Annotated in this window: 43 protein-coding genes and 1 pseudogene (1 of these 44 only partly in view); 34 read left to right on the top strand and 10 right to left on the bottom strand. The window is 44.4% G+C overall.

Annotated features, from left to right (window positions below):
• The first annotated feature begins 123 nt into the window (after positions 1 to 123).
• The 7 genes from DW036_RS08620 to leuB all read left to right on the top strand — a co-directional run bounded on the left by DW036_RS08620 (position 124) and on the right by leuB (position 7,182).
• Positions 124 to 363: a hypothetical protein gene (locus DW036_RS08620; protein WP_022208084.1), complete on the top strand. Its 240-nt coding sequence runs from the start codon at positions 124 to 126 to the stop codon at positions 361 to 363.
• A gap of 370 nt (positions 364 to 733) precedes the next feature.
• Positions 734 to 2,230, top strand: coding sequence for a 2-isopropylmalate synthase (locus DW036_RS08615; protein WP_118463075.1), 1,497 nt, complete (start codon positions 734 to 736; stop codon positions 2,228 to 2,230).
• 41 nt (positions 2,231 to 2,271) lie between these two features.
• Entirely contained in the window at positions 2,272 to 3,666 is a 1,395-nt protein-coding gene (gene leuC, locus DW036_RS08610; RefSeq protein ID WP_118463072.1) for a 3-isopropylmalate dehydratase large subunit, read from the top strand.
• A 61-nt stretch (positions 3,667 to 3,727) separates the two neighbouring features.
• Positions 3,728 to 4,315 carry a 3-isopropylmalate dehydratase small subunit gene (gene leuD / locus DW036_RS08605; RefSeq protein WP_007217260.1) on the top strand — a complete coding sequence of 196 codons (588 nt, stop codon included), beginning with the start codon at positions 3,728 to 3,730 and terminating at the stop codon, positions 4,313 to 4,315.
• Positions 4,312 to 5,865 (top strand): alpha-isopropylmalate synthase regulatory domain-containing protein, encoded by a 1,554-nt coding sequence (locus DW036_RS08600; RefSeq protein ID WP_118463069.1) that lies wholly within the window; start codon positions 4,312 to 4,314, stop codon positions 5,863 to 5,865. Before leuD ends, DW036_RS08600 begins: the two co-directional genes overlap by 4 nt.
• A complete protein-coding gene (locus DW036_RS08595; RefSeq protein ID WP_233560356.1) occupies positions 5,862 to 6,131 on the top strand; it encodes a hypothetical protein in 270 nt (89 codons plus the stop codon). The genes DW036_RS08600 and DW036_RS08595 overlap by 4 nt, the downstream gene beginning before the upstream one ends.
• Entirely contained in the window at positions 6,121 to 7,182 is a 1,062-nt protein-coding gene (gene leuB / locus DW036_RS08590) for a 3-isopropylmalate dehydrogenase (protein ID WP_118463066.1), read from the top strand. The genes DW036_RS08595 and leuB overlap by 11 nt, the downstream gene beginning before the upstream one ends.
• Here the strand turns inward: leuB and DW036_RS08585 are convergent.
• Complete coding sequence (locus tag DW036_RS08585) at positions 7,179 to 8,087, bottom strand: cation diffusion facilitator family transporter (RefSeq protein WP_118463063.1); 909 nt, start codon at positions 8,085 to 8,087, stop codon at positions 7,179 to 7,181. The genes leuB and DW036_RS08585 overlap by 4 nt on opposite strands.
• 226 nt (positions 8,088 to 8,313) lie before the next feature.
• Between DW036_RS08585 and cysK the strand changes: the two genes are divergently transcribed.
• Both cysK and DW036_RS08575 read left to right on the top strand, forming a co-directional pair.
• Complete coding sequence (cysK, locus tag DW036_RS08580) at positions 8,314 to 9,264, top strand: cysteine synthase A (protein ID WP_118463060.1); 951 nt, start codon at positions 8,314 to 8,316, stop codon at positions 9,262 to 9,264.
• Between the two features lie 191 nt (positions 9,265 to 9,455).
• Complete coding sequence (locus tag DW036_RS08575; RefSeq protein ID WP_118463057.1) at positions 9,456 to 10,280, top strand: lipopolysaccharide assembly protein LapB; 825 nt, start codon at positions 9,456 to 9,458, stop codon at positions 10,278 to 10,280.
• A gap of 86 nt (positions 10,281 to 10,366) precedes the next feature.
• On the opposite strand, the gene recQ is transcribed toward DW036_RS08575, so the two are convergent.
• Entirely contained in the window at positions 10,367 to 12,175 is a 1,809-nt protein-coding gene (gene recQ / locus DW036_RS08570; protein WP_118463054.1) for a DNA helicase RecQ, read from the bottom strand.
• Between the two features lie 277 nt (positions 12,176 to 12,452).
• On the opposite strand from recQ, the gene DW036_RS08565 reads away from it, so the two are divergent.
• The 9 genes from DW036_RS08565 (at position 12,453) to DW036_RS25745 (ending at position 21,597) form a co-directional block, all read left to right on the top strand.
• Positions 12,453 to 12,917, top strand: coding sequence for an AraC family transcriptional regulator (locus tag DW036_RS08565; protein ID WP_118463051.1), 465 nt, complete (start codon positions 12,453 to 12,455; stop codon positions 12,915 to 12,917).
• Positions 12,918 to 13,020: 103 nt separating this feature from the next.
• A complete protein-coding gene (locus DW036_RS08560; protein ID WP_118463048.1) occupies positions 13,021 to 15,066 on the top strand; it encodes a dihydrofolate reductase in 2,046 nt (681 codons plus the stop codon).
• A 17-nt stretch (positions 15,067 to 15,083) separates the two neighbouring features.
• Positions 15,084 to 15,743, top strand: coding sequence for a DNA alkylation repair protein (locus DW036_RS08555; RefSeq protein ID WP_118463045.1), 660 nt, complete (start codon positions 15,084 to 15,086; stop codon positions 15,741 to 15,743).
• Positions 15,744 to 15,832: 89 nt separating this feature from the next.
• Positions 15,833 to 16,321 carry a Fur family transcriptional regulator gene (locus tag DW036_RS08550; RefSeq protein WP_022393539.1) on the top strand — a complete coding sequence of 163 codons (489 nt, stop codon included), beginning with the start codon at positions 15,833 to 15,835 and terminating at the stop codon, positions 16,319 to 16,321.
• Entirely contained in the window at positions 16,318 to 17,589 is a 1,272-nt protein-coding gene (locus DW036_RS08545; protein ID WP_118463042.1) for an adenylosuccinate synthase, read from the top strand. The genes DW036_RS08550 and DW036_RS08545 overlap by 4 nt, the downstream gene beginning before the upstream one ends.
• An 82-nt stretch (positions 17,590 to 17,671) precedes the next feature.
• On the top strand, positions 17,672 to 18,979 hold the full coding sequence (locus DW036_RS08540) for an alpha-L-fucosidase (RefSeq protein ID WP_369906174.1): 1,308 nt from the start codon (positions 17,672 to 17,674) through the stop codon (positions 18,977 to 18,979).
• A gap of 135 nt (positions 18,980 to 19,114) precedes the next feature.
• Positions 19,115 to 19,807 carry a zinc metallopeptidase gene (locus DW036_RS08535; protein ID WP_007214977.1) on the top strand — a complete coding sequence of 231 codons (693 nt, stop codon included), beginning with the start codon at positions 19,115 to 19,117 and terminating at the stop codon, positions 19,805 to 19,807.
• Positions 19,808 to 19,987: 180 nt separating this feature from the next.
• The gene (gene hisS / locus DW036_RS08530; RefSeq protein ID WP_118463036.1) at positions 19,988 to 21,352 is read left to right on the top strand and encodes a histidine--tRNA ligase; all 1,365 of its coding nucleotides are present in this window, start codon (positions 19,988 to 19,990) and stop codon (positions 21,350 to 21,352) included.
• Positions 21,353 to 21,429: 77 nt separating this feature from the next.
• Entirely contained in the window at positions 21,430 to 21,597 is a 168-nt protein-coding gene (locus tag DW036_RS25745; protein WP_007214867.1) for a hypothetical protein, read from the top strand.
• A gap of 140 nt (positions 21,598 to 21,737) precedes the next feature.
• Here DW036_RS25745 and DW036_RS08525 read toward each other — a convergent pair whose 3' ends face one another.
• On the bottom strand, positions 21,738 to 22,589 hold the full coding sequence (locus DW036_RS08525) for a bile acid:sodium symporter family protein (protein WP_118463244.1): 852 nt from the start codon (positions 22,587 to 22,589) through the stop codon (positions 21,738 to 21,740).
• A gap of 246 nt (positions 22,590 to 22,835) precedes the next feature.
• On the opposite strand from DW036_RS08525, the gene DW036_RS08515 reads away from it, so the two are divergent.
• The 4 genes from DW036_RS08515 (at position 22,836) to DW036_RS08500 (ending at position 26,449) form a co-directional block, all read left to right on the top strand.
• On the top strand, positions 22,836 to 23,108 hold the full coding sequence (locus DW036_RS08515) for a co-chaperone GroES (protein WP_005679636.1): 273 nt from the start codon (positions 22,836 to 22,838) through the stop codon (positions 23,106 to 23,108).
• Positions 23,109 to 23,146: 38 nt separating this feature from the next.
• Entirely contained in the window at positions 23,147 to 24,784 is a 1,638-nt protein-coding gene (groL, locus tag DW036_RS08510; protein ID WP_118463030.1) for a chaperonin GroEL, read from the top strand.
• 266 nt (positions 24,785 to 25,050) lie between these two features.
• Positions 25,051 to 25,269: a winged helix-turn-helix domain-containing protein gene (locus DW036_RS08505; protein ID WP_007664492.1), complete on the top strand. Its 219-nt coding sequence runs from the start codon at positions 25,051 to 25,053 to the stop codon at positions 25,267 to 25,269.
• A gap of 160 nt (positions 25,270 to 25,429) precedes the next feature.
• Positions 25,430 to 26,449 carry a low specificity L-threonine aldolase gene (locus DW036_RS08500; protein WP_118463027.1) on the top strand — a complete coding sequence of 340 codons (1,020 nt, stop codon included), beginning with the start codon at positions 25,430 to 25,432 and terminating at the stop codon, positions 26,447 to 26,449.
• Positions 26,450 to 26,751: 302 nt separating this feature from the next.
• Here DW036_RS08500 and DW036_RS08495 read toward each other — a convergent pair whose 3' ends face one another.
• Positions 26,752 to 29,262, bottom strand: coding sequence for a glycoside hydrolase family 9 protein (locus DW036_RS08495; protein ID WP_118463024.1), 2,511 nt, complete (start codon positions 29,260 to 29,262; stop codon positions 26,752 to 26,754).
• Between the two features lie 315 nt (positions 29,263 to 29,577).
• On the opposite strand from DW036_RS08495, the gene DW036_RS08490 reads away from it, so the two are divergent.
• Both DW036_RS08490 and DW036_RS08485 read left to right on the top strand, forming a co-directional pair.
• Positions 29,578 to 30,528 (top strand): DnaJ C-terminal domain-containing protein, encoded by a 951-nt coding sequence (locus DW036_RS08490; protein WP_118463021.1) that lies wholly within the window; start codon positions 29,578 to 29,580, stop codon positions 30,526 to 30,528.
• A gap of 14 nt (positions 30,529 to 30,542) precedes the next feature.
• Positions 30,543 to 30,830 carry a chaperone modulator CbpM gene (locus DW036_RS08485; protein ID WP_022393529.1) on the top strand — a complete coding sequence of 96 codons (288 nt, stop codon included), beginning with the start codon at positions 30,543 to 30,545 and terminating at the stop codon, positions 30,828 to 30,830.
• Positions 30,831 to 30,904: 74 nt separating this feature from the next.
• Here the strand turns inward: DW036_RS08485 and DW036_RS08480 are convergent, their stop codons facing one another.
• The 4 genes from DW036_RS08480 to DW036_RS08465 all read right to left on the bottom strand — a co-directional run bounded on the left by DW036_RS08480 (position 30,905) and on the right by DW036_RS08465 (position 35,294).
• Positions 30,905 to 32,611, bottom strand: a complete 1,707-nt coding sequence (locus tag DW036_RS08480; protein ID WP_118463018.1) for an acyl-CoA dehydrogenase family protein — start codon at positions 32,609 to 32,611, stop codon at positions 30,905 to 30,907.
• Positions 32,612 to 32,630: 19 nt separating this feature from the next.
• The gene (locus DW036_RS08475; protein WP_118463016.1) at positions 32,631 to 33,275 is read right to left on the bottom strand and encodes an energy transducer TonB; all 645 of its coding nucleotides are present in this window, start codon (positions 33,273 to 33,275) and stop codon (positions 32,631 to 32,633) included.
• A gap of 13 nt (positions 33,276 to 33,288) precedes the next feature.
• Positions 33,289 to 34,308 (bottom strand): electron transfer flavoprotein subunit alpha/FixB family protein, encoded by a 1,020-nt coding sequence (locus DW036_RS08470; RefSeq protein WP_118463013.1) that lies wholly within the window; start codon positions 34,306 to 34,308, stop codon positions 33,289 to 33,291.
• Positions 34,309 to 34,400: 92 nt separating this feature from the next.
• On the bottom strand, positions 34,401 to 35,294 hold the full coding sequence (locus DW036_RS08465; RefSeq protein WP_118463010.1) for an electron transfer flavoprotein subunit beta/FixA family protein: 894 nt from the start codon (positions 35,292 to 35,294) through the stop codon (positions 34,401 to 34,403).
• Positions 35,295 to 35,599: 305 nt separating this feature from the next.
• On the opposite strand from DW036_RS08465, the gene DW036_RS08460 reads away from it, so the two are divergent.
• From DW036_RS08460 to DW036_RS08435, 6 genes are all read left to right on the top strand, one after another.
• Complete coding sequence (locus DW036_RS08460; RefSeq protein ID WP_187374570.1) at positions 35,600 to 36,403, top strand: polyphosphate polymerase domain-containing protein; 804 nt, start codon at positions 35,600 to 35,602, stop codon at positions 36,401 to 36,403.
• On the top strand, positions 36,400 to 37,071 hold the full coding sequence (locus DW036_RS08455; protein WP_118463005.1) for a DUF4956 domain-containing protein: 672 nt from the start codon (positions 36,400 to 36,402) through the stop codon (positions 37,069 to 37,071). The genes DW036_RS08460 and DW036_RS08455 overlap by 4 nt, the downstream gene beginning before the upstream one ends.
• The gene (locus DW036_RS08450; protein WP_118463002.1) at positions 37,068 to 37,814 is read left to right on the top strand and encodes a DUF2490 domain-containing protein; all 747 of its coding nucleotides are present in this window, start codon (positions 37,068 to 37,070) and stop codon (positions 37,812 to 37,814) included. The genes DW036_RS08455 and DW036_RS08450 overlap by 4 nt, the downstream gene beginning before the upstream one ends.
• Positions 37,815 to 37,851: 37 nt before the next feature.
• The gene (locus DW036_RS08445) at positions 37,852 to 39,753 is read left to right on the top strand and encodes a carbohydrate-binding domain-containing protein (protein ID WP_369906152.1); all 1,902 of its coding nucleotides are present in this window, start codon (positions 37,852 to 37,854) and stop codon (positions 39,751 to 39,753) included.
• Positions 39,754 to 39,855: 102 nt separating this feature from the next.
• Complete coding sequence (locus tag DW036_RS08440; RefSeq protein ID WP_118462998.1) at positions 39,856 to 41,070, top strand: sensor histidine kinase; 1,215 nt, start codon at positions 39,856 to 39,858, stop codon at positions 41,068 to 41,070.
• Positions 41,071 to 41,089: 19 nt separating this feature from the next.
• A complete protein-coding gene (locus tag DW036_RS08435) occupies positions 41,090 to 41,833 on the top strand; it encodes a LytTR family DNA-binding domain-containing protein (RefSeq protein WP_118462996.1) in 744 nt (247 codons plus the stop codon).
• Positions 41,834 to 41,923: 90 nt separating this feature from the next.
• Here the strand turns inward: DW036_RS08435 and DW036_RS08430 are convergent, their stop codons facing one another.
• Positions 41,924 to 43,111 (bottom strand): aminopeptidase C, encoded by a 1,188-nt coding sequence (locus DW036_RS08430; RefSeq protein ID WP_029428293.1) that lies wholly within the window; start codon positions 43,109 to 43,111, stop codon positions 41,924 to 41,926.
• A 94-nt stretch (positions 43,112 to 43,205) separates the two neighbouring features.
• Here DW036_RS08430 and DW036_RS08425 point away from each other — a divergent pair, with 94 nt between their 5' ends.
• Both DW036_RS08425 and DW036_RS08420 read left to right on the top strand, forming a co-directional pair.
• Entirely contained in the window at positions 43,206 to 44,063 is an 858-nt protein-coding gene (locus DW036_RS08425; protein ID WP_118463241.1) for a patatin family protein, read from the top strand.
• A gap of 111 nt (positions 44,064 to 44,174) precedes the next feature.
• Complete coding sequence (locus DW036_RS08420; protein ID WP_118462994.1) at positions 44,175 to 45,299, top strand: ATP-binding protein; 1,125 nt, start codon at positions 44,175 to 44,177, stop codon at positions 45,297 to 45,299.
• A 1-nt stretch (position 45,300) separates the two neighbouring features.
• Here the strand turns inward: DW036_RS08420 and DW036_RS08415 are convergent, their stop codons facing one another.
• Positions 45,301 to 47,880, bottom strand: coding sequence for a hypothetical protein (locus tag DW036_RS08415; RefSeq protein ID WP_147401449.1), 2,580 nt, complete (start codon positions 47,878 to 47,880; stop codon positions 45,301 to 45,303).
• A gap of 237 nt (positions 47,881 to 48,117) precedes the next feature.
• Between DW036_RS08415 and DW036_RS08410 the strand changes: the two are divergent.
• Positions 48,118 to 48,606, top strand: a pseudogene (locus DW036_RS08410) (PD-(D/E)XK nuclease domain-containing protein); the annotation flags it as partial.
• A gap of 451 nt (positions 48,607 to 49,057) precedes the next feature.
• On the top strand, positions 49,058 to 49,913 hold the beginning of the coding sequence (locus tag DW036_RS08405; protein WP_118462989.1) for a TonB-dependent receptor. It continues 2,216 nt past the right edge of the window; the window shows 856 of its 3,072 coding nt (coding positions 1–856); it begins with the start codon at positions 49,058 to 49,060; the stop codon falls past the right edge of the window.

Raw genomic sequence — 49,913 nt, 5'->3', positions numbered from 1 at the left:
CCGTTTTTAGAGGAAAGCCTCCATATCGATTGATATGGGGGCTTTTTGTATTTGTATAATTCTAATTTTTTGCTTATATTTGCGCCGCACTATTTATTATTAATGTTTAAAGCAAAATTAGAGATGAAGACAAAGTTATTTTTGGCAGCTGTTGCAGTTGCATTTTCTTTCGCCGTGACTTCTTGTGGTAACAAAAAGGCTGCTAATACTGAAGTAGAAGCTACTGAAGTTGAAGTTGTAGAAGAAGTACAGGCATGTGATTCAACAAAAGCTTGCTGCAAGGCAGATTCTGCTGCTTGCGATAGCACAAAAGCTTGCTGCAAAGAGAAAAAAGAATGTGATAAAGCTTGCGACAAGAAGTAATTCTTATCACATAGGATCATATAAAAAAGGGGCATACGTTCAAGTATGTCCCTTTTTTGTTATACTTTATAGAGTTATTTGATAGCAAACTTATAAAATGATGTTTTTTTAGAGAAAAAAGTTACGAATTTATTTGTATGCTACGAAATTATCTATACCTTTGCACCGTCATAATAAAAACAAGAAGATAAAAATGATACAGAACTTTACATATATTCTACTGTGTGGTATTATTATTCTACTGGCAAGGTTTAGTGGAAGTGAGTGCTGTGCGTGAATATATGTAACGATTAGGATATTCGAAAGCCTTTCTCACTTCCAAGTGCGAAAGGCTTTTTTTAGTGGCAATAATTTATAAAAACTATAAGAAATGAGTGACAAGTTATTTATTTTCGACACAACGCTCCGCGATGGCGAGCAGGTCCCGGGATGCCAATTGAACACAGTGGAAAAGATTCAGGTAGCAAAGGCACTGGAACTGCTGGGCGTGGATGTTATTGAAGCCGGATTCCCGATCTCCAGTCCGGGAGATTTCAACTCTGTTATTGAAATATCCAAAGCAGTGACATGGCCTACTATTTGTGCATTAACCCGTGCGGTACAAAAAGATATAGATGTAGCTGCGGATGCTTTGAAGTTTGCCAAGCACAAACGTATTCATACAGGTATCGGTACATCGGATTCGCATATCAAGTATAAATTCAATTCCAATCGTGAGGAAATCATCGAGCGTGCAGTAGCTGCTGTGAAGTATGCCCGCCGTTATGTGGATGATGTGGAGTTCTATGCAGAAGATGCAGGTCGTACGGACAATGAATATCTGGCTCGTGTGGTGGAAGCTGTAATTAAGGCGGGTGCTACAGTAGTGAACATTCCGGATACGACCGGGTACTGTCTACCGGATGAATATGGAGCGAAGATCAAGTATTTGATGGAGCATGTGAGTGGTATTGAAAAAGCAATCCTTTCTACGCACTGTCATAATGACTTGGGAATGGCTACAGCAAATACGATGGCAGGTGTACTGAATGGTGCACGCCAGGTGGAGGTTACCATTAATGGTATCGGTGAACGCGCAGGTAATACTTCGCTTGAGGAAGTGGCTATGATTATCAAATGCCATAAAGATATCGACATTGAAACAAATATCAATACACAGAAGATTTATCCGACAAGCCGCATGGTGTCAAGTTTGATGAACATGCCGGTGCAGCCTAACAAGGCTATCGTAGGTCGCAATGCTTTTGCACACTCATCGGGTATCCATCAGGATGGTGTGTTGAAGAATGTGCAGACTTACGAAATCATCGACCCGCACGATGTGGGTATCGACGATAACTCTATCGTATTGACTGCCCGTAGCGGACGTGCCGCCTTGAAGAACCGTTTGCAGGTATTAGGCGTGGATCTTGAACAGGAACAACTGGACAAGGTATATGAAGCTTTCCTGAAATTGGCGGATAAGAAGAAAGATATTAATGATGATGACATTCTGGTGCTTGCCGGTGCAGACCGTACACAGAACCACCGCGTGAAACTGGAATATCTGCAAGTGACCAGTGGAGTAGGTGTACGTTCAGTTGCCAGTCTGGGACTGAATATCTCCGGTGAGAAGTTTGAAGCGGCTGCCAGTGGAAACGGTCCGGTAGATGCAGCGATAAAGGCTTTGAAGAAGATCATCGACCGCCATATGACACTGAAGGAATTTACTATCCAGGCTATCAGCAAAGGTAGTGACGATATGGGTAAGGTACACATGCAGGTGGAATATGACAATCATATCTATTATGGTTTCGGTGCGAATACGGATATTATTGCCGCATCGGTAGAAGCTTATATCGATTGTATCAATAAGTTCAAATCATAAGACTAACCTCAATTATAAATTGTAAAATCGTAATAAATCTGATGAATACATTATTTGATAAAATCTGGGATGCCCACGTGGTTCAGCAGGTGGAAGATGGTCCCACACAGTTATATATAGATCGCCTTTATTGCCATGAAGTAACCAGTCCGCAGGCTTTTGCGGGAATGCGTGCACGCGGCATCCGATGTTTCCGTCCGGAAAAGATTGTTTGTATGCCCGACCATAACACGCCGACGCACGATCAGGACAAACCGATTGAAGATCCGATTTCTAAAACACAGGTGGATACACTGGCCAAGAATGCGGAAGATTTCGGATTGACGCATTTCGGTATGCTGCATAAAAAGAATGGTATCATTCATGTGGTAGGCCCGGAAAGAGGGTTGACCTTGCCGGGAATGACGATTGTGTGTGGTGACTCGCATACATCAACGCACGGTGCGATGGGAGCAGTGGCTTTCGGTATCGGTACAAGTGAGGTGGAGATGGTAATGGCTTCACAATGTATCTTGCAGACACGCCCGAAGACAATGCGCATCACAGTGGACGGAAAACTGGGTAAAGGTGTGACGGCAAAAGATATTGCGCTCTATATGATGTCTAAAATGACAACGAGCGGTGCAACCGGTTATTTTGTGGAATATGCCGGAGAAGCAGTTCGCAGCCTGACCATGGAAGGACGCCTGACGCTGTGCAACCTGAGTATAGAAATGGGTGCACGTGGTGGTATGGTGGCACCGGATGAAGTGACATTCGAATACATCAAAGGTCGTGAATATGCTCCGGCAGGTGAGGAATGGGAAAAGGCGTTGGCATATTGGAAGACGCTGAAGAGCGACGAGAATGCTACGTTTGATAAAGAAGTGCATTTTGATGCGGCAGATATCGAACCGATGATTACATACGGAACAAATCCGGGTATGGGTATGGGTATCACGCAACACATTCCCACGACTGACGGAATGGGAGAGGCTGCAAAAACTTCATTCCTGAAATCAATGGATTATATGGGCTTCCAACCCGGTGAGGGAGTATTGGGTAAGAAGATTGATTATGTATTTTTGGGTGCTTGTACGAATGGACGTATTGAAGATTTCCGTGCTTTCGCCTCGTTAGTGAAAGGCCATAAGAAGGCGGAGCATGTGGTTGCCTGGTTGGTACCCGGTTCATGGATGGTAGATGAACAGATTCGTGAAGAAGGTCTGGATAAGGTATTGGAGGAAGCAGGTTTTGCTATCCGCCAGCCGGGATGTTCGGCTTGTCTGGCAATGAATGATGATAAGGTGCCTGCCGGAATGTATGCGGTTTCTACAAGTAACCGTAACTTTGAAGGTCGTCAGGGACCGGGGTCGCGTACGTTGCTTGCCAGTCCGCTGGTAGCGGCTGCGGCAGCAGTAACGGGAGTGATTACGGACCCGAGAGAACTGATGTAATTTCAGTCCTCTTGGCAGAAGTCATTAATAATAAGTATTTCAAAATCAAAGATAAGAAACAATGAAACAGAAATTCAATATCATCACCAGTACTTGTGTGCCTCTCCCGTTGGAGAATGTAGATACAGACCAGATCATTCCTGCACGTTTTTTGAAAGCTACGACCAAAGAAGGTTTCGGAGAGAATCTGTTCCGCGACTGGCGGTATGACAAGCAAGGAAACAAAATCGACTCTTTCGTTCTGAATGATCCGACCTATAGCGGACAGGTGCTTGTAGCCGGAAAGAACTTCGGTTCGGGCAGTAGCCGCGAGCATGCAGCATGGGCCATTGCAGATTATGGTTTCCGCGTGGTAGTCAGTAGTTTCTTTGCTGATATTCACAAGAATAATGAACTGAATAATTTCGTATTGCCTGTGGTGGTGAGCGAACCGTTCCTGAAAGAATTGTTTGATTCCATTGCCGCCGATCCGAAAACGGAGGTAGTGGTGAACCTGCCGGAACAGACAATCACCAACAAGGCAACAGGCAAAAGTGAGACTTTCGAAATCAATGCTTACAAGAAACATTGCCTGATGAATGGCCTGGATGACATCGATTTCCTGGTAGAGAATAAAGATAAAATAGAAGCTTGGGAAAATAAAAAATGAAGTATAAACAGCCCCAAATAGAAATCATGGACACCACGCTCCGCGACGGTGAGCAAACCAGCGGTGTGTCGTTCGTCCCCCATGAAAAGCTGATGATAGCCCGTCTGCTACTGGAAGAACTGAAAGTAGACAGGGTGGAAGTAGCTTCGGCACGGGTTTCGGACGGTGAGTTCGATGCTGTCAAGATGATATGTGACTGGGCGGCACGGCGTAATTTATTGCCTCGGGTGGAGGTGTTGGGTTTCGTAGACGGGCATACGTCGGTAGACTGGATACACGCTACCGGTTGCCGCGTCATTAATCTTCTGTGCAAAGGTTCGTTGAAGCATTGCACATGTCAGTTGAGAAAGACCCCTGAAGAACATATCGAAGATATTATTGGCGTAGTGAATTATGCCAATGAACAGGATATGGAGGTGAACATTTACCTGGAAGACTGGAGCAACGGGATGAAAGATTCTCCGGAGTACGTCTTCCAGATGGTGGATGCACTGATGCACACGAATATCAAGCGGTATATGTTGCCTGATACGCTGGGTGTGCTGAATCCCTTGCAGGTCATCGAATATATGCGGAAGATGGTGAAACGTTATCCGCATGCTCACTTCGATTTCCATCCGCATAATGACTACGACCTGGCAGTGAGCAATGTGTTGGCTGCTGTTCTGAGTGGTGCGAAGGGACTCCATACCACGATCAACGGCCTGGGCGAACGTGCCGGTAATGCACCGTTGTCCAGTGTGCAGGCCATTCTGAAAGATCATTTCAATGCTATCACTAACATTGACGAAGGTCGTCTGAATGAAGTCAGCCGGGTAGTTGAATCCTATTCCGGTATTGCTATTCCCGCCAATAAACCGATTGTTGGTGAAAATGTGTTCACGCAGGTAGCGGGAGTACATGCCGATGGAGACAATAAGAGTAACCTTTATTGCAACGACCTGTTACCCGAGCGTTTCGGACGTAAGCGGGAGTATGCACTGGGTAAGAACAGTGGTAAGGCGAACATCCGTAAGAATCTGGAAGATCTGGGACTGACGTTGGATGAGGATTCTATGCGTAAGGTGACGGAAAGGATTATCGAGTTGGGCGACAAGAAAGAACTGGTTACCCAGGAAGATTTGCCTTATATCGTTTCGGACGTACTGAAGCACGGAGTGATGAACGAGAAAGTGAAACTGAAGACATACATCGTGAACCTTGCTTACGGTCTGAAGCCGATGGCTACGCTGAAGATTGAAATCAACGGACAGGAATATGAGGAAAGTTCCAGCGGTGACGGTCAGTATGATGCTTTTGTGCGTGCCTTGCGTAAGATTTATAAAGTGACATTGGGACGTAAATTTCCCATGCTGACGAACTATGCCGTAACCATCCCTCCCGGCGGGCGTACCGATGCTTTTGTGCAGACAGTTATTACCTGGAGTTACGACGGCACGGTGTTCCGTACACGCGGGCTGGATGCCGACCAGACGGAGGCGGCGATTAAGGCGACAATGAAGATGCTGAATATCATTGAGGAAGACTATGAACAAAAAGAAGCCGAATGATGAACTCTGTTGAGAAAAAGAAATCATTTTTTGATAATTACCCCAAGGTATGCTATACACTGTATGCGGTTCTGTTATTCGCTCTAAACCTCTTCCTGCGTTGGCGGGACGGGGAGTTGGGTGTGGACGAGTGGTTTATCTCTGCCCTCAATACCCTTATTCTGACAGCTGGTTTTGTGTGGGGCGACCGTTATCGTCGCAAGAATTTTGCGAATCAAAAGAAAATAAACGAATACTTAAAAAATAAAGAAAACAATGGATTTTAAAATTGCAGTATTAGCCGGTGACGGCATTGGCCCGGAGATTTCCACCGTAGGTGTGGACGTAATGACCGCCGTATGTGAGAAGTTTGGACATAAAGTAAACTATGAATATGCTATCTGCGGTGCAGATGCTATCGACAAAGTGGGTGATCCGTTTCCCGAAGCTACTTATGAAGTTTGTAAAAACGCAGATGCAGTTTTGTTCTCGGCTGTAGGCGATCCGAAATTCGACAATGATCCTACTGCCAAAGTACGTCCCGAACAAGGACTGCTGGCTATGCGTAAGAAACTGGGATTGTTTGCCAATATCCGTCCGGTACAAACTTTCAAATGTCTGCTCCATAAATCACCGCTTCGTGCCGAACTGGTGGATGGCGCAGATTTTCTTTGTATCCGCGAACTGACCGGCGGTATGTATTTCGGCGAGAAGTATCAGGACAACGACAAAGCGTATGATACCAATATGTACACTCGTCCGGAGATTGAGCGTATCCTGAAAGTTGGTTTCGAGTATGCCATGAAACGCAATAAGCACCTCACGGTGGTAGATAAAGCCAATGTGCTTGCATCTTCACGCCTGTGGAGACAGATTGCCCAGGAAATGGCACCGCAATATCCCGAAGTGACTACGGACTATATGTTTGTGGACAATGCAGCCATGAAGATGATTCAAGAGCCTAAATTCTTTGATGTAATGGTTACCGAGAATACGTTCGGTGATATTCTTACGGATGAAGGTTCTGTAATCAGCGGCTCTATGGGCTTGCTTCCTTCGGCTTCTACAGGCGAAAGCACTCCTGTATTCGAACCTATCCACGGTTCATGGCCACAGGCCAAAGGTTTGAATATCGCTAATCCGCTGGCACAAATCCTTTCGGTTGCCATGTTATTCGAATATTTCAATTTGCTGGAAGAAGGCGCATTGATTCGCAAAGCCGTAGATGCTTCTTTGGATGCTAATGTCCGCACACCGGAAATTCAGGTGGAAGGTGGTGCGAAGTATGGTACCAAGGAAGTAGGAGCATGGGTGGTAGATTATATCAAACGTAGCTAATCTTCGGCAAATACGGCTTCACAATGTTCACCCGGAACTTCAAACTCCAGGGTGGCATGGCCGATGCCGAAATCTTCAAGCCGGTGGCGGATGAGGTGTTTCACCTCTTGCATGTCTTCCGCTTGCTTTAAAACAATATGGGCTGTCAGTGCATTCTCTGTGGTGCTGATGGCCCATATATGTATATGGTGAACGTCATCGATGCCGGGAAGGGCACGGATGGACTCTACTACTTGCTGACTGTTGATACTTGTGGGCACGCCATCCAGCGTCAGGCGAAGACTGTCATGCAGTAAATTCCACGTAGAGATGAGGATGACAACAGCCACAATCAGACCGATAATCGGGTCGATAATATACCAGCCGGTCCGGCTGATGACGATACCTGCCACTAATACTCCCACTGATACCAAAGCATCTGCCGCCATGTGCAGATAAGCCCCTTTTACGTTCAGGTCTTTTTCCTTATCTTTCATAAAGAGGAAAGCGGTGAATGCATTGATAAGTACACCCACACCCGCTACCCAGGCAATGGCTCCGCCGGGAACGACTGCCGGATTACTCAGCTTATGAATACTTTCGATGACAATGGCGCCTACGGCTACCAGCAAAATGACCGCATTGAGCAGGGATACCAGGATCGTACTTTTCTTATAACCATACGTATAGCGTTCATTGGCTTTGACTTTGGCAAGGCGGAAAGCCAGCAATGCCAGCACGAGACTGACTACATCACTCAGATTGTGTCCGGCGTCGGAAAGCAGTGCGAGGGAATCGAACCAGAAACCGGCGGCGAACTCTATGACAACAAAGGCTAAATTGAGAACAATGCCTATGATAAATGCCTTGTTCAGCGACTCTGCGTTGATGGTATGGCTCTGCTGATGTGAATGTTCGTGTGACATATATTTAATAAGGTGTAAGAGTGATACAGATTTTATTATGCAAATTTACGTGATAGAAATGTAACACTTGAACGGTGAAATAGTTTTTTATCTATCTTTGCTTAAAAACGAAGATAAGGTGCACCTTTGCATAAAAAATGAACGAGTTCATTTTATTCTGCTTTCGGTTTGCATTATCTTTGTACGAAGATACCTGCAAATGGGAATGTTTAATAATTAGATTGTTATGGCAAAAATAGCAAAGAATCTGACGGAACTTATCGGTTGTACCCCGCTTATGGAATTAGCGGAATACAGCCGCAAATATGGACTGAAACAGAATATTATCGCAAAGTTGGAAGCGTTCAATCCGGCCGGGAGTGTGAAGGATCGTGTGGCGCTTGCCATGATTGAAGATGCAGAAGCACGCGGAGCACTGAAGCCCGGTGCTACGATTATAGAGCCTACCAGTGGAAATACCGGTGTGGGACTGGCGATGGTTGCTACGATCAAAGGATATCACCTGATGCTCACAATGCCCGAAACCATGAGTATAGAACGCCGCAACCTGTTGAAAGCACTGGGAGCTGAAATTGTACTGACAGATGGACTGGCGGGTATGGCGGGTTCCATTGCAAAGGCGCAGGAGTTGAGGGCGGCAATTCCCGGTTCGGTTATCCTCCAACAATTTGAAAACCCTTCTAACGCACAGATTCATACGCTCACTACAGGTGAAGAAATCTGGACGGATACAGACGGAAAAGTGGATGTCTTTGTTGCCGGAGTGGGAACAGGCGGAACCATCTGCGGAGTGGCACGTGCCTTGAAAAAACATAATCCGGATGTGTATATTGTTGCTGTAGAACCGGAATCTTCTCCTGTTCTGGGAGGCGGAGTGGCAGGGTCGCATCGTATTCAGGGAATCGGAGCCAATTTTGTTCCTGCTATTTATGATGCTTCTGTTGTAGATGAAGTGCTTCCTGTGCCCGATGATGAAGCAATTCGTGGCGGACGCGAGTTGGCGTCTACCGAAGGACTGCTGGCGGGCATATCTTCCGGTGCGGCTGTGTATGCGGCACGTTTGCTGGCGCAACGTCCGGAGTTTGCGGATAAAAGGATTGTAGCCCTTCTGCCTGATACGGGAGAACGTTATCTGTCGACAGAGCTGTTTGCGTTCGAAACTTATCCGCTGGATTAGTAATTCTTATTAAATAATTCGTTTCGTATTTGGGAACAAAGTGTTTCTCCGTGTGGAACTAACAGTTTCAAGCGATGAAACAAACAGTTTCTCGGTGTGAAACAAACAGTTTCAAGCAATGAAACAAACAGTTTCAAGTAATGAAACAAACGGTTCCTTACTTTGAAACATAACCTTTAAATAAATTGAATATGAAGAAGTCTATTCTTTCTTTCCTTATATATATAATAGGTGTATCTCCTGTGTTTGCCCAAACCTACCAGGAGCTTTCGGAGCGTGCCATTGCTTGTACGGAACAAGATAGCCTGACGCAAGCAGAAGATTATATCCGCCGGGCTTTGAAACTGGAACCTGCCAATCCGCATAATGCCTTATTGTTCTCTAACCTCGGTACTATCCAGCGTCGGCAACGGGATTATGATCAGGCTTTGGAGTCGTACACATATGCTTTGAACATTGCACCACGGGCTGTTCCCATTCTTTTGAATCGCGCTGCCCTGAATCTTGAGATGGGACGGAATGAGCAGGCGCGTGTAGACTATTCTTTAGTGTTGGATATGGAAAAGGATAACCGGGAAGCACTCCTGATGCGTGCCTATATTTATGTGACACAGCGTGATCTCAAGTTTGCCCGGGCAGATTATGAACGGTTGCTGAAGCTCGATCCTCAGAATTATAATGCCCGTTTAGGACTCGCTACCCTGGAACAAAAAGATGGGAACTTACAGAAAGCCTTGGAGATATTGAATAAAATGCTGGTAGAAGATCCGCAAGATGCAGCCTTATACGTAGCGCGTGCGGGAATAGAACAAGATATGCAGCATGTTGATCTGGCAATGATTGATCTGGAAGAAGCTCTGAAACTGAATCCTTCGCAGACAGAGGCTTATCTGATGCGCGGACAGATCTATCTGTCCCAGAAGAAGAAAAGTCTGGCAAAGCAGGATTTTGAGAAAGCAATGTCTCTTGGAGTGCCACAGGCGGATCTCAGGGGATTGTTACAGCAATGCAAGTAATGATTAGGGGTTAGTGATAAATGATTAATGCCATGCGGTATAACAGCGCAGCTTACTAATCACTTATCACTAACCCCTAATCACTATTAAACGTATTTCCTGATTAACTCGACAAAATCCTTCCCGTATTTCTTCTTTTTATATTCGCCGATTCCGCTGATATTGCCGAATGCTTCCATGGTAGTGGGGCGGGCGGTACTGAGTAAATGTAAAACTTTGTCGGATAGTACAATATAAGCCGGTAACGCTTCCTGATCTGCGAGCCGTTTCCGTAATGCACGCAGGGCTTCGAAAAGTTCTTCACTTTCCGTGTTCGGTAACCCCAATGGTAGTTCTCTGACCGGAATGGTCGATTTTTTCTTTCTTCCTTTGGCGGGTGCGGACTCTTCACGCCGGATTACCGCCAATCGTGCTTGTGCCCGTCCGAAGAGAACATCACTACCGCTGCTTGTTATTTTCAGATGGTTGTTCTCGTTGTATGCTATTTCAAAATAACCCAGTTGTAGCATTTGCAACAAGTAGTCCTGCCAGTCACGGGCAGGAACTTCACGTCCGGCACCGAACGTTTTCAGTTGCTGATACCCTTTCTCCGATATATCCGGAGTATTATTTCCGCGTAAGATATCTACAAGAATACTCGTGCCGATCTGCTGTTCTGTACGGACAATAGCGCTTAAAGCTTTTTGAACAATAACAGTTCCGTCGAAACGCTGGGGCGGATTCTTACATACATCGCAGTTTCCACAATCCTCTGTAGTGGTCTCTCCGAAATAACTCAACAGGATGCGACGCCGGCAAACATCAGCTTCAGCATATTGTTGCATACGTTGTAACTTCTCCAGGTTGATACCTTGTTGCCCGCTTTCCATCGCAAACTTGGTTAATAGAATAAGGTCAGCCAAAGAATAAAATAAGAGAGTATCACTTGGCAATCCATCTCGTCCGGCACGTCCGATCTCCTGGTAAAAACTCTCTATACTCTTAGGCAAATTGTAATGGATGACCCAGCGCACATTACTTTTATCGATTCCCATACCGAAAGCAATCGTGGCACAAACTATTTGTACACGGTCGTTGATGAAATCGTCCTGTGCTTCATCTCTCCGTGCGGAAGATAATCCGGCATGATAAACAGCTGCACGTAACCCTTGCTTTTGCAGCATTTGTGCCACTGTCTCCGTTTTGCTGCGACTCATGCAATAGATGATGCCGCTTTCACCGGGATGGCGACCGATGAAATCCAAGATGGCTTTACTTTTTTCTTTCTGCTGGTACCCCCGTTTTACGGTAAGGCTCAGGTTGGGACGGTCGAAAGAAGAGATGAAAACCTTTGGCTGGTTGAGGTGTAACTGCCGTACAATATCTTCACGTGTAATTTTATCTGCTGTAGCTGTAAGGGCTATGACCGGAATGTTGGGAAACATCTCGCGTATGAATCCCATTTGTGCATATTCCGGACGGAAATCATGTCCCCATTGGGAAATGCAATGCGCTTCATCGATGGCAAATAATGAGATGTGCATATCTCTTAAAAGATAGTTGGCTTCTGCTATTAATTTCTCAGGCGAAATGTAGAGTAATTTCAGCTTCCCTTCCATACAAGCACGGCGTAGGGCAGCATTTTCGGTCTCGTCGTTGTTGCTGTTCAGGGCACCCGCGGCTACACCGTTGGCGCAAAGTGACTCCACCTGATCTTTCATCAGGGAGATTAAAGGGGAAACCACTACGGCGGTTCCTTCGCATAACAGAGCCGGAAGCTGGTAACAAATGGACTTTCCACCTCCGGTAGGCATCAATACCAGGGAATCTCTTCCGTCCAGTAGTGTGCGGATAATCTCTTCCTGTAAAGGGCGGAAACTATCGTAACCAAAATATCGTTTAAGCGTCTGTATCATTTCGCTGATAAAGTTTTATCCTGCAAAGGTACATTAATTATTGTATATGAAACAAGCTGATAAACGTATTCATTTTATATCATAACCTCTTTTGCTAAAGTTAAAGTTTCTTATTAAATCGGCTCAAATGCTACTTTTCAACCTTTTTCGTTGTTTATAGGTCAAAAATATGTACGAGAAAAGTTGCGTATTAGAAAAAAATGTCAGACTTTTGTAAAGTCTAAAGGAAAATCCTTCGGGCTTTCATTTTTTAACAAACCCTAACCAGTTAATTCAAATGAGTGATTTAGAAAACAAAAATCAGGATGCGGCTCCTAAGAAGCGCCCTTATAACCTGAGAGAGAAAAAAGAGAAGAATGCTGCTTACCGCTCGTTGATTCGTCCGGAATTGGCAGATGAATTGTATGACAAGATATTGAATATTGTTGTTGTGCAGAAGAAGTACAAAGATCCCGATTACTCGGCTAAAGACTTGGCGAAAGAGTTGAAAACCAACACTCGCTATCTGTCTGCTGTAGTAAACTCTCGTTTTGGTATGAACTATTCATGCTTGTTGAATGAGTACAGAGTAAAAGATGCTAAGCATTTATTGACGGACAAGAGATATGCCGACAAGAATGTAGAAGAAATTAGCACAATGGTAGGCTTTGCCAACCGTCAGTCTTTCTACGCTGCATTTTACAAGAATGTAGGTGAAACTCCTAACGGATATCGTAAAAAACACGCAGATAAAAAACAGTAATTCTGCGTAAAGCAATGTATAAAAAGGAAATATTCCGGAGCAGCTGTTTCGGAATACTTCCTTTTCGTCTTTTCTAAATACCAACTCACATATCTCCCGACACATGAAGAAACAACTAATGGTATGTGCCGCTTTTGCATTGCTGACAGCTTGTAGTGGCTCGAAAACAACAACTGCCGAGGCAGATAAATTTGATTATACAGTGGAACAATTTGCAGATTTACAAATATTACGTTACCGGGTTCCCGGTTTCGAAAACCTGTCGCTCCAACAGAAAGAGCTGGTGTATTACCTTACGGAAGCTGCTTTGCAGGGTCGTGACATTCTCTTCGATCAGAATGGAAAATATAACTTGCGCATTCGTAGAACGTTGGAAGCGATTTATACAGGATATAAAGGAGACAAAAACACGCCTGATTTTAAGGCGATGGAAGTGTACCTTAAACGTGTGTGGTTTTCTAACGGCATCCATCACCATTATGGCTCTGAGAAGTTCGTGCCTGCTTTTGCTCCCGAATTTTTCAAAGAAGCTGTGCTGAGTGTAGATGCCTCTACATTGCCGCTGGCTGAAGGACAAACCGCAGAGCAATTATGTGATGAGTTGTCTCCGGTTATTTTTGACCCGACTGTAATGCCGAAACGCGTGAACCAGGCAGCAGGAGAGGACTTAGTGTTGACTTCTGCTTGCAACTATTATGACGGTGTGACGCAGAAGGAAGCCGAAGACTTTTATAATGCCATGAAGGACCCGAAAGATGAAACACCTGTTTCTTACGGTCTGAACAGCCGTCTGGTGAAAGAGAACGGCAAGATTCAAGAAAAGGTCTGGAAAGTGGGTGGTCTGTACGGACAGGCTATTGATAACATCGTATACTGGTTGAAGAAAGCGGAAGGCGTAGCAGAAAATCAGGAACAGAAGGCTGTGATTGCTGAACTGATAAAGTATTATAAGACCGGTGATCTGAAGACTTTTGATGAATATGCTATCCTCTGGGTGAAAGATTTGAATTCCCTCGTGGACTTTGTGAATGGATTTACGGAAAGCTATGGTGATCCGTTGGGTATGAAGGCAAGCTGGGAATCATTGGTGAACTTTAAGGATATGGAAGCTACGCATCGTACTGAGATTATCAGTGGCAATGCGCAATGGTTTGAAGATCACTCTCCGGTGGATAAGCAATTCAAGAAAGATGAAGTGAAAGGTGTTTCCGCCAAGGTGATTACTGCTGCTATTCTGGCGGGTGACCTTTATCCGGCAACAGCTATCGGTATCAATTTGCCTAACTCCAACTGGATACGCAGCCATCATGGTTCTAAATCTGTGACTATCGGTAATATTACGGATGCATATAATAAGGCGGCTCGTGGTAACGGATTCAATGAAGAGTTTGTGTATAGCGATGCCGAATTGCAGTTGATAGATAAATATGCCGATCTGACCGGTGAACTTCATACGGATTTGCATGAATGTCTGGGACATGGTTCCGGTAAGTTGCTTCCGGGAGTTGATCCGGATGCTTTGAAAGCCTATGGCTCTACGATTGAGGAAGCACGTGCGGACTTGTTCGGTCTCTATTATGTAGCTGATTCTAAGTTGGTAGAACTGGGACTGACACCCAATGCAGATGCTTATAAAGCAGAATATTATACTTATCTGATGAACGGCCTGATGACACAGCTGGTTCGCATTGAACCGGGTAACAATGTGGAAGAAGCTCACATGCGTAATCGTCAGCTCATTGCCCGCTGGGTGTTTGAGAAAGGTGCGGCGGATAAAGTAGTAGAGCTGGTGAAGAAAGATGGTAAGACTTATGTAGTAGTGAACGATTATGAAAAGTTGCGTGCACTCTTCGGTGAGTTACTGTCCGAAATCCAACGTATCAAATCAACTGGCGACTATCAAGGTGCCCACGATTTGGTGGAAAACTATGCAGTGAAGGTAGATCCGGCTTTGCATGCCGAAGTTCTGGAACGTTACAAAAAGCTGAATCTGGCTCCGTACAAGGGATTTGTAAATCCGAAATATGAAGCAGTGGTAGATGCAGCCGGTAAGATAACCGACATAAAAGTGACTTATGACGAAGGCTATGCGGAACAAATGTTGCGTTACAGTAAGGATTATTCTAATCTGCCTTCTATTAATAATTAACTATAAATCATTGTTTTGTGGATTTACATGAACAACTGAAAGAAATAAAGACACAGCTCCGCCTCTCTATGAACGGGGCTGTGTCTCAAAGTATGCGTGAAAAGGGACTGGTCTACAAATTGAATTTCGGTGTAGAACTTCCCCGCATCAAGGCAATTGCCGGAGAATATGAAAAGGATCACTCATTGGCGCAAGCCTTGTGGAAAGAGGATATCCGTGAATGTAAGATTATGGCGGGACTGTTACAGCCTGTAGAAAGCTTCTTTCCGGAGATTGCCGATATCTGGGTGGAAAGTATTCAGAACATTGAAATAGCGGAACTTACTTCTATGAATCTGTTTCAGCATCTTCCTTATGCTCCTGCGAAGTCTTTTCAATGGATTGCCGATGAGCGGGAGTATGTACAGACGTGTGGTTTTCTCACCATTGCCCGTTTGCTAATGAAGAAGGGGGATATGAATGAACGCACTGCGAACGAATTTCTCGACCAGGCTGTTTGTGCTTTCATTTCCGGTTCCTACCACGTGCGTAATGCAGCTATGGCGGCCATTCGCCGCTTCATGCAGCATAGTGAAGAGCATGCTTTCCAAGTATGCCGCCGGGTGGAAGAGATGGAACATTCCGAATCGGAAGCCGAACAGTTGCTATATAATCTTGTAAGAGAAGAAATAGAATAAAGTGATTTTTTGTTTTTTTTCCCCTTTCTCATTTGCTTTCCGCAAAAAAGGCTTAACTTTGTTGGCTGTAAAAAAACTGCGCCGCCAAAATGGAAAGTCAGAATGTGAAAGATACGGTAAAGCAGATATTCACTGAATATCTCAACGCGAACGGGCATCGCAAGACTCCCGAGCGCTATGCCATACTCGATACTATCTATTCCATTGATGGTCATTTTGACATCGATACACTTTATTCGCTGATGGCTGACCAGGAGAATTTCCGTGTAAGCCGCGCGACTCTTTACAATACTATTATCCTTCTCATCAATGCACGACTGGTTATCAAGCACCAGTTTGGAAATTCCTCCCAATACGAAAAGAGCTATAACCGTGATACGCATCACCATCAAATCTGCACACAGTGTGGCAAAGTGACTGAGTTTCAGAACGAAGAATTACAGCAGGCGATTGGGAATACTAAATTGAGTCGGTTCAGTCTGTCGCATTATTCGCTTTATCTGTATGGATTGTGCAGTAAGTGCGACCGCGCTAACAAACGTAAGAAGAAAAGTAATAACCATAAGAAAGAAAAATGAAAGTAGATGTTCTATTAGGATTACAATGGGGCGACGAAGGCAAAGGCAAAGTCGTTGACGTATTAACTCCGAGATACGATGTCGTGGCTCGCTTCCAGGGCGGACCGAATGCCGGACATACACTCGAGTTCGAAGGGCAGAAGTATGTGCTCCGTTCTATTCCCTCGGGAATTTTCCAAGGTGACAAGGTGAATATCATTGGCAATGGCGTGGTGCTTGACCCGGCTCTCTTCAAGGCAGAGGCTGAAGCATTGGAAGCATCCGGACATAACCTGAAAGCGCGCTTGCATATCTCTAAGAAAGCGCATCTCATCTTGCCGACCCACCGCATATTGGACGCTGCATATGAAGCTGCGAAAGGTGATGCTAAAGTAGGTACGACGGGGAAAGGTATCGGTCCGACTTACACCGATAAGGTCAGCCGTAACGGTCTGCGTGTAGGTGATATCCTGCATAACTTCGAACAAAAGTATGCTGAAGCCAAAGCACGCCATGAACAAATCCTGAAAGGTTTGAACTATGAGTACGACCTGACAGAACTTGAAAAGGTCTGGATGGAAGGTATCGAATATCTGAAACAGTTCCCGTTGGTAGACAGCGAGCATGAAATCAATAACCTGCTGAACGAAAATAAGTCAGTACTTTGCGAAGGTGCTCAGGGTACAATGTTGGATATCGACTTTGGTTCTTATCCGTTCGTTACTTCTTCCAATACCATTTGTGCGGGTGCTTGTACCGGTTTGGGGGTGGCTCCTAATAAAATCGGTGAGGTTTATGGTATTTTTAAAGCCTATTGTACACGTGTAGGTGCAGGTCCGTTCCCAACAGAACTGTTTGATAAGACAGGTGATCAGATTTGTACACTGGGACATGAATTCGGCTCGGTTACAGGTCGTAAACGCCGTTGCGGATGGATTGACCTGGTGGCATTGAAGTATGCCATTATGGTGGACGGTGTTACTAAATTGATCATGATGAAGAGCGACGTGCTTGATTCTTTTGAAACCATCAAGGCTTGTGTAGCTTATAAGGTGGATGGCGAGGAAATCGATTACTTCCCTTATGATATCAATGACGGCATTGAGCCGGTTTATGTTGAGTTGCCCGGTTGGGAAACTGATATGACGAGAATGCAGAGTGAAGATGAATTCCCTGAAGAATTCAATGCTTACCTGACATTCCTGGAAGAACAGCTTGGTGTGCCCATCAAGATTGTTTCCGTAGGTCCTGACCGCGGACAGACGATTGAACGCTATACAGAAGAGTAAGTCTAACTATATTATAATGAGATTACATCAGACATACATGCTGATGTAATCTCATTTTTATTAACCCATCCGCATACTTATGATGAACACACACTTTCTTCTATCACTTTTGTTTGCAGCATCTTTTTTGCCTGCAAAGGCGCAGACTTATCAACCGTCTGCCGAGAACCTGAAAGCCCGTCAGGAATTTCAAGACAATAAGTTTGGAATATTTCTGCACTGGGGACTATACTGTATGTTGGCTACCGGTGAATGGACGATGACCAATAAAGATTTGAATTATAAAGAATATGCGAAGCTTGCCGGAGGATTCTATCCCTCTAAATTTAGCGCTGCTGAATGGGTAAGTGCCATTAAGGCATCCGGAGCCAAGTATATCTGCTTTACGAGCCGCCACCATGAAGGGTTCTCCATGTTTCATACCAAGTATTCCGATTATAATATTGTGGATGCAACCCCTTTCAAGCGCGATGTCGTGAAAGAGTTGGCGGACGAATGTTATAAGCAGGGCATCCGGCTTCATTTCTATTACTCCCATATAGATTGGTATCGTGAAGACGCACCTTGGGGGCGCACAGGGCGCGGAACTGGAAGACCTAACCCGAAGGGAGACTGGAAAAACTATTATACCTTTATGAACAACCAGTTGACGGAGTTGCTGACGAACTACGGTCCGGTAGGCGCTATCTGGTTCGACGGTTGGTGGGATCAGGACGCTAATCCGGATTTTGACTGGCAGCTACCGGAACAATATGCGCTGATACACCGCCTGCAACCTGCATGTCTGGTGGGAAACAATCATCATCAGGTTCCTTTCTCCGGAGAAGATATACAAATCTTCGAGCGTGATCTGCCGGGAGAAAACAGTGCCGGACTATCCGGACAGGATGTCAGCCATTTGCCTTTGGAAACTTGCGAAACCATGAACGGGATGTGGGGATATAAGATTACCGACCAAGATTATAAGTCAACTAAAACTCTGATCCATTATCTGGTGAAAGCTGCCGGAAAGGATGCAAATCTCTTGATGAATATCGGTCCTCAGCCGGACGGATGTCTGCCGGAAGTCGCGGTTCAACGGTTGAAAGAAATGGGAGAGTGGATGAAAGTGTATGGCGAGACGATTTATGGCACTCGTGGCGGTGTTGTTCCTCCGCATGACTGGGGAGTGACAACGCAAAAGGGAAATCGACTTTTTGTCCATATTCTGAATTTGAAGGATAATGCGCTATATCTTCCATTAGATGGAAAAATGGTGAAGAAGGGCTTTCTGTTTAAAGATCAATCCCCGGTACGAATTGTTCGTGCCGGACAGGGAGTGGTATTGCAATTACCGGAAGTTCCTGCAGATACGGATTACGTGATAGAGTTACAACTTGTTGGGCAGTAGTGGGTTTTCGCTAATTCTTCCTAAAAGATAAGGGAAACTGTAGTAAAGCTCACGGTTTCCCTTTATTTTTGGCAAACAATTTGTATTATATATAACAAACGACACATTTTTAATTACTAAAAACAGAAAAAGATTATGGAAGGAATGATAGGAATACAATGGATTATCTTTATTGGTATAGCTGTGGTCAGCTGGCTGGTGCAAATGAACTTGCAGAACAAGTTCAAGAAGTACTCCAAGATCCCTACCGGTAATGGAATGACGGGCCGTGATGTTGCCCTTCAGATGCTACATGACAATGGAATTTATGATGTTCAGGTGACACATACGCCGGGACAACTGACAGACCACTATAACCCTGCCAATAAGACAGTAAACCTGAGTGAAGGTGTATACGAAAGTAACAGTATCATGGCTGCTGCCGTTGCCGCTCACGAGTGTGGTCACGCTGTGCAGCACGCACGGGCTTATGCTCCCCTGACTATGCGTAGTAAGCTTGTACCTGTGGTATCGTTTGCTTCACAGTGGATGACCTGGTTGTTGCTGGGTGGTATCTTGCTGTTGAACACGTTCCCGCAATTGTTGCTGGCAGGTATTATCCTGTTTGCTATGACTACGCTGTTCAGTTTCGTCACTTTGCCGGTGGAAATAGATGCCAGTAAGCGTGCATTGGTATGGTTGAGCCGTTCGGGCATTACGAACTCTTACAATCATAAGCAGGCTGAAGACGCACTTCGTTCTGCTGCTTATACCTATGTGGTGGCTGCATTGGGTTCATTGGCAACGTTGATTTATTATATTATGATATTTATGGGACGCAGGGACTAATCTTGTCCAATATATAAAAGCGATAAAACAGACCATCTATTCATTGTGAATAGATGGTCTGTTTGCTTAAGATAGGCCATCAACTATGCACATATTTATTCAAAATCTCCTGTTTTTCTTTCAGCTAATTCAATAATTTGCCGTAAATTTGCATTTCAAACTAAATAATATAGAATAATTATGGCAGCAAAACCAGGTATTCCCAAAGGAACCCGTGACTTTTCGCCAGTAGAGATGGCGAAGCGTAACTATATATTCAATACCATTCGCGATGTATATCACCTCTATGGTTTCCAGCAGATTGAGACGCCTGCAATGGAAATGCTTTCTACACTGATGGGGAAGTATGGTGAAGAAGGTGATAAACTCCTGTTCAAGATACAGAACTCAGGTGACTATTTTTCCGGACTGACTGATGAGGAACTACTGAGTCGTAATGCTGCTAAACTTGCCAGTAAATTCTGTGAGAAAGGTTTGCGTTATGATCTCACTGTGCCGTTTGCTCGCTACGTGGTAATGCACCGTGATGAAATAACTTTCCCTTTCAAACGTTATCAGATACAACCCGTTTGGCGTGCAGATCGTCCACAGAAGGGACGTTATCGTGAATTTTATCAATGTGACGCTGATGTAGTGGGTAGTGACTCTTTACTGAATGAAGTAGAGTTGATGCAGATTGTTGATACGGTCTTTACTCGTTTTGGTATCCGGGTTTGCATTAAGATCAATAACCGTAAGATTTTGACCGGTATCGCCGAGATTATAGGTGAGGCTGATAAAATAGTGGATATCACAGTAGCTATTGATAAGTTGGATAAAATAGGTTTGGACAATGTGAATGCAGAACTGAAAGAAAAAGGTATCAGTGATGAAGCTATTGCCAAACTGCAACCTATTATTCTGCTGAATGGTACGAACGAAGAAAAACTGGCTACTTTGAAAGAAGTGCTTGCGGGTAGTGAGATCGGTCAAAAAGGTGTGGAAGAAAGCGAGTTTATCTTGAAAACTCTGTCTGTTTTCGGTTTGAAAAATGAACTGGAACTGGATCTGACGCTTGCTCGCGGATTGAACTACTACACCGGTGCCATTTTTGAAGTGAAAGCCTTGGATGTGCAAATCGGAAGTATCACAGGTGGCGGTCGCTATGACAATCTGACCGGTGTATTCGGTATGGCTGGTGTTTCTGGTGTAGGTATCTCTTTTGGAGCCGATCGTATCTTCGATGTATTGAATCAGCTTGACCTTTATCCGAAGGAAGCTGTGAACAGTACACAACTTCTCTTTATTAACTTTGGTGAGAAAGAAGCTGCTTACTCTCTGAATGTACTTGCTAAGGTACGGGCCGAAGGTATTCGTGCAGAAATCTTTCCGGATTCTTCAAAGATGAAAAAACAAATGAGCTATGCTAATGCCAAAAACATTCCATTTGTAGCCCTTGTGGGAGAGAATGAAATAAATGAGAATAAGGTGACGCTGAAGAATATGGAGACTGGCGAACAGAGCTTGGTTTCGGTCGAAGAATTGATACAAACTTTAAAGAAATAAAAACTTCATAAAAGAGTAAACTCTTTGTAGTCCATCTTGGTTATCTTTGTAGTACTAACCTAACAAAGATAACTATTATGGATGTTTTAGAACCGAAGTATTACGCAGCCATCGGTATGGTGATGACGTTAATAGCCGTAATATTCCTTTTCTTGATGGGGAGTGCTTTAGTACATTCTACCAAGAGCTTCTGGCAGGGATATTCGACGGAATTGAGTTGTGATACGGATCTGGATATTGACTAAACTGGCTTGGTTTATCATTTTTTCAGTCGCCAATTTCTTGTTGACAAGAACTTAACTCCCTGTTGACAAGAAGTTAACTTCTTGTATGCAAGGTCTTAACTTCTTGTAGGAGGGGTTTTTAGTGTAATTTTCACTGTTTATTATCTTCTCTTTACTATTCCCACATATACTAATAAGATAATATTCATCATCAGCGCATAAATAATGGCTGGTATAGCAATTACATCATTATTGAATATAAACGGGCTGCTTGCAATAGCAATACTTTGAGCTGCATTCTGCATTCCTATTTCAATGATAAGTGTGCGTTGCTCTTTTCTGTTTAATTTCATTAGCCAAGAGATTATATATCCTCCACCCATAGCCAGCAAAATCATCATTGTGATGCACAATCCTAATCGTCCGATCTGTGCAGCTATCGTTTCGTGATGTTGTATGAAGAAGACAGAAGCTAATAATATCAAGGCAGGAAAAGCTACTTTAGATAATACTTTGTGTATCCGTTCGGCAGCTTTAGGGCAGAATCGTTTTGTTAAAATACCTGTTGCAATGGGGAACAACATAAGTAGTAAATTCTGGACGATGAGGCTACCGACAGGTAAGTGTATGATCATTCCACTATTGTCTCCTGCAACTTGTGTGGCAAACTCCATAATGACAGGAATTGTGAATAGGGTGATAATGCTGTTGAGGGCAGTTAACGAAACGGAAAGTGCCACATCGCCTTTGGCAATCATAGAGAATATATTGGATGAACTTCCTCCCGGAGAGCAGGCTATGAGTACCAATCCAATAAAAAATAAAGGCTCCAGATGAAACAGATATCCCAGTGCAAAGGCTAATACAGGTAAAAGGATTATCTGTCCTATCAATCCTGCAATTACAGGATAGGGGCGTTGACGAAATAATTTAAAATCTTTAATTTCAAGTGTCAATCCCAGCTCAAACATTAATAATGTGAGAATGGGCAAAACAATCCAGACTGCATTCATGTTTCTAAAAACGTTTTTTGAGGGGGCAAAGATAATGCAAATCATGAAAAAGTTATGCTGAGATGCCGCTTATCTTCTCTAAAGATAATGGAATATTGTCTTATTCTTTGCCAATTTGGCAGTTTTATACTGACAGAAATTTAGCTTTGCTGTTTGGCACGCTTTTCGCAATTTATTTTGCGTCTCACCAAAACGAGGCAAGACATTACTATAATAAATGTATAACATATAAAAAACAAAAGAACTATGAACATTAAACCATTGGCAGACAGAGTGCTGATACTCCCTGCACCTGCAGAAGAGAAAACAATTGGCGGTATCATTATTCCGGATACAGCAAAAGAAAAACCTTTGAAAGGTGAAGTTGTGGCAGTTGGTCACGGTACGAAAGATGAAGAGATGGTATTGAAGGTGGGCGACACAGTTTTGTATGGCAAGTATGCTGGTACCGAACTGGAAGTTGAAGGCACTAAATATCTGATTATGCGTCAAAGTGACGTACTCGCTGTGTTAGGTTAATATAGTAATTATAAAATATTTAAATTGTAAATATCATTATGGCAAAAGAAATATTATTCAATATCGATGCCCGCGACCAATTGAAAAAAGGTATCGATACACTGGCAAATGCTGTGAAAGTAACTCTCGGCCCTAAAGGTCGTAATGTGATTATCGAAAAGAAATTCGGTGCTCCTCATATCACGAAAGACGGTGTAACTGTAGCTAAGGAAGTGGAACTGTCTGATGCATACCAAAATACAGGTGCACAGTTGGTGAAAGAAGTAGCTTCCAAGACTGGTGACGATGCCGGTGACGGTACTACTACTGCTACTGTATTGGCACAGGCTATTGTTGCTGAAGGCTTGAAGAACGTAACTGCCGGTGCAAGCCCTATGGATATCAAACGTGGTATTGACAAGGCTGTTGCCAAAGTAGTTGACTCAATTAAGTCACAAGCTGAAAAAGTAGGTGACAACTACGATAAGATTGAACAGGTTGCTTCTGTATCTGCCAACAATGATCCGGTTATCGGTAAGTTGATCGCTGATGCTATGCGTAAGGTTTCTAAAGACGGTGTAATTACTATCGAAGAAGCTAAGGGTACTGATACTACTATTGGTGTGGTAGAAGGTATGCAGTTTGATCGTGGTTATCTTTCTGCTTACTTCGTTACTAACACGGAGAAGATGGAGTGCGAAATGGAAAAACCATACATCCTGATCTACGACAAGAAGATTTCTAACCTGAAAGATTTCTTGCCTATCCTAGAACCTGCTGTACAAACCGGACGTCCTCTGTTGGTAATCGCAGAAGATGTGGATAGTGAAGCTTTGACTACGCTGGTTGTAAACCGTCTGCGTTCTCAGTTGAAGATTTGTGCTGTGAAAGCTCCGGGCTTCGGTGACCGTCGTAAAGAAATGCTGGAAGATATCGCCGTATTGACTGGTGGTGTAGTGATCAGCGAGGAAAAGGGTCTGAAACTGGAACAAGCTACCATCGAGATGTTGGGTACTGCTGATAAGATCACAGTTTCTAAAGATAACACTACCATCGTAAACGGTGCCGGTGACAAACAAAATATCAAGCAACGTTGTGAACAGATCAAAGCTCAGATTGCTGCTACGAAATCTGATTATGACAAAGAAAAATTGCAGGAGCGTCTGGCCAAATTGTCTGGTGGTGTTGCAGTTCTTTACGTAGGTGCTGCTTCTGAAGTTGAAATGAAGGAGAAGAAAGACCGTGTAGACGATGCTTTGCGTGCAACACGTGCTGCTATAGAAGAAGGTATCGTACCAGGCGGTGGCGTAGCTTACATCCGTGCACTCGATGCATTGGAAGGCTTCAAAGGTGATAACATCGATGAAACTACCGGTGTTGACATTATCAAGCGTGCTATTGAAGAACCGTTGCGTCAGATCGTTGCCAATGCAGGTAAAGAAGGTGCTGTAGTTGTACAGAAAGTACGTGAAGGTAAAGGTGACTATGGTTACAATGCTCGTACTGATGTATATGAAAATCTGCATGCTGCCGGTGTAGTTGATCCTGCAAAGGTTGCTCGTGTAGCTTTGGAAAATGCTGCTTCTATTGCAGGTATGTTCTTGACTACTGAATGTGTAATCGTTGAAAAAAAGGAAGACAAACCTGAAATGCCAATGGGGGCTCCCGGCATGGGCGGCATGGGTGGCATGATGTAATACCCGTTTTTCCCTGAATTCATAATTATAATAAATGACCACAGCATCTCTCTGAAGGTGCTGTGGTCTTTTTTTCTCTTTTCTAGTCTTTTTCTTCTCATATTACCTGTATATTATTACGAAACTGTTACAAATTTGATTAAAAAATATATCTTTCGTTCGTTTTTTGTGTTTTATAAATAAAAAGTGATACCTTTAGGGGGATAAATTAGGATAGCCTAAACAAAAACCAATCAATTATTTAACCTTTTTAATAACGAAAAGAGATGAACAAAAGCGACATCGGCCTGAACGCAGGCAAAATTTGGAGGTTGCTTAGCAATTACGCCAAATGGGACTATGGGACTTTGAAGAGAAAGTCCGGGCTGAAGGACAAAGAACTGGGAGCCGCCTTGGGATGGTTAGCTTGTGAAGACAAGATTGTATTGCACCAAGAGAATGAAGAGCTCTACATTTTTTTGGGCGTGAATGTTTATATCGGCTAAAGAATGAAAAAACCGATTGAAAACCTAAACGAAAGCGTGGATTTTAAAAATCCACGCTTCTTTTTTTCTGCTAACGAATATATTTCGTTCCTTTGCATGCTCTTAGTAGTAAATGATAATTCGGGTGCTAAGATAATTTATCGATAAAATGAATATAACTATGAGAAGTTTTGCTTCAGACAACAATTCCGGTGTACATCCATTGGTGATGGAAGCACTAAACCAAGCAAACCAAAATCATGCAGTAGGCTACGGTGACGATCCTTGGACGGAGGAAGCCGTCCGCAAAATCAAGGAGACATTTACAGCTGATTGTGAACCGCTTTTTGTTTTTAATGGAACAGGTAGTAATGCAGTAGCTTTACAGTTGGTTACGCGTCCTTATAATTTGATTCTTTGTGCGGAGACAGCGCATATTTATGTGGATGAATGTGGTGCTCCTGCACGTATGACAGGTTGCCAGATCCGTCCGATTGTGTCATCGGATGGAAAACTCACTCCAGAGTTGGTACAGCCTTATCTAAAGAATTTTGGTGAACAACATCATTCCCAGCCGGGTGCTATTTATATTTCCCAATGTTCGGAATTGGGTACTGTTTATACTCCGGAGGAATTGAAGGCATTAACAGCTTTGGCGCATAAACATGGTATGTATGTACACATGGATGGTGCACGCCTGGCGAATGCTTGTGTAGCTTTGAATCTTAGTTTCAAGGAACTTACGGTTGATTGTGGTATTGATATACTTAGTTTTGGTGGAACAAAGAATGGTTTGATGCTTGGGGAAAGCGTAGTTATTTTTAATCCGGAGCTCAAAAAAGAGGCATTTTATGTGCGGAAGCAATCGGCCCAGTTAGCTTCTAAATTACGTTATCTTTCTTGTCAGTTCACAGCTTACCTTACAGATGATTTGTGGAAAAAGAATGCTATGCACGCCAATGCAATGGCACAAAAACTGTATGATGGTTTGAAAGTATTACCGGGTGTACATTTCACACAGAAGATGGAGAGTAACCAGTTATTCTTGACTATGCCTCGTTCGGTTATTGATAAGCTAATGAAGTCTTACTTCTTCTATTTCTGGAACGAAGCTGAAAATGAAATTCGTTTTGTGACTTCTTTTGATACAACAGAGGAAGATATACAGACCTTGTTGCAGGCTGTGAAAGAAAGCTTCTGATTTTCCTTATTATGCACTTATCTGCATCACCCCACACACTTATTTGCATCAGGTTGAAGACTTATCTGTGTAGGGTGATGCACTTATCTGCGTAGGCTGATGCACTTATCTGCATCAAAATCTTCTTCATTATATTATAAAAATGACAGAAAAAAGCTCCGGACCTTCTCAGGCATGGAGCTTTGGTTTGAAACTTTTTCCCTTGGGGGGGAAAAGCCTACTGAAAACAAACCGATTGAATATTACCTTAAATACCTTTGCATGATAACCTTTAACTAACCTTTTTATGATAATCGTATGGACTACATTCCTATTGCTTCGAGTACGGGTACAAAAGTATAGCCTTTCCGTTTCAATGTTTTAATCATTTTATCCAGATAGCCATTATAGAATTTATCCGTACGGCGGTCGTCCGTACCGAAGTGTATCAACATCAAATGTCCGTTTAAACCTTCTTTTTTCTCTACTTCCATGATTTTGTCATAGATAAACTTACTGCTGCGATATTTCTGTCCCATATCCGGGGTAGTGTAATCTGCATTACTCATTGTACCGGGCGTATAGTTAATAAGTTGGATACCCATATTTTTTGCCCATGCAGCTATTTCTTTATTATAATATTCATAAGGCGGGATATATACCGGAGCATCTTTGTATTCGATACCTGCCTCGCGCATACCTGCGTAGCTTTTTAGCATATCCTGTTCAAACTGCTCACGGGTTACTAATAGTGAATCGCGATTTTCCCACGGCATATACAGTAAGTGTCCATAACTGTGGCTACCTACCAGATGTCCTTCGGTACGCAGACGTTTGACTACTTCAGGGTAGAGTTCGTAGAATTCACCGGTGAAGAAAAATCCACCTTTGATGCCATACTTTTTCAGCGTGCTGATGATAGCGTTGGCACCGTCTGCTTTATCAGCTGCAGTAAAAACAAGTGTAATTTGTTTTTTTGATGGATCAGTGCGAATGATGCCACCATTTACATATACATTCTTATCGCCCTGAATATTGGCTTGCTTCATGCCCTCTTTTTGCATGGCAGAGAGGTAATAAGTGAGACATGCAGTTCCATCCATAGTCGGCTCATTGGTCGAATAGTCATGAATAGCATCGTGATATACCATCAGGTCCGGTTGAAAGCGTTCATAATCTTGTCCGGGAGTACCGGGAATACCAGTCATATTTACTCCACGTAGACTTTCAAAAATAGTGCGGTAAACTGGTCCGTCTACCAATCCGCCTGTAGTGTTGCCTACTCCTGCATTTAGTAATGAAGAGTGGGGCTGTGAAGGATAGTCTCCATATAGGGGGAGTTCTACGATCATGCTAGTTCCCCATGGGTTACAACCGAACAACCAGTCGAGCATGGCAGCTTCCATTTCTTTGTATGATTCATCACCTGTTGCTTCACGATACAGGCGGCACTGTGTCAACATGGCAGTTGTTAAGTTGTTAGAACACCAAGTGTAGGGAATGCCATGCATGAATGGGCTTTCGACTGCTTTTTCGTAGGTACGTACAATACCGGTATGCATGTTTCGGATGAATTCTTTGCTGAGGCGGTCATTGTTTACTTTTGCTAAGTGGTAATGTCCCATATTCATGAACGGATACCATTGATAGTGGCGTGCACTGTCAGCACCCATCCATGGGGTAACAGGTTCACGTCGTCCATACTCAACGGCTTGCTGCAGATATGTCAGATCTCCGGTACTCTTAAACAGTTCCATGGCTCCCAACTCCATATCGTCTACCCAGTTATCTTCTTCATAGATATACGGAGACAAGACAGATGCCGTTTGGCAAGCCCCAGGCTTTTTTACTCCTTCCTGATAGGCTGCATCAGCCTTTGCCTCTATTTCAGCTGCAAATTCCGGGTAGAAATTCTTCAGGAGGCGTGCACCGAGAGCGAAGCAGGAAGCATATTTGCCTGCTGTACTGGCTACACCTGTAGTTGTGTTCATAAACTGGCCACGTACCTGAGGTTCACCGCTACAGAAATAAACAGGACGTCCGTTGCCTGGACCGTAACCATAGTCCACTTTATCTTCGTTGGGCAGACGCATACCGGCGTGGTCACGGTCGTCAGCAATCTGGTTGTATAGTTCGCCAGAAGCGGGATTCATGCGATTTAACCAATCCAATCCCCATTTTATTTCGTCTACAATGTCAGGAATACCGTTAGCACCGGGAAGTCCGGCAGCATCATAGAAATCACCGAAAGATTCCGGATTTTCCTGATAGGCGAACATCATCTGATAAATAGCATTGGCGGAAGTGGTGGTGTATTGCAGATAATCAGTTGCATCGTGCCAGCCACCACGGACATCAATGTGTTGTCCCGTCTTAGTGGGATGATACAAGATGTAGCCATCGTGCACATGACAACTGTCTTTCAGGAAAGGATTATAACCGCAGCGCTGCTGACGCATATAGTTCAACAAGAAATCTGCAGTTCCATTGTATACATGGTTATTGATGGGGAAATGGGGAGATACAACTTTACCTGCTTTCAGGTAATAGGTTCCCGGTTGATTGAAATCGCTAAAATTCAAACGATAAGTACTCTTCATTAGGCCCATCTTTCCGGTTGATTTGATAGAATTGAAAGTTCTAACTGTTTGTCCGGTGAAGGCATCTACAAGTGCATACTCTTGTATGTCAGTGGGTTCTTCACTCATGAATACTGCTACTTTCACAGATTGCGGCAAGTAGCCAAGTTGGTTTATGCGTATCCATGCATCTGCTTTGGTTTGCAGGACAATGAAAGTGAGTGCTACCGTAAGTAGCCAATGGTTACTTTTCATAATAAGTCAATATATTAAGGTTGGGGGAATTATGCTTTCTGTAAATGCATTATTTTATATACAAATAAAGTGTTTTCCGTTTATTTTAGGAAGTTTTAGCATGAATAATTAATTGATGTTACGAGTCGTTTACATCGTTTTAGAATTAAAAAGACATTAATGGATCTTTTTATAAATGGATATTTTGTTGATTATCTATGGTTTATGCTTTTTAATACTCCTTTTTAGTTTTCGTTTATGTATTTTAATATTCAAAACACCTACTTGGTGCGTTATTTGTGATAGGGTATATAAGAATAACAAAATTTATAGACTATGGCTTATATAGATTATTATCAAGTCCTTGGGGTAGATAAGACGGCAAGCCAGGATGATATAAAGAAAGCGTTCCGTAAATTGGCACGCAAATATCATCCTGATCTGAATCCGAACGATTCTTCTGCCAAAGATAAATTTCAGGCAATTAATGAAGCAAATGAAGTGCTGAGTGATCCTGAAAAGCGTAAAAAATACGATGAGTATGGTGAGCATTGGAAGCATGCCGATGAATTTGAGGCTCAAAAGCGTGCCCGTCAGGAGGCGGGTGCCGGTGGATTTGGTGGCTTTGGCGGCGGTTCGGGTGCAGGATATGGTACGGATGGTAGCTCTTACTGGTATTCATCCGATGGACAGGAATTTTCCGGTCATGGTGGCGGCTTTTCCGATTTCTTTGAATCTATGTTCGGAAGCCGGGGGCGTGGAAGTTCTAATGCAGGCTTCCGCGGACAGGATTACCATGCAGATTTAAACCTCTCGCTTCGTGATGCAGCCCAAACTCATAAACAAGTGTTGACTGTAAACGGTAAGAATGTGCGCATTACTATTCCTGCCGGCGTGGCAAACGGGCAAGTCATTAAATTGAAAGGTTACGGTGGCGAAGGTGTGAATGGTGGACCTGCCGGAGACTTGTACATAACGTTTGTGATTGCGGATGATCCGGTATTCAAACGTTTGGGAGATGACTTGTATGTAGATGTTTCCATTGATCTTTATACCGCTATCCTGGGTGGAGACCAGTTGGTAGATACTTTGGATGGAAAGGTAAAACTGAAAGTGAAACCCGAGACACAGAACGGTACGAAAGCCCGTCTGAAAGGCAAGGGATTCCCTGTATATAAGAAAGAAGGACAGTTCGGTGACCTCATTGTGACTTATTCCGTGAAACTGCCGACGAACTTGACGGAAGAACAGAAAGAGTTGTTCCGTAAACTTCAAAGTATGAACTAAAAGGAGGTAGCACTATGCAGAATGAATTAATCATAGTCAGCGAGTATTGTCGCAAATGCCACATTGAACCGTCGTTTATCGATTTGTTACAGGAAGGTGGCCTGATAGAAGTAATGACCGAAGGTGGGGAACGCTATCTGACATTCACCCAACTGCCGGAGGTGGAACGTTACAGCCGTATGTATTATGACTTATCCATCAACATTGAAGGAATTGATGCCATCCATCACCTGTTACAGCGTATGGAAGAGATGCAGAATGAACTTCATGAGTTACGCAGTCAGTTGAGACTGTTTCGGTAAGGAGCTTTATTTATGACAAAGAAGGCTGTCCCATTCGTTTGAGACAGCCTTCTTTGAATATAGTAATCGGTTAATTACTTGCGGTAGTTATCCAGTTCTTCAACTTTGAACTTGCGGATAAAATTGAAGTGCTTTTCTACTTCAGCTTCAGCGTAGTTCAGATAGACAACAGCTGACTTTGCAAACAACTCAGGTGCTTTTGTTGCGTCCTGAATGAGAAGATGAGACATCACACATACAGCAGCCATTTCGTAAAGACGGCGGGCTACGAAGTCCAGCAGTTCTTGGTTTGCAGCTTCTTTCGTTGCGTTGGTGACAGCTTCAAACTTATTCGTCATCTCTTTCAGGCGATCCATCAACGGTTGCATTTCTTCGCTGCAAGGAATTGTTTCGTAATCGCGGAGAGTAGCAGCGTATGAACCGTTTGTTACATAACGGATGGCGGCTACAGTCTGTAACTGAGTCGTACCTTCGTAGATGCTGGTAATACGGGCATCGCGGTAGATACGTTGACAGGCATATTCCAACATGAAACCGGAACCACCATGAATCTGAATACAGTCGTAAGCATTTTGGTTGGCATATTCGGAGTTCATACCTTTGGCCAGCGGAGTAAAGGCATCAGCAAGTTTGGAATATTTCTTTTGTTCCTGACGTTCTTCCGGAGTCAGTTTACGTTCGCGGGAGATATCATCCAAAGCTTTGTAAATGTCCACATAGCGAGATGTTTGGTACAACAAAGCACGACCTGCATCTAACTTAGCTTTCATGATAGCCAGCATGTCATATACAGCCGGGAATTCAATAATAGCTTTGCTGAACTGCTTACGGTCTTTTGCGTATGCCAGACCTTCATTGTAGGCAGCTTGTGACAAACCTACGGATTGTGCGGCGATACCCAGACGGGCACCGTTCATCAATGCCATTACATATTTGATCAAGCCGAGCTTACGGTCACCACAAAGTTCAGCTTTTGCATTCTTGTAAACAAGTTCACAAGTAGGTGAACCGTGGATACCCAACTTATTCTCGATGCGGCGTACATCTACACCACCTTCGCGTTTGTCATAGATGAACATGGAAAGTCCACGGCCATCTCTGGTTCCTTCTTCCGAGCGAGCCAGTACGAGGTGTAAATCAGCGTCACCGTTTGTAATGAAACGTTTCACACCATTCAGGCGCCAGCAGTTTTCTTTCTCATCAAATGTAGCTTTCAGCATTACACTCTGCAAATCGGAACCGGCATCGGGTTCTGTCAAGTCCATAGACATGGTTTCTCCGGCGCAGATACGCGGAATGAAACGGCTGTGTTGATCTTCGTTGCCGAATTCATACAGTGTTTCGATACAGTCCTGCAAAGACCAGATATTACCAAAACCGGCATCGGCAGCAGCCACGATTTCAGCGCACATGGTATACGGAGTGATCGGGAAGTTCAATCCACCGAAGCGGCGGGGCATAGTCATACCGTTCAGGCCGGCTTTCACCATGGCATCGAGGTTTTGTCTCGTACCGCTGGCATATTCTACGCGACCGTCGGCACAGTGAGGACCTTCTTCGTCCACGCCTTCGGCGTTCGGGTTGATAATCTCTCCGGTGATTTCTCCGGTGATTTCGAGCACCTTATCATAAGAGTCCATTGCATCCGTATAGTCTTGCGGAGCGTAGTCAAATTTGTCTTTATCTTGGTATCCGCGCTCTTTCAGCTCACAGATACGTTCCATCATCGGGTTGTTCAGTTGGAACTTCAATTCAGGAACTTCGGTATAAAAATTAGCCATATTATTTCAATTTTTTTTATTATAAACGAAAATTTACGGGAATGCTGAAGTTCATATTAACCGGTTGCCCTTCTATTTTCCCAGGAGTAAATTTGTAAGTCATAGTCAGGAACCCTACTACTCTCATAGCTTCTTTGTCCAGTTCCGGAGAAACGCTCTTTACAATTTCCGCATTCTTAGGATTGCCCTCTTTGTCTATCGAACATTTTATGATGACCAATCCTTGCTTCTTTTCTTTTACGGCTTGCGGAGGGTACTTGGTATATTGAGCTATCAGCTTCATGAGTTCTGCATTTCCTCCGGGAAACTGAGGCAGTTGCATGTATGGGATGAAGTCCAGTTCTTTTCCGTCAATATCATACAGATGCCCTGTAGTGGTAGAATGTCCATTTAAGACTTCTTCCCGTTTTAAGGCTCCATTCTCATAATATTGCTTTAAGCTCTGTATGTGTCCTGTCTTGTATGTAAAAGTCAGGTGCAGTTGTCCATTCGGGTAGTACTCCGTTCGTTGTCCTACCGGTCTTCCGTTTTTGTAAAAGCAAATCACACTATCCTGCCCATTAGCATACGAATAGACATGCTTGCCATCTTTCGGAAACTTGCTCTGGGCATTCAGCATTCCGCATAGGCAGAATAAGCATAAAGCAATGACGATTCCCTTCATTCCGTTTGTAAATTTACTTACTGTTCTGTTTGTAGTACTTAATCATTTTCGGAATCACTTCTTCTACCGTACCGTTGATTACATAATCAGCGATGGTATTGATAGGAGCATTTTCATCATTATTAATAGAGATGATAATACCACTTTCCTGCATACCGGCGATATGCTGGATTTGTCCGGAGATACCACAAGCGATATATAATTTCGGACGTACCGTAACACCTGTCTGTCCGATCTGGCGATCATGGTCGCAGAAACCTGCGTCAACAGCTGCACGGCTGCCGCCTACTTCAGCGTGAAGTTCTTTGGCCAGTTCGAACAGCATGTCGAAGCTTTCACGGCTACCCATACCGTAACCACCGGCTACAACGATAGGAGCACCTTTCAAGTTGTGTTTCGCTTTTTCTACATGGCGGTCGATAACTTTCACTACATAGTCTGTGGTCGGTACGTATTTGGCAACGTCATGGTTGATAACTTCGCCCTCATACTTATCATTAAGAATCTCTTTTTTCATTACGCCTTCGCGAACGGTTGCCATTTGCGGGCGATGTTCGGGGTTGACGATAGTTGCCACGATGTTACCACCGAATGCAGGACGGATCTGATATAACAGGTTTTCATATACCACACCTGCTTTTTTATCTTCGTGTTCACCGATTTCCAATGAAGTACAGTCGGCAGTCAAACCACTGGTCAGTGCAGAAGAAACGCGCGGACCGAGGTCACGACCGATAACAGTGGCGCCCATCAGACAGATCTGTGGCTTTTCTTCTTTGAACAGGTTGATAAGTACGGAAGAGTGGGGCAGTGAAGTATAGGGGAACAAGCCCGGAGCATCGAAGATGTGAAGACGGTCGACGCCGAAAGGCAATACTTGTTTTTCGATACCTGTAAGGTTAGTGCCGGCAACTACGGCTTCCAGTTGGCAGCCCAGTTGGTTAGCTAACTTGCGTCCTTTGGTAAGGAGTTCGAGACTTACTTCGGCAACTACGGTGCCTTCAAGCTCACAATATACAAATACGTTATTCATATTTCTTAGTTTTTAGCTACTAGCTACGGGCTACAAGTGCTATTCAGTGTAATGGTGCGGCAACTTGTAGCTTGTCGCTTATTGCTCGTAGCTTAGCCAATCGTATGATTGGCGAGTAGTTCAACAATAAGATCTTCTACATCCTGGTCGCTTCCGGTCAGCGTACGGCTTTCTTTGGCTTGGAAAGAGATGTTCTGAATGGTTTTTACTTTAGTGGGCGAACCGCTGAGACCGCATTGTGCCAGGTCACCGTTCACGTCGGCCACACTCCATTCGGTGATGTTCAGATAAGGGTACTTCTCGTAGAGGTTGGCATAAGGCAGAGTAGCACCTTCCTTGGTGATAGCAGCTTTTTCCTGGGCACCAAGAGCACGTTTGTACTTCTGTACCAGCTTAGCGTTGCGTGGGCGGCAGGGGGCTGCACTTCCATTCACAGTGATAACGATGGGCAGAGGACCTTCTACAGTTTCCACACCACCGTCGATGTGACGTTTTACGACAACACGTCCGGTAGTTTTTTCAACGTTCAGAATTTCTTCGGCATAAGTGATCTGTGTCAGACCGAGCTTTTCAGCAACCTGCGGACCCACTTGAGCCGTGTCACCGTCGATAGCCTGGCGTCCGCCGATGATGATGTCATACTCGCCTATCTTCTTGATGGCAGTAGCAAGGGCGTACGAAGTGGCAAGGGTATCTGCACCTGCAAAAGCACGGTCGGTCAACAGATAACCATTGTCTGCACCGCGGAACAATCCTTCACGAATAACTTCGGCTGCGCGTCCCGGTCCCATTGTCAGGATGGTTACGGTAGAGCCCGGATGTGCATCTTTCAGTCGGAGGGCTTGCTCAAGAGCGTTCAAGTCTTCGGGGTTGAAGATGGCGGGGAGTGCCGCACGGTTAATGGTTCCGTCGGCTTTCATGGCATCTTTCCCAACATTACGTGTGTCGGGAACTTGTTTAGCCAATACTACGATTTTCAAACTCATGTTATTAATTATTAGTATTAGTATTTCTTTGGAGCGTCAGTGCCGGGAATAGGAGTAGGAGGTACATAGTGTCCAGCTACTGAAATTATCCGGTTAACTAATTATCAGCGTGCAAAATTAGTCAAACTGTTCGTTCTGACAAGAAATGCGGGCAAAAAATGCACATACAGAACGGTTTTGAGCAAAAGAGGGTAGAAAAAATACATCGTTTTTGATTGTGTTTATCGTTAAAAATCACTTGTTGGTTGAATCTATTTTCTTTGTTTCACTCTTGCGGTTACATTTGTCACAGAAACGAAACATGTATGACAACAGAAGAAACATTGAAGGATATAGCGGAAATGCTGGATATATTCGGTCCTGTCACGCTGGAAGAAATGAGTGGTATCCGATTGATGAACAGGACGGATACGAAATATCTGCTGCCTTTGGAAACGCTGGCTGTGCTTTTGCATTATGCTGCCGTTGATTATCGTGTACAGGAAGTGACAGGAGAACGGAACATTGTTTATCATACTGTTTATCTGGATACTGTAGACAAAGCAATGTATCGGGCACATCAAAACGGACGGGCGGTACGTGAGAAAATCAGGGTACGTACCTATGTTGCTTCCCAATTAACTTTTCTTGAAGTCAAAAATAAAAATAATAAAGGTCGCACGGACAAGCGGCGTATACGCATCACTGCTCTTGATGAATTGTCTGCTGAAGATGTGGATGACTTCTTGTCTTTGTATGCCTGGTACAAGCTGCCGCAATTGTCTCCACAGTTGGAGAATCGTTTTCTACGCATTACTCTTGTCAACCGGGCAATGACGGAACGGCTTACTATTGATACGGATATTTGCTTCCGAAATCTGGTGAACGGGAATTATGCTGCCTTGCCACGTCTTGCTGTGGTGGAGTTAAAGCGAGACGGGCGTACATCATCGCCCATCCGCGATATATTAAGCCGTTTGCATGTACATCCCGCAGGTTTTAGTAAATATTGCATGGGTTGTGTACTGACGGATGAAGACTTGAAACAGAACCGCTTCAAACCGAAAGTACGTAAAATGAGAAGGGCAGAAATTCCCCGAAATATAGAAACATTAATAAATAGTATATGAACGATTTTGCTGAATTAGCCTTTATGGAGACACCGCTTATAGATGCGGCTGGATTTATGGAATTGATATTGCGCTTCGTTTTCAACATGGTGGTGGTGTTTGCCATTATTCGTTTCTTTTATTACCCGAAGAGCCGTCGTCGCGATTACTTCTTCACATTTACGCTTATCAGTATCAGCATTTTTTTGATGATATTCCTGTTGGGCAGTGTGAAACTGAAAATAGGGTTTGCACTTGGATTGTTTGCTATCTTCGGCATAATTCGCTACCGGACAGAGTCGATGCCTGTGCGTGAGATGACCTACCTGTTTGTGATTATAGCTATTTCCGTCATCAACGCTCTGTCTGTACAATTGAGTTATGCCGAACTGACGGCAACAAACTTATTATTTATTCTGTGTATTTGGTTATGCGAAAGCAATCGTTGGCTGAAACATATTTCATGCAAGCTGGTGCAGTATGATCGTATTGAATTGATTACCCCGCAACGCAGGGCAGAATTGATTATGGATCTGGAAAATAGAACGGGACTTAGCATCACGAAAGTAGAAGTGGGCCATATCGATTTCCTGCGAGATGCAGCGATACTGAAGGTTTATTATGAACCGGAGAGTGAAGAGATAAATACAATTGATACACTAAGACGGATACCGAGGAAAGGAGAATGAAGAAAATGAATAGACGAATAATCTTACTGGCTGTTTTTCTCTGCACAATGGTTGCAGGAGTATATGCCCAAAGTGATGACTTCGGCATTTGGACCAGTGCCGAGGTAAAGAAGAAAATCTTCCCGGGCTTTGATGCTTCGGTGGAAGGTGAATTCCGTACTCGTGATGGTGTGGATAATGTTGAACGCTGGTCTGCGGGGGCGGGTGTGGCTTATCGCATCACTTCTTTTTTGAAAGCGGATGGCGGATATACTTTTATTAATAGCCATCGTCCGGGAGAGATGACCAAGAAAGGCAATTATGTTTCTGACTACTGGTCACCCCGTCATCGTATGTACTTGTCTTTGACAGGTAAGTTGAACTGGCAACGCTTTGAATTTTCCTTGCGCGAACGTTACCAGTATACGTATCGTACTTCGCGTTTTGTTTCCAAGTACGATGGGGACGATGGTTCCCAAAAAGCAGATGAGGAAATTACCGGCAAAGGTAAGAATGTACTTCGTTCACGCTTGCAGGCTGAATGGAATATTAAGAAATCTCGTTTTGCACCTTATGCTTCTTGTGAATTATATCATTCCATGTCCGATAGTTGGGCACTGGATAAAACTCGCTGGACACTGGGTACCGGATACAAAATCAATAAGAAGAATTCACTTGATTTCTTCTATCGGTATCAGAATCATGCAGATGATGACGAGACGAACGGGCACGTAGTAGGTGCGGGATATACGTTTAAGTTTTAAGTGAATGATTTATTAGTCACATAAATAAATGATGGAAATGAAACGAATACAGAAAATAGGGATTTATGCAGTGTGTTTCTGCTTGTGTGTCGCGTGTAGTGCTGATAGTCCTTTTGATGATTGGGGAGAGAACGGAACGAATGGGGGAACGAACCCCGGTGGAAGTTCAGGCAGTTCGGATGCTTCGGGTACATTACTTGACTTTGATGTTTCGTGGGAAGATATGGCCGATAATTCATATGTTGAAATAGCTGAAACTATCATAACCGACAAGAATGATGACGAATATGATGACTTTATAGAGAATTCATCATTCGCTTCTTCCATACAAATAGCATATGCTAATGGTTCGGCAACGGTGGCAGGCTCTGTGAGTGGGGTTACAGTAACCACAAACGGAGCACATGTCACAGTAAATGCATCCGTAGCAGGTGTGGAATATGTACTTAGTGGTTCGACGTCCAACGGTTCTTTCAAGGTATACAGTGATAAGAAATTTAAACTGACTCTTGCGGGTGTCTCGCTGACTAATGACAGTGGGGCGGCAATCAATATCCAGTCCGGCAAGCGTGTTTTTGTAGAAGTGAAGACAGAAACGGAGAACTATCTGGCAGATGCTTCTTCTTACTCCACCGTAACGGGCGAAGATGAAAAAGGATGCTTTTTCAGTGAAGGACAACTTATTTTTAGCGGTACGGGGGCACTGACCGTGACAGGTAATTACAAGCATGGTATTTGTAGTGACGACTATGTGCGTTTGCGTAGCGGCAGCAATATTACCGTAGCTTCTGCCGTGAAAGATGGGATTCATACGAATGATAAAATCATTATTGGTGGCGGTATCCTGAAGGTGAAAGCATCCGGTGACGGGTTGGATTGTGAAAAAGGATTCATTGATATACGGGGTGGGCTTATCAAGGCTGACATCTCTGGTGATGCCTCTAAAGCGGTAAAGGCAGAAACGGACATCACGCTCAGTGGTGGGCAGTTGATTCTGCTGACTTCGGGTTCTGCGGTCTATGAAGACAATGATCTGAGTTCTGCCGCAGGCATCAAATGTGATGGTAACCTGGTGATGAATGGTACTACTCTTTCAGTCAAAAGTACGGGTGCTGCCGGTAAAGGTATTAATTGCGACGGAACTCTGAGTATCGATAATAGTACGGTGAAGATTATCACTACCGGTAAACAGTATGTCTATAACCGTCTGGATTCCTCCGCCAAAGGCATTAAAGCAGACGGTAATTTGACTATCAATTCCGGTACTATCTGGGTGAAGACCCCGGGTGGTGAAGGAAGTGAAGGGATTGAAAGTAAAAGTACCCTTACGGTGAATGGCGGTGACGTCAGCGTCTATTCTTATGATGACTGTATGAATGCTTCTAAAAGCATTGTTATCAACGGTGGCAATATCTATTGTTACAGCAGTGGAAATGATGGTGTCGATTCTAACGGTACCCTGACTATTACCGGTGGTACGATTGTCTCTATCGGTACTACATCTCCCGAGGAAGGATTTGACTGCGATCAGAATACTTTTAAGATAACAGGAGGAACTATCTTGGGAATCGGTGGCGGCACCAGTACTCCCACGTCCAGCGTTTGTACACAACGCACGGTTATCTATGGCGGTTCGGGTAGTAAAGGTACGCTTTTTAGTATTCAAGGTTCTGATCAGGTGATGTCTTACACTATTCCCCGTGCTTATTCGCAAATGACATTGTTGTTTAGCAGTTCGAAGTTGGTATCGGGCACCACTTATACGATTTATACAGGCGGTTCGGTGACCGGAGGTACTGAATTCTATGGACTGACTGTTGGTGGAATCTATACAGCAGGTTCACAGGTAGCGACTTTTACGCCCGGCAGTATGGTGACTTCGGTAGGAAACGTATCTTCCGGAGGTCCCGGTGGTGGCGGAGGTGGTTGGCATTGGTAATGAGAACTTTGCCGATGAAAAGCTCCTCCTCGTCTATTTCTTTTGTTAGTTAATCGAAAGTCTGCTATATTTGCCATGACATCTCTAAAAAGGAAACAAAACATGAAGAAAGTGTTTGCCCGTGCTACCTATAAACGTTACCTGCCGGAAATGATGATCTACATTGCTGTGTGGCTTATCGTACTGATGGTGCCGGTGGTAAGCAATTTCTTCGAACTTTTATCGGGTAAGGTGGAAGTGATGCGATGGAAAGGAGTTTTTATTTTATGGCTCAATGTGTTGCCATTCTTTTTCCTTTTCTTGTTGAATAATCGTGTGCTTGCTCCTTTCCTTTTCCTGAAGCAGAAAGTGGTAGTGTATGTAGTAGTTGCCATATTATTATCTACGGTCACTTTCTGGCTAGTGGATATGGTGTCTCCCAGTCGTCCTGTCATGAAGCGGCAGCAAATAGAACAGAGAATGCGCGACCGGGGAAAGGAAGGTCTCGGGCCGAGAGAGCATGATGTTCCCGGTAAGCCTTCGGGACCGGATATGCCGTCTGCACGGGGGGAACGTCCTGATCCTCGACATTCTGGCTTCCCGCGTCCGCCTTTCGAAGAGATGCCTTTCTTTGTGCCCCTGTTTCGTGGTCCTTTTCTGGGGCGCATGCTGATAGCTTTGCTAATGTTCAGTTTCAACATTGCTGTTAAGCTGTTTTTTAAGTCAGTACGCGATCAGGAGGCTATGAAAGAACTGGAGCATAACAATCTTCAGACGGAGTTGGATTATCTGAAATACCAGATAAATCCGCACTTCTTCATGAATACTCTCAATAATATACATGCATTGGTGGATATTGATACGGAGAAGGCCAAACAAACCATTGTCGAGCTTTCACGGTTAATGCGCTATGTGCTTTATGAATCGAATAACCGCTTGATATCGCTTTCCAAGGAGTTGCAGTTCCTCAATCATTATATAGAGTTGATGCGCATCCGCTATACGGATAAAGTGCGGATAGATGTGTCTTTTCCTACGGATACGGGCGAAGTACAAGTACCGCCCCTATTGTTCGTTTCGTTTGTAGAGAATGCTTTTAAGCATGGTGTCAGTTATCAGCATGCTTCATTCGTATCAGTCTGTTTGCAAGTGGTGGGAGAGGAAATTCATTTCGTTTGTTCCAACAGTAATTATTATAGGTCCGAAGATCAGCACCACGGTATCGGTCTTGATAATATCCGCAAGCGTTTGCGTCTGTTGTTCGGTGAGCGTTATAAACTATCTATTGATGATACGGCCGATTGCTTTGATGTACAGTTGCTTGTACCGGTGAGTTAATACGGAATGGAGGTATATTATGATAAATTGTATAGCTATTGATGATGAGCCGTTGGCTCTTACCCAATTGACGGGATATATCTCCCGTGTACCTTTTCTGAATCTTGTAGCTTCCTGCCAAGACGCTTTCGATGCTATGAGTGTCCTTTCCGCACAAAAGATTGATCTGATGTTTGTCGATATCAATATGCCCGATCTGAATGGGATGGACTTTGTACGTTCCCTGACGGAAAAGCCGTTGGTTATCTTCACAACAGCTTATTCGGAGTATGCCGTCGAAGGCTTCAAAGTAGATGCACTGGATTATCTGTTGAAACCGTTTGGCTTTCAAGACTTCCTGAAGGCGGTGGACAAAGCGTATAAATGGTGGGAGTTCCGCACCAAAGGGCATGGAACAATTGCTCCACCGTCAGCCCCGTCCGAACTTTCTTTTAATGACGGTACTCTGTTTGTGAAGAGTGATTACCGCGTTACGCGTATCAACCTGGCAGATATTAAATATATTGAGGGAATGAGTGAATACGTACGTATCTTTGTAGAAGGAGAGGCTAAGCCCATTATGCCTTTACTCAGCATGAAGCGTCTGGAAGAAACTTTGCCTCCCTCTCAGTTTATGCGGGTACATCGTTCTTATATTGTCAATTTGAGAAAGATAACGGAAGTTTCTCGCCTGCGCATCGTCTTTGGAGAGACCTATATTCCGGTAGGAGAGAATTATAAGGATCAGTTTACGGAATATATTAATAGTAGGATGATGAAATAGTGATTAGTGGTGAGTGATTGGCGATTAGTGATTAGTGCTGCGCTGTCATTGCCGCATGGTGCTAATCACTAATCACTCACCACTAATCACTTATTTAACTCCCAGCTTCTTCAACAATGCTTTGGGCACTGCATCTTTGTGTACCAGGATATTGATAGTTTTGTAAGCAACGAAAGGTTTAGAAGCATACCAAGTACCTTTGTATTTGTTGTTGGTACCCCAGGAGTTCTTTACCATGTAGTATTCTTTACCGTTCTGGTCTTTGGCTATACCGTAGATAAGCATACCGTGGTCATCGGTAGTTTCCCAATTGTCGAATGCTGTTTGGCGCATTTCCTGAGTTACGGTGATTTCCGGTAATGGACGGGAAGTCAGTTCTTTGCGCTTGTCGGCAGCAGTAAGACCTGTCCAGCGTGCCATGTCAGAACCGGTGAGTTCGGCACCACGATCCGCGTCGGGCATAACGGCTATACCGTCACGAGTGAAACCGCTTTCGCTGACGTCGCTACCCCAAGCTACAGTGTAACCGTTGTTAACGGCATTGTCGATAACAGACATGAATTCCATCAAAGGCAGGTTATAAGAAAGGCCGTTGCGCCAGTTGTCCTGGATTTCGATGTTCATCTGAGTGTAGAATGGATGGTGGGTAAATGAAGTCAGAGATATGTAATCGTCCGGATTGATTCCGAGGGATTCGGCAAATGTCTTCGGAGTATATTCTTTTCCTTTGTAAGTGAAGTTTTCGGGGCATTTGCCGAGGTAAGTATCATAGATAGAGCACAGGCCTTTCTTCCATACCGGAGTCAGTTTGGTCAGTTTGCCTTTGGCAATAGCGTTTACGTAAGCACCGGCCACGGCATCCAACTCGTTGTGTACCGGCAATGTGTCACCGTACATGATGCCCGGCATAGCTTCCTGCGGAACAAGACCGTAGTTTCTCAGGCAGAACATGATGTCGTAGAAACTTCCACCAGGTGAGAAAGAACTGTCACCGTGATAACGTACGTAGTTTACGCCGCGGTCCATCATGGTGTGGTGCACTACAAACATTTCTGATAAATCATACTCTCCCTTGCCCATGCGCAGCAGTTCGCTTTCAAGGAAACCGAGAGCCGAAAAACTCCAGCATGTACTGGAACGGTTTTGATTTTTAACAGATGTAATCGGATTTTCTTTGACGGTGGTGAAGATAAAGCCTTCTTCCGCCTTCGGAGTGTCTTGTGCTGACACATTGAAACTTAATAAGCCTAAAGTGGCAATAAGTATTGACTTTTTCATCATGATTAAATTGGTTTTAATTGATTGTTACTGGCACAAAGATAGGGAGATTTCGGAAACAAAAGCTATCTTTGAAGCGTTAATTCAGATAATTATGGAGAAAAAGATACATATCAACCCCAAAACAGGATTGGTTCTTGAAGGTGGCGGCATGCGTGGTGTCTTCACCTGTGGCGTGCTGGACAGCTTTATGGACCGTGGCATCCGCTTCCCCTATACTATCGGAGTCAGTGCCGGAGCATGTAATGGACTTTCTTATATGTCCGGCCAGCGCGGACGTGCCAAGTACAGTAACATTGACTTACTGGAGAAATATCAGTATATCGGGTTGAAATATTTGTTGAAGAAACGTAATATTATGGACTTCGATCTGCTGTTCCAGGAATTCCCCGAGCATATTCTTCCTTATGATTATGAAGCGTATTTCTGTTGCCCGGAGCGCTATGAAATGGTGACTACAAATTGTGTGACGGGCGAGGCGAACTATTTCGAGGAGAAACGGGACAAGCATCGTGTGATTGACATTGTGCGTGCTTCAAGTAGCCTGCCTTTTGTCTGCCCTATTGCTTATGTGGATAATAAGCCGATGCTTGACGGAGGTATTGTCGACAGTATTCCTCTGATGCGTGCCAGGAGTGAGGGATTTACCCATAATGTGGTAGTGCTTACCCGTAACCAAGGATATCGTAAAGAAGCGAAGGATATGCATATACCTTCTTTCCTGTACCGTAAATACCCAAAGATGCGTGAGGCTTTAAGCCGCCGTTGCCGTGTGTACAACGAGCAGTTGGAGATGGTGGAACGTATGGAAGCGGCAGGAGAGATTACTGTAATCCGTCCGCAGAAACCTGTAACAGTCGACCGTATCGAACGGGATATCAAGAAATTGACTGATTTGTATGAAGACGGTTATGCATGTGCGGCGAAGTATGAGTTTCAAGGATTGATTTGATTCTAAAACCTCATTGCCAAATAATGATTGCCATAAAGTGGCAATCATTATTTGGCAATGAAATCCTTTATTCTTATCTTTGCCAAGCTACAATCTTTAGGAGGCTTATATATGAACAACCCATTTGTAACCAACGGTTATGTTGCTTCGAAGTATTTCTGTGACCGTGAAACAGAAACAGAGGATATCACCACGTTATTGCTCAACGGAAACAACATTGCTCTTATTTCTCCCCGCCGCTACGGAAAAACGGATCTGATTCGTCACAGTTTCTCCCAGCTGGAGGTGGCGGAACACTATTATACTTTCATAGTAGATATTTATGCTACCCGTTCGTTGCGTGACTTTGTAAACAAGTTCGGGAAAGTCATTCTGGATGCTTTGAAGCCTCGGGGGCGTAAGGTTTGGGAAACTTTCGTAAATACGATTGCCTCTTTGCAGGCGGGTATCACGTATGATATAGGTGGAGTCCCTTCTTGGAATATAGGACTTGGTGACATCGCTAACCCGGCTGCTTCTCTTGATGAGATATTCCATTATTTGCAACATGCAGACCGTCCCTGTCTGATAGCTATTGATGAATTTCAGCAGATAGGGAAATATCCTGAAGATACGATTGAGGCTACATTGCGTACTTATGTACAATATTGCAGTAATGCCCGCTTTGTCTTTTCAGGTTCACAACGACATCTGATGGGGACTATTTTCACTTCACCTTCACGTCCGTTCTATCAGAGCGTCACTATCATGAACCTGCCGCCTATTCCTTTGGAGAAATATACAGAGTTTGCCGTTCGACATTTTCGCGAACACAGAAAGGTGCTTTTGCCTGAGGTGGTGAATGTGCTTTATGACCGTTTTCGCGGTGGGACTTTCTACTTGCAGAAGGTCATGAATATCCTTTTCCTTAAAACTCCCGAAGGGGGAACGTGTGATATGGAGATGATAGAAGATGGTATCAACTACATTGTAAACTTCACAGCAGATACGTATGCCGAATTACTCTATCAGTTGCCCGAGAAGCAGAAACAAGTGTTGATTGCCATCAACCGTGAAGGCCGGGCGATAAATGTCGTATCCGGTGCTTTCTCCAAGCGTCATGGATTAGTGTCGCCCAGTTCTGTACGTTCCGCACTGGCAGGATTGCTTGATAAAGATTTCATCACGAAGGAGCGTGATTATTATCAGGTGTACGATCTCTTTTTTAGTATCTGGTTATCCAGAGAAGAACATTAATTTAGTCCCATTCTATCTTCATTATACGCAGCATTGTTGCACTGGCTCCCGTAGACCCGGTGTGCTGAATGCCTGTTCCGCCGTAAGTATTGGGAGTGATTTCTGCTTCCAGATCTACGGTGGCAGTCAGACCCGGACGATGCGGGGCAGGGAGCTGAGTGCTTGTCTCCGCATGGGCGGTGAAGCGATTCTCTACTATTGATAATTCTAATTTGCAGTCCGTGCGATAGCAAATGGATGAAACGGGGGGGCTTATAGGAGATGCAACACCCTTTTCGTAGCGCATCAGTATGAAATCTACTGCGCGGTCGTGCTTCGTGGTGCGGATAATTCGCAGGGCGTACCCTGTCAGTGTACGCGTATCGAACTTGATGTAAATATCCATATATTGCCCTGTGGCACTACCAAAACCTTGTCCGGCTGTCTTGCATGGATCTACAGTGAGGCTGACGTGCATATTGCCGCATGTCGCTGCCACGGGAGTATAGAGTAGTCGGGCACCCTTGCTTGCCTGGAGCAGACCTGTAGCATTTGCTGCACCATCCACTCCTTTGCCGTATATCCAGCAGTTTTGCGGATTGGGTGTCCAATCGAAATCCTGTGTATCGACGGGTTTATAGCTGTCCACTGTCCAGAAGCCGGGGATGATGCGTGGCTGATAATTAACCGGGAAGTTGCGGAAGTCCGTTTCTATATACTCTGTCTTGTCGTTTCCTGTATCGACCGGGCTTTCAGTAATGGCGCTTTCTGCCGGTCCGGCATGGCAGCGCAGGTGTTTGGGTGAAACTGATACCTTTATATAGTAACCGTTATCGGCAGGTGAAAGTGCATACGTCCGTTCCGGTTTGTTGAGGCGGGACACGGCGACGGGGATAACGTTGCTTCCTGCGGCATCCGTACAGCGATACCAGGTGATGAGGGATTGATCGGTGCGTCCTTGCAAATCCAACTGATAATCAACGGATAGTTGTCCGGGATATGAAGCTGCACTTACGATGTGCGGACGGCTGATAAATGCCGGTGCTTCGAGGAAACGGGATTTAACAGTGACTACGCAGGCCGCTTTCAATCCGGCTTTACCACCTCCAGCGATGATATTGACCGTATGTGTTTCTTCACTGTTATTCTTTCCTTTCACTATGCAACTGCCGTCATGTCTCTGTATCAATTCCACGAAAGCGCTATCCTTGGGGGAGATATGCCAATGGGTACCTGCCTTAATAACTTTAGAATCAAAGTTGGCTTCCGTGCCGAAACGAAGCCAGTCGGCCTTTATGTGCATTGAGTCCACTCCCGATTCTATTTCAGCCTTTCGTTGCGAGAGGCGTAGCTGGGTGCTGCGGCGTGTGTAGGCAGTGGAGAACCCATGCCTTTGCTTTCCGAGTTTCTTTATCACCGGCTTCTGTTCCGTAGGATCCCATCCGTCATTGCCGGACAATAGGTTATAAAGATTGTAAATAACGGTATCTCCTGCCGCTTCCTGATGATGGAACAAGACTTTCGGCACTTCCAGCCGATAGGCTTCCAATACATTTTTATCTGTCATATCCACCGTCAGCCAGGGACGGTCGGTATTGATGAAGAGTGGCTTTCCGTTCAGTGTCAGGTTGTATTGGTAGCTGCACAGGTCGTCTGTTGGGTCTTGTGTCCAGCCGATAAACAACTCCGGGTCTTCACTTGTCCAACGGCAATCGACTATTGTTACAGGGCTGCCCACCTTGACTAAATACTGCCGTCCGCGGGTAAGGGAATGGATATCGCAGTTCAGAAAGACTGCCCCGGTGCCTTGCGTGCTATAGAAAGGCTTACCGCTGAAAAAGGTGAAACGACTGTTGAGATAAACACCTGTTCCGCAAAGGGCGTCATCGGTACATTCAAAGTAGCAATTATCGAACAATGCCCGCCGTGCACCTGCAAAGGGGCAGGAGTTGAGGCGGCTGATGAAGCGGCAATTGCGTGCCACCACACGGTCGCTATTGCAAATAATGAGCTGTGCCTGCACGATGGTTTCCGAGCGTTTCTTCCGGTTCAGCTTTTCGTTCAGAGGATAGATCAGGTCTACATTGCAATAATTCCCGAAAGTGATATTCTCCGCTTGGATATCGTCTCCGTCAAAGTGCAGCATGGTGAAGTTGCCCACGGCACCCAATGTTTGTCCCCGGTTGCTGGCTATCACTACTTCTTCCGGGTTGTCGGTCAGCCCGATGAGGCGAAGATTGCTGACTTTCAGCTTCATGCCGTAGGGGATGCCCTCTCCGGGAAGGGGGTGGCGAACTTCCGGGGCGTCTGGATCGTCAATCCAGTAGACTCCGGGGGCAATGTACAGGCTGATTCCTTTGCCCGGAACGGTTCTTCTTTTTGATTGGTTCGAAGCGAGTTGTTTCTCCGCTGCCCGCAGGGCATCTTTCAATGAGCGGAAGACGTATGTATCCGGGTGGATGACATCATTGGTAAGTGCCGCATCTATCAGATAATTATGCTTGTCGGGGCGGATTGTTTTCTCCCGGTAGGTGAAAGTGGGTTGTGCCATTGCCGATACGGTCAGGCAAAGGATGAGCAGGGATAAGCAGGTGTATTTCATGGTTCTTTTCATGGTCTGTTGATGGATGTTGTTCTGAAAAAGCAGCGCAAGATAGTGATTTTGCTTCATTTCACCATCTTGGCCTGGCATGAATCATTCATAAACATTGTTGCGGTGTATACGTTTTGTGCAACAAGCTGCTTCTTTTGAAGGGTGAAACAAAAACGAATGGTTATGAATGAAGAAAAAGAAAATGCGGAGGATGACTTGCAGCTTTACATGCAGGAAGTTATCACGGTGCTGGAGCAATATCAAGGTAAAGAACGCATCGACCTGACCAAGCTGATCGGCAACAACATGGCCTTCGACGGCGACTGGCGTCCAACCTTGGAGAAGATTGCCCATGATTATAAAGAGAATTCTTCCGTGCGCAGTCTGATAGAAGGCGAGCGCAACATTCAGGGTTTCTTCCAAGCCTATCTCAGTATAAACGCTTACTACCTCATTGCCCCCGAAGTGGAGTTGAACCACGGCTTCTGTGACCTTTTCCTGATGCCGGACCTGCAACGCTATCCCGAAGTGAAGCACAGTTACATTCTGGAGCTGAAGTATCTTTCCGCCAAGGATTATGCCGCTAAAGGTGAAGCCCAGTGGCAGGATGCCGTAGACCAGATTCACCGTTATGCCGAAGGCGCAAAGGTGCAGTTGATGTGTCAGGGTACAGCGCTGCATTGCATCGTGATGCAGTTCAGTAACTGGGAGTTGGTACGGCTGGAAGAGGTGTGACAGGTATAGTCTAATCTTACAGAATACAGAAAGCCCTGAAAGCAGATGGAAATAAGAAAATTCCGCTGCTTTCAGGGCTTTTAGTAATCACTAAAAATAAGTTGGTACAGTTTTCATTAGCTCCGTTTGACTTGATAAAGACTGTTGTTTGCTGCACCTTATTTCCATCTTTACTGAACCATAGAGCCCTTATTTATGCGAATCCGAAGTTGAAGTGAACTCTTGAAAGTTGTTTTGAATAAGAAAATTGTACCAACTTATTTTTTAGCGGTTATTAAAACGAAAGTTTATTCAGCAAAAAACATGCATAGAACACCTTTAGAAAGGGGATGTATCAAAAATGCCATCTTTCGTAACATTTGTTATAGGTACAAATCTGGGTTTCGCCTAATTTTGCTGACACAAAACTCAATTGCAGAATTGGTTTATTATTAACTTTAAATTAATAGATATGTTGAAAAGCATTAATCTTAGGATTTGCACATTAATTGTGCTTCTCTTTGCGGGCATTTCTTCATTTGCCCAGCAAGTCCAAGTAAAAGGTATTGTCGTTGAAAAAACGACTGGTGAATCCATTATCGGTGCTTCTGTCATGGAAGTAGGTTCCGCCAGCAATGGAACGATTACGGATATTGACGGAAATTTCACTCTGTCCGTAGCTTCCGGTGCCACATTATCTGTATCCTATATAGGATATAAAACCGTTACAGTAAAGGCTCAGCCCACTTTACGTATTGAGTTGGCGGAGGATTCCCAGTTGATTGATGAAGTAGTGGTGACCGGCTATATGTCTGAGAAAAAGGCCAGTCTGACTGGTTCGGTGGCTGTGGTCAAGATGAAGGATGTAGCGGATATTCCTACCGGAAATGTATTGTCAAGCTTGCAGGGACGTGTTGCCGGAATGAACATTACGACTGACGGCACGCCGGGCGGTGGAAATACCTCTACATTGGTTCGTGGTAAGTCATCTTTCCGAAATGATGCCAATTCCCCGCTTTATGTCATTGATGGCGTGATGACCCGTGAAAATATCTCGTCTATCCTTTCCTCCAATGATGTAGAATCCATTCAGGTGTTGAAGGATGCCGCTTCTGCTTCTATTTATGGTGCGCAGGCTGCCAATGGCGTGATTATCATTACTACCAAGCGTGCCAAGAAAGGGGAGACCCGTGTGGATTTTGATATGTCGTTGACCATGCAGACTTATCAGTGCGGCTTTGATATGCTGAATGCTGATGAATGGGGGCAAGTTTATTGGTCGGCTTATATGTATGCCAATAATGGTGCTACGCCAAGCAGTGAGATCT

Source organism: Bacteroides sp. AF39-11AC (assembly GCF_003474285.1).
Classification (GTDB): domain Bacteria; phylum Bacteroidota; class Bacteroidia; order Bacteroidales; family Bacteroidaceae; genus Bacteroides.
This window is presented reverse-complemented; position numbering and strand designations above follow the sequence as displayed.

What these genes read in the sequence shown, in the direction of transcription:
- DW036_RS08620 (WP_022208084.1), top strand. Translation starts at nt 124, where the DNA reads ATGAAGACAAAGTTATTTTTGGCAGCTGTTGCAGTTGCATTTTCTTTC.
- DW036_RS08615 (WP_118463075.1), top strand. Translation starts at nt 734, where the DNA reads ATGAGTGACAAGTTATTTATTTTCGACACAACGCTCCGCGATGGCGAG.
- leuC (WP_118463072.1), top strand. Translation starts at nt 2,272, where the DNA reads ATGAATACATTATTTGATAAAATCTGGGATGCCCACGTGGTTCAGCAG.
- leuD (WP_007217260.1), top strand. Translation starts at nt 3,728, where the DNA reads ATGAAACAGAAATTCAATATCATCACCAGTACTTGTGTGCCTCTCCCG.
- DW036_RS08600 (WP_118463069.1), top strand. Translation starts at nt 4,312, where the DNA reads ATGAAGTATAAACAGCCCCAAATAGAAATCATGGACACCACGCTCCGC.
- DW036_RS08595 (WP_233560356.1), top strand. Translation starts at nt 5,862, where the DNA reads ATGATGAACTCTGTTGAGAAAAAGAAATCATTTTTTGATAATTACCCC.
- leuB (WP_118463066.1), top strand. Translation starts at nt 6,121, where the DNA reads ATGGATTTTAAAATTGCAGTATTAGCCGGTGACGGCATTGGCCCGGAG.
- DW036_RS08585 (WP_118463063.1), bottom strand. Translation starts at nt 8,087, where the DNA reads ATGTCACACGAACATTCACATCAGCAGAGCCATACCATCAACGCAGAG.
- cysK (WP_118463060.1), top strand. Translation starts at nt 8,314, where the DNA reads ATGGCAAAAATAGCAAAGAATCTGACGGAACTTATCGGTTGTACCCCG.
- DW036_RS08575 (WP_118463057.1), top strand. Translation starts at nt 9,456, where the DNA reads ATGAAGAAGTCTATTCTTTCTTTCCTTATATATATAATAGGTGTATCT.
- recQ (WP_118463054.1), bottom strand. Translation starts at nt 12,175, where the DNA reads ATGATACAGACGCTTAAACGATATTTTGGTTACGATAGTTTCCGCCCT.
- DW036_RS08565 (WP_118463051.1), top strand. Translation starts at nt 12,453, where the DNA reads ATGAGTGATTTAGAAAACAAAAATCAGGATGCGGCTCCTAAGAAGCGC.
- DW036_RS08560 (WP_118463048.1), top strand. Translation starts at nt 13,021, where the DNA reads ATGAAGAAACAACTAATGGTATGTGCCGCTTTTGCATTGCTGACAGCT.
- DW036_RS08550 (WP_022393539.1), top strand. Translation starts at nt 15,833, where the DNA reads ATGGAAAGTCAGAATGTGAAAGATACGGTAAAGCAGATATTCACTGAA.
- DW036_RS08545 (WP_118463042.1), top strand. Translation starts at nt 16,318, where the DNA reads ATGAAAGTAGATGTTCTATTAGGATTACAATGGGGCGACGAAGGCAAA.
- DW036_RS08540 (WP_369906174.1), top strand. Translation starts at nt 17,672, where the DNA reads ATGAACACACACTTTCTTCTATCACTTTTGTTTGCAGCATCTTTTTTG.
- DW036_RS08535 (WP_007214977.1), top strand. Translation starts at nt 19,115, where the DNA reads ATGGAAGGAATGATAGGAATACAATGGATTATCTTTATTGGTATAGCT.
- hisS (WP_118463036.1), top strand. Translation starts at nt 19,988, where the DNA reads ATGGCAGCAAAACCAGGTATTCCCAAAGGAACCCGTGACTTTTCGCCA.
- DW036_RS25745 (WP_007214867.1), top strand. Translation starts at nt 21,430, where the DNA reads ATGGATGTTTTAGAACCGAAGTATTACGCAGCCATCGGTATGGTGATG.
- DW036_RS08525 (WP_118463244.1), bottom strand. Translation starts at nt 22,589, where the DNA reads ATGAATGCAGTCTGGATTGTTTTGCCCATTCTCACATTATTAATGTTT.
- DW036_RS08515 (WP_005679636.1), top strand. Translation starts at nt 22,836, where the DNA reads ATGAACATTAAACCATTGGCAGACAGAGTGCTGATACTCCCTGCACCT.
- groL (WP_118463030.1), top strand. Translation starts at nt 23,147, where the DNA reads ATGGCAAAAGAAATATTATTCAATATCGATGCCCGCGACCAATTGAAA.
- DW036_RS08505 (WP_007664492.1), top strand. Translation starts at nt 25,051, where the DNA reads ATGAACAAAAGCGACATCGGCCTGAACGCAGGCAAAATTTGGAGGTTG.
- DW036_RS08500 (WP_118463027.1), top strand. Translation starts at nt 25,430, where the DNA reads ATGAGAAGTTTTGCTTCAGACAACAATTCCGGTGTACATCCATTGGTG.
- DW036_RS08495 (WP_118463024.1), bottom strand. Translation starts at nt 29,262, where the DNA reads ATGAAAAGTAACCATTGGCTACTTACGGTAGCACTCACTTTCATTGTC.
- DW036_RS08490 (WP_118463021.1), top strand. Translation starts at nt 29,578, where the DNA reads ATGGCTTATATAGATTATTATCAAGTCCTTGGGGTAGATAAGACGGCA.
- DW036_RS08485 (WP_022393529.1), top strand. Translation starts at nt 30,543, where the DNA reads ATGCAGAATGAATTAATCATAGTCAGCGAGTATTGTCGCAAATGCCAC.
- DW036_RS08480 (WP_118463018.1), bottom strand. Translation starts at nt 32,611, where the DNA reads ATGGCTAATTTTTATACCGAAGTTCCTGAATTGAAGTTCCAACTGAAC.
- DW036_RS08475 (WP_118463016.1), bottom strand. Translation starts at nt 33,275, where the DNA reads ATGAAGGGAATCGTCATTGCTTTATGCTTATTCTGCCTATGCGGAATG.
- DW036_RS08470 (WP_118463013.1), bottom strand. Translation starts at nt 34,308, where the DNA reads ATGAATAACGTATTTGTATATTGTGAGCTTGAAGGCACCGTAGTTGCC.
- DW036_RS08465 (WP_118463010.1), bottom strand. Translation starts at nt 35,294, where the DNA reads ATGAGTTTGAAAATCGTAGTATTGGCTAAACAAGTTCCCGACACACGT.
- DW036_RS08460 (WP_187374570.1), top strand. Translation starts at nt 35,600, where the DNA reads ATGACAACAGAAGAAACATTGAAGGATATAGCGGAAATGCTGGATATA.
- DW036_RS08455 (WP_118463005.1), top strand. Translation starts at nt 36,400, where the DNA reads ATGAACGATTTTGCTGAATTAGCCTTTATGGAGACACCGCTTATAGAT.
- DW036_RS08450 (WP_118463002.1), top strand. Translation starts at nt 37,068, where the DNA reads ATGAAGAAAATGAATAGACGAATAATCTTACTGGCTGTTTTTCTCTGC.
- DW036_RS08445 (WP_369906152.1), top strand. Translation starts at nt 37,852, where the DNA reads ATGAAACGAATACAGAAAATAGGGATTTATGCAGTGTGTTTCTGCTTG.
- DW036_RS08440 (WP_118462998.1), top strand. Translation starts at nt 39,856, where the DNA reads ATGAAGAAAGTGTTTGCCCGTGCTACCTATAAACGTTACCTGCCGGAA.
- DW036_RS08435 (WP_118462996.1), top strand. Translation starts at nt 41,090, where the DNA reads ATGATAAATTGTATAGCTATTGATGATGAGCCGTTGGCTCTTACCCAA.
- DW036_RS08430 (WP_029428293.1), bottom strand. Translation starts at nt 43,111, where the DNA reads ATGAAAAAGTCAATACTTATTGCCACTTTAGGCTTATTAAGTTTCAAT.
- DW036_RS08425 (WP_118463241.1), top strand. Translation starts at nt 43,206, where the DNA reads ATGGAGAAAAAGATACATATCAACCCCAAAACAGGATTGGTTCTTGAA.
- DW036_RS08420 (WP_118462994.1), top strand. Translation starts at nt 44,175, where the DNA reads ATGAACAACCCATTTGTAACCAACGGTTATGTTGCTTCGAAGTATTTC.
- DW036_RS08415 (WP_147401449.1), bottom strand. Translation starts at nt 47,880, where the DNA reads ATGAAATACACCTGCTTATCCCTGCTCATCCTTTGCCTGACCGTATCG.